The sequence below is a fragment of the Pseudomonas sp. EL_65y_Pfl2_R95 genome, from assembly GCF_963971045.1.
Lineage (GTDB): Bacteria > Pseudomonadota > Gammaproteobacteria > Pseudomonadales > Pseudomonadaceae > Aquipseudomonas.
This window is the reverse complement of the sequence record NZ_CAXAOV010000003.1, coordinates 344,129-400,434: the sequence shown is the minus strand read 5'-3', so window position 1 is coordinate 400,434 and position 56,306 is coordinate 344,129. Positions and strand designations below refer to the sequence as shown.

56 protein-coding genes and 3 pseudogenes (2 of these 59 running past the window's edge) are annotated in these 56,306 nt (G+C 55.0%); 33 read left to right on the top strand and 26 right to left on the bottom strand.

Annotated features, from left to right (window positions below):
- Positions 1 to 673: the 5' portion of a class II aldolase/adducin family protein gene (locus AACY09_RS12665; RefSeq protein ID WP_339488406.1), read on the bottom strand. It extends 143 nt beyond the left edge of the window; 673 of the gene's 816 nt are visible here — the first part of the coding sequence; the start codon lies at positions 671 to 673; its stop codon lies beyond the left edge, outside the window.
- 160 nt (positions 674 to 833) lie between these two features.
- Between AACY09_RS12665 and AACY09_RS12660 the strand changes: the two genes are divergently transcribed.
- Positions 834 to 1,880: an AraC family transcriptional regulator gene (locus AACY09_RS12660; protein ID WP_339488404.1), complete on the top strand. Its 1,047-nt coding sequence runs from the start codon at positions 834 to 836 to the stop codon at positions 1,878 to 1,880.
- Here the strand turns inward: AACY09_RS12660 and AACY09_RS12655 are convergent.
- Entirely contained in the window at positions 1,877 to 3,055 is a 1,179-nt protein-coding gene (locus tag AACY09_RS12655) for an MFS transporter (RefSeq protein ID WP_339488403.1), read from the bottom strand. The genes AACY09_RS12660 and AACY09_RS12655 overlap by 4 nt on opposite strands.
- A 237-nt stretch (positions 3,056 to 3,292) precedes the next feature.
- Between AACY09_RS12655 and AACY09_RS12650 the strand changes: the two are divergent.
- From AACY09_RS12650 to AACY09_RS12640, 3 genes and pseudogenes are all read left to right on the top strand, one after another.
- A pseudogene (locus tag AACY09_RS12650) lies at positions 3,293 to 3,454 on the top strand (site-specific integrase); the annotation flags it as partial.
- Between the two features lie 77 nt (positions 3,455 to 3,531).
- A complete protein-coding gene (locus AACY09_RS12645) occupies positions 3,532 to 5,121 on the top strand; it encodes an ABC-F family ATPase (RefSeq protein WP_339488401.1) in 1,590 nt (529 codons plus the stop codon).
- A gap of 135 nt (positions 5,122 to 5,256) precedes the next feature.
- Entirely contained in the window at positions 5,257 to 5,682 is a 426-nt protein-coding gene (locus tag AACY09_RS12640) for a GNAT family N-acetyltransferase (RefSeq protein WP_339488398.1), read from the top strand.
- A gap of 84 nt (positions 5,683 to 5,766) precedes the next feature.
- Here the strand turns inward: AACY09_RS12640 and sucD are convergent, their stop codons facing one another.
- The 9 genes from sucD to sdhC form a co-directional block, all read right to left on the bottom strand.
- Positions 5,767 to 6,654 (bottom strand): succinate--CoA ligase subunit alpha, encoded by an 888-nt coding sequence (gene sucD, locus AACY09_RS12635; RefSeq protein WP_339488396.1) that lies wholly within the window; start codon positions 6,652 to 6,654, stop codon positions 5,767 to 5,769.
- Positions 6,654 to 7,820 carry an ADP-forming succinate--CoA ligase subunit beta gene (sucC, locus tag AACY09_RS12630; RefSeq protein ID WP_339488395.1) on the bottom strand — a complete coding sequence of 389 codons (1,167 nt, stop codon included), beginning with the start codon at positions 7,818 to 7,820 and terminating at the stop codon, positions 6,654 to 6,656. The genes sucD and sucC overlap by 1 nt, the downstream gene beginning before the upstream one ends.
- A 201-nt stretch (positions 7,821 to 8,021) precedes the next feature.
- Positions 8,022 to 9,458, bottom strand: a complete 1,437-nt coding sequence (gene lpdA, locus AACY09_RS12625; protein WP_339488394.1) for a dihydrolipoyl dehydrogenase — start codon at positions 9,456 to 9,458, stop codon at positions 8,022 to 8,024.
- Between the two features lie 64 nt (positions 9,459 to 9,522).
- Positions 9,523 to 10,749: a 2-oxoglutarate dehydrogenase complex dihydrolipoyllysine-residue succinyltransferase gene (gene odhB / locus AACY09_RS12620; RefSeq protein ID WP_339488392.1), complete on the bottom strand. Its 1,227-nt coding sequence runs from the start codon at positions 10,747 to 10,749 to the stop codon at positions 9,523 to 9,525.
- Positions 10,750 to 10,815: 66 nt separating this feature from the next.
- Positions 10,816 to 13,647 (bottom strand): 2-oxoglutarate dehydrogenase E1 component, encoded by a 2,832-nt coding sequence (locus AACY09_RS12615; protein WP_339488391.1) that lies wholly within the window; start codon positions 13,645 to 13,647, stop codon positions 10,816 to 10,818.
- Positions 13,648 to 13,904: 257 nt separating this feature from the next.
- On the bottom strand, positions 13,905 to 14,609 hold the full coding sequence (locus tag AACY09_RS12610) for a succinate dehydrogenase iron-sulfur subunit (protein WP_339488390.1): 705 nt from the start codon (positions 14,607 to 14,609) through the stop codon (positions 13,905 to 13,907).
- An 11-nt stretch (positions 14,610 to 14,620) separates the two neighbouring features.
- A complete protein-coding gene (gene sdhA / locus AACY09_RS12605; RefSeq protein ID WP_339488389.1) occupies positions 14,621 to 16,390 on the bottom strand; it encodes a succinate dehydrogenase flavoprotein subunit in 1,770 nt (589 codons plus the stop codon).
- A gap of 3 nt (positions 16,391 to 16,393) precedes the next feature.
- The gene (sdhD, locus tag AACY09_RS12600; RefSeq protein ID WP_339488723.1) at positions 16,394 to 16,762 is read right to left on the bottom strand and encodes a succinate dehydrogenase, hydrophobic membrane anchor protein; all 369 of its coding nucleotides are present in this window, start codon (positions 16,760 to 16,762) and stop codon (positions 16,394 to 16,396) included.
- Entirely contained in the window at positions 16,756 to 17,142 is a 387-nt protein-coding gene (gene sdhC / locus AACY09_RS12595; RefSeq protein WP_339488721.1) for a succinate dehydrogenase, cytochrome b556 subunit, read from the bottom strand. The genes sdhD and sdhC overlap by 7 nt, the downstream gene beginning before the upstream one ends.
- Before the next feature lie 353 nt (positions 17,143 to 17,495).
- Between sdhC and gltA the strand changes: the two genes are divergently transcribed.
- Entirely contained in the window at positions 17,496 to 18,770 is a 1,275-nt protein-coding gene (gene gltA / locus AACY09_RS12590) for a citrate synthase (protein WP_339488388.1), read from the top strand.
- A 387-nt stretch (positions 18,771 to 19,157) separates the two neighbouring features.
- Here the strand turns inward: gltA and AACY09_RS12585 are convergent, their stop codons facing one another.
- The 3 genes from AACY09_RS12585 to AACY09_RS12575 all read right to left on the bottom strand — a co-directional run bounded on the left by AACY09_RS12585 (position 19,158) and on the right by AACY09_RS12575 (position 21,107).
- Positions 19,158 to 19,763: an START domain-containing protein gene (locus AACY09_RS12585; protein ID WP_339488387.1), complete on the bottom strand. Its 606-nt coding sequence runs from the start codon at positions 19,761 to 19,763 to the stop codon at positions 19,158 to 19,160.
- A 39-nt stretch (positions 19,764 to 19,802) separates the two neighbouring features.
- Positions 19,803 to 20,063 carry a YkgJ family cysteine cluster protein gene (locus AACY09_RS12580; protein ID WP_339488386.1) on the bottom strand — a complete coding sequence of 87 codons (261 nt, stop codon included), beginning with the start codon at positions 20,061 to 20,063 and terminating at the stop codon, positions 19,803 to 19,805.
- A 165-nt stretch (positions 20,064 to 20,228) separates the two neighbouring features.
- Entirely contained in the window at positions 20,229 to 21,107 is an 879-nt protein-coding gene (locus AACY09_RS12575) for an NAD(P)-dependent oxidoreductase (protein WP_339488384.1), read from the bottom strand.
- Positions 21,108 to 21,252: 145 nt separating this feature from the next.
- Here AACY09_RS12575 and AACY09_RS12570 point away from each other — a divergent pair, with 145 nt between their 5' ends.
- The 3 genes from AACY09_RS12570 (at position 21,253) to rhtA (ending at position 23,101) form a co-directional block, all read left to right on the top strand.
- A complete protein-coding gene (locus AACY09_RS12570) occupies positions 21,253 to 21,801 on the top strand; it encodes an exonuclease domain-containing protein (protein WP_339488383.1) in 549 nt (182 codons plus the stop codon).
- A gap of 63 nt (positions 21,802 to 21,864) precedes the next feature.
- The gene (gene ppnP, locus AACY09_RS12565; RefSeq protein WP_339488381.1) at positions 21,865 to 22,146 is read left to right on the top strand and encodes a pyrimidine/purine nucleoside phosphorylase; all 282 of its coding nucleotides are present in this window, start codon (positions 21,865 to 21,867) and stop codon (positions 22,144 to 22,146) included.
- 70 nt (positions 22,147 to 22,216) lie between these two features.
- Positions 22,217 to 23,101 carry a threonine/homoserine exporter RhtA gene (gene rhtA, locus AACY09_RS12560; protein ID WP_339488380.1) on the top strand — a complete coding sequence of 295 codons (885 nt, stop codon included), beginning with the start codon at positions 22,217 to 22,219 and terminating at the stop codon, positions 23,099 to 23,101.
- On the opposite strand, the gene AACY09_RS12555 is transcribed toward rhtA, so the two are convergent.
- From AACY09_RS12555 to AACY09_RS12540, 4 genes are read right to left on the bottom strand one after another with little or no spacing between them, the layout of a single operon-like run.
- Positions 23,098 to 24,876 carry an ABC transporter transmembrane domain-containing protein gene (locus tag AACY09_RS12555; RefSeq protein ID WP_339488379.1) on the bottom strand — a complete coding sequence of 593 codons (1,779 nt, stop codon included), beginning with the start codon at positions 24,874 to 24,876 and terminating at the stop codon, positions 23,098 to 23,100. The two genes, rhtA and AACY09_RS12555, sit on opposite strands and share 4 nt — an antisense overlap.
- 29 nt (positions 24,877 to 24,905) lie before the next feature.
- The gene (locus tag AACY09_RS12550) at positions 24,906 to 25,295 is read right to left on the bottom strand and encodes a DoxX-like family protein (protein ID WP_339488378.1); all 390 of its coding nucleotides are present in this window, start codon (positions 25,293 to 25,295) and stop codon (positions 24,906 to 24,908) included.
- Between the two features lie 2 nt (positions 25,296 to 25,297).
- Entirely contained in the window at positions 25,298 to 25,738 is a 441-nt protein-coding gene (locus AACY09_RS12545) for a thiol-disulfide oxidoreductase DCC family protein (RefSeq protein WP_339488376.1), read from the bottom strand.
- 21 nt (positions 25,739 to 25,759) lie between these two features.
- A complete protein-coding gene (locus AACY09_RS12540) occupies positions 25,760 to 26,884 on the bottom strand; it encodes an ATP-NAD kinase family protein (protein ID WP_339488375.1) in 1,125 nt (374 codons plus the stop codon).
- A 186-nt stretch (positions 26,885 to 27,070) separates the two neighbouring features.
- On the opposite strand from AACY09_RS12540, the gene AACY09_RS12535 reads away from it, so the two are divergent.
- Positions 27,071 to 27,238 (top strand): PA1571 family protein, encoded by a 168-nt coding sequence (locus AACY09_RS12535; protein ID WP_339488373.1) that lies wholly within the window; start codon positions 27,071 to 27,073, stop codon positions 27,236 to 27,238.
- A gap of 34 nt (positions 27,239 to 27,272) precedes the next feature.
- Here the strand turns inward: AACY09_RS12535 and pdxB are convergent, their stop codons facing one another.
- Complete coding sequence (gene pdxB, locus AACY09_RS12530) at positions 27,273 to 28,418, bottom strand: 4-phosphoerythronate dehydrogenase PdxB (protein WP_339488372.1); 1,146 nt, start codon at positions 28,416 to 28,418, stop codon at positions 27,273 to 27,275.
- A 170-nt stretch (positions 28,419 to 28,588) separates the two neighbouring features.
- On the opposite strand from pdxB, the gene AACY09_RS12525 reads away from it, so the two are divergent.
- Entirely contained in the window at positions 28,589 to 29,983 is a 1,395-nt protein-coding gene (locus AACY09_RS12525; RefSeq protein WP_339488370.1) for an MATE family efflux transporter, read from the top strand.
- Positions 29,980 to 31,062 (top strand): DUF3080 family protein, encoded by a 1,083-nt coding sequence (locus AACY09_RS12520; RefSeq protein ID WP_339488369.1) that lies wholly within the window; start codon positions 29,980 to 29,982, stop codon positions 31,060 to 31,062. The genes AACY09_RS12525 and AACY09_RS12520 overlap by 4 nt, the downstream gene beginning before the upstream one ends.
- Here the strand turns inward: AACY09_RS12520 and AACY09_RS12515 are convergent.
- From AACY09_RS12515 to rlmM, 3 genes are all read right to left on the bottom strand, one after another.
- A complete protein-coding gene (locus AACY09_RS12515; protein ID WP_339488367.1) occupies positions 31,020 to 31,472 on the bottom strand; it encodes a gamma-glutamylcyclotransferase family protein in 453 nt (150 codons plus the stop codon). The genes AACY09_RS12520 and AACY09_RS12515 overlap by 43 nt on opposite strands.
- Positions 31,473 to 31,487: 15 nt before the next feature.
- The gene (gene tusA, locus AACY09_RS12510; RefSeq protein ID WP_339488366.1) at positions 31,488 to 31,739 is read right to left on the bottom strand and encodes a sulfurtransferase TusA; all 252 of its coding nucleotides are present in this window, start codon (positions 31,737 to 31,739) and stop codon (positions 31,488 to 31,490) included.
- Positions 31,740 to 31,811: 72 nt separating this feature from the next.
- Positions 31,812 to 32,867, bottom strand: a complete 1,056-nt coding sequence (gene rlmM / locus AACY09_RS12505; protein WP_339488365.1) for a 23S rRNA (cytidine(2498)-2'-O)-methyltransferase RlmM — start codon at positions 32,865 to 32,867, stop codon at positions 31,812 to 31,814.
- 324 nt (positions 32,868 to 33,191) lie between these two features.
- On the opposite strand from rlmM, the gene acnA reads away from it, so the two are divergent.
- From acnA to AACY09_RS12475, 7 genes and pseudogenes are all read left to right on the top strand, one after another.
- Positions 33,192 to 35,936, top strand: coding sequence for an aconitate hydratase AcnA (acnA, locus tag AACY09_RS12500; RefSeq protein ID WP_339488364.1), 2,745 nt, complete (start codon positions 33,192 to 33,194; stop codon positions 35,934 to 35,936).
- A 173-nt stretch (positions 35,937 to 36,109) separates the two neighbouring features.
- A pseudogene (locus AACY09_RS22050) lies at positions 36,110 to 36,388 on the top strand (PAS domain-containing protein); the annotation flags it as partial.
- 165 nt (positions 36,389 to 36,553) lie between these two features.
- Positions 36,554 to 37,675, top strand: a complete 1,122-nt coding sequence (locus AACY09_RS12495; RefSeq protein WP_445323847.1) for a methyl-accepting chemotaxis protein — start codon at positions 36,554 to 36,556, stop codon at positions 37,673 to 37,675.
- 316 nt (positions 37,676 to 37,991) lie between these two features.
- Positions 37,992 to 38,321: a DHCW motif cupin fold protein gene (locus AACY09_RS12490; protein WP_339488362.1), complete on the top strand. Its 330-nt coding sequence runs from the start codon at positions 37,992 to 37,994 to the stop codon at positions 38,319 to 38,321.
- A 122-nt stretch (positions 38,322 to 38,443) separates the two neighbouring features.
- Entirely contained in the window at positions 38,444 to 39,016 is a 573-nt protein-coding gene (locus AACY09_RS12485) for a hypothetical protein (RefSeq protein ID WP_339488360.1), read from the top strand.
- 88 nt (positions 39,017 to 39,104) lie between these two features.
- Complete coding sequence (gene gloA2 / locus AACY09_RS12480; RefSeq protein ID WP_339488359.1) at positions 39,105 to 39,512, top strand: SMU1112c/YaeR family gloxylase I-like metalloprotein; 408 nt, start codon at positions 39,105 to 39,107, stop codon at positions 39,510 to 39,512.
- 65 nt (positions 39,513 to 39,577) lie between these two features.
- Positions 39,578 to 39,988, top strand: coding sequence for a hypothetical protein (locus AACY09_RS12475; protein ID WP_339488358.1), 411 nt, complete (start codon positions 39,578 to 39,580; stop codon positions 39,986 to 39,988).
- Positions 39,989 to 40,004: 16 nt separating this feature from the next.
- Here AACY09_RS12475 and AACY09_RS12470 read toward each other — a convergent pair whose 3' ends face one another.
- Positions 40,005 to 40,694: an alpha/beta family hydrolase gene (locus tag AACY09_RS12470; protein ID WP_445323846.1), complete on the bottom strand. Its 690-nt coding sequence runs from the start codon at positions 40,692 to 40,694 to the stop codon at positions 40,005 to 40,007.
- A gap of 516 nt (positions 40,695 to 41,210) precedes the next feature.
- Here AACY09_RS12470 and ccoN point away from each other — a divergent pair.
- The 10 genes from ccoN (at position 41,211) to hemN (ending at position 51,406) form a co-directional block, all read left to right on the top strand.
- Positions 41,211 to 42,653 (top strand): cytochrome-c oxidase, cbb3-type subunit I, encoded by a 1,443-nt coding sequence (ccoN, locus tag AACY09_RS12465; protein WP_339488357.1) that lies wholly within the window; start codon positions 41,211 to 41,213, stop codon positions 42,651 to 42,653.
- Positions 42,653 to 43,261 carry a cytochrome-c oxidase, cbb3-type subunit II gene (ccoO, locus tag AACY09_RS12460; RefSeq protein WP_339488356.1) on the top strand — a complete coding sequence of 203 codons (609 nt, stop codon included), beginning with the start codon at positions 42,653 to 42,655 and terminating at the stop codon, positions 43,259 to 43,261. The genes ccoN and ccoO overlap by 1 nt, the downstream gene beginning before the upstream one ends.
- Before the next feature lie 6 nt (positions 43,262 to 43,267).
- The gene (locus AACY09_RS12455; protein ID WP_339488355.1) at positions 43,268 to 43,453 is read left to right on the top strand and encodes a cbb3-type cytochrome oxidase subunit 3; all 186 of its coding nucleotides are present in this window, start codon (positions 43,268 to 43,270) and stop codon (positions 43,451 to 43,453) included.
- Positions 43,450 to 44,448 carry a cytochrome-c oxidase, cbb3-type subunit III gene (gene ccoP, locus AACY09_RS12450; RefSeq protein ID WP_339488354.1) on the top strand — a complete coding sequence of 333 codons (999 nt, stop codon included), beginning with the start codon at positions 43,450 to 43,452 and terminating at the stop codon, positions 44,446 to 44,448. Before AACY09_RS12455 ends, ccoP begins: the two co-directional genes overlap by 4 nt.
- Positions 44,449 to 44,582: 134 nt before the next feature.
- Positions 44,583 to 45,998 carry a cytochrome c oxidase accessory protein CcoG gene (gene ccoG / locus AACY09_RS12445; RefSeq protein WP_339488353.1) on the top strand — a complete coding sequence of 472 codons (1,416 nt, stop codon included), beginning with the start codon at positions 44,583 to 44,585 and terminating at the stop codon, positions 45,996 to 45,998.
- A gap of 15 nt (positions 45,999 to 46,013) precedes the next feature.
- A complete protein-coding gene (locus tag AACY09_RS12440) occupies positions 46,014 to 46,520 on the top strand; it encodes a FixH family protein (RefSeq protein ID WP_339488352.1) in 507 nt (168 codons plus the stop codon).
- A gap of 88 nt (positions 46,521 to 46,608) precedes the next feature.
- Positions 46,609 to 49,008: a heavy metal translocating P-type ATPase gene (locus AACY09_RS12435; protein WP_339488351.1), complete on the top strand. Its 2,400-nt coding sequence runs from the start codon at positions 46,609 to 46,611 to the stop codon at positions 49,006 to 49,008.
- Between the two features lie 27 nt (positions 49,009 to 49,035).
- Positions 49,036 to 49,242 (top strand): cbb3-type cytochrome oxidase assembly protein CcoS, encoded by a 207-nt coding sequence (gene ccoS, locus AACY09_RS12430; RefSeq protein ID WP_339488350.1) that lies wholly within the window; start codon positions 49,036 to 49,038, stop codon positions 49,240 to 49,242.
- A complete protein-coding gene (locus AACY09_RS12425) occupies positions 49,235 to 49,918 on the top strand; it encodes a sulfite exporter TauE/SafE family protein (protein ID WP_339488349.1) in 684 nt (227 codons plus the stop codon). The genes ccoS and AACY09_RS12425 overlap by 8 nt, the downstream gene beginning before the upstream one ends.
- 105 nt (positions 49,919 to 50,023) lie before the next feature.
- Complete coding sequence (gene hemN / locus AACY09_RS12420) at positions 50,024 to 51,406, top strand: oxygen-independent coproporphyrinogen III oxidase (protein WP_339488348.1); 1,383 nt, start codon at positions 50,024 to 50,026, stop codon at positions 51,404 to 51,406.
- 20 nt (positions 51,407 to 51,426) lie between these two features.
- Here the strand turns inward: hemN and AACY09_RS12415 are convergent, their stop codons facing one another.
- On the bottom strand, positions 51,427 to 51,888 hold the full coding sequence (locus AACY09_RS12415) for a hypothetical protein (protein WP_339488347.1): 462 nt from the start codon (positions 51,886 to 51,888) through the stop codon (positions 51,427 to 51,429).
- A 150-nt stretch (positions 51,889 to 52,038) separates the two neighbouring features.
- Between AACY09_RS12415 and fnr the strand changes: the two genes are divergently transcribed.
- The 4 genes and pseudogenes from fnr to AACY09_RS12395 all read left to right on the top strand — a co-directional run bounded on the left by fnr (position 52,039) and on the right by AACY09_RS12395 (position 55,081).
- Positions 52,039 to 52,773, top strand: coding sequence for a fumarate/nitrate reduction transcriptional regulator Fnr (gene fnr / locus AACY09_RS12410; RefSeq protein ID WP_339488346.1), 735 nt, complete (start codon positions 52,039 to 52,041; stop codon positions 52,771 to 52,773).
- Between the two features lie 31 nt (positions 52,774 to 52,804).
- Positions 52,805 to 53,353, top strand: a complete 549-nt coding sequence (locus tag AACY09_RS12405) for an adenine phosphoribosyltransferase (protein WP_339488345.1) — start codon at positions 52,805 to 52,807, stop codon at positions 53,351 to 53,353.
- Between the two features lie 346 nt (positions 53,354 to 53,699).
- Positions 53,700 to 54,200 (top strand): annotated as a pseudogene (locus AACY09_RS12400) (4-hydroxyacetophenone monooxygenase); the annotation flags it as partial.
- The gene (locus AACY09_RS12395; RefSeq protein WP_339488344.1) at positions 54,197 to 55,081 is read left to right on the top strand and encodes an SDR family NAD(P)-dependent oxidoreductase; all 885 of its coding nucleotides are present in this window, start codon (positions 54,197 to 54,199) and stop codon (positions 55,079 to 55,081) included. The pseudogene AACY09_RS12400 and the gene AACY09_RS12395, both read left to right, overlap by 4 nt.
- A gap of 27 nt (positions 55,082 to 55,108) precedes the next feature.
- On the opposite strand, the gene AACY09_RS12390 is transcribed toward AACY09_RS12395, so the two are convergent.
- Positions 55,109 to 55,339, bottom strand: coding sequence for a DUF3820 family protein (locus tag AACY09_RS12390; protein WP_339488343.1), 231 nt, complete (start codon positions 55,337 to 55,339; stop codon positions 55,109 to 55,111).
- 143 nt (positions 55,340 to 55,482) lie between these two features.
- Between AACY09_RS12390 and AACY09_RS12385 the strand changes: the two genes are divergently transcribed.
- Positions 55,483 to 55,854 carry a glutaredoxin family protein gene (locus AACY09_RS12385; RefSeq protein WP_339488342.1) on the top strand — a complete coding sequence of 124 codons (372 nt, stop codon included), beginning with the start codon at positions 55,483 to 55,485 and terminating at the stop codon, positions 55,852 to 55,854.
- A gap of 53 nt (positions 55,855 to 55,907) precedes the next feature.
- On the opposite strand, the gene AACY09_RS12380 is transcribed toward AACY09_RS12385, so the two are convergent.
- Positions 55,908 to 56,306, bottom strand: the 3' portion of a protein-coding gene (locus AACY09_RS12380) for a cupredoxin domain-containing protein (RefSeq protein ID WP_339488341.1). 81 nt of this gene lie beyond the right edge of the window; only the last 399 of its 480 coding nucleotides appear in the window; the start codon falls outside the window, past its right edge; it ends in the stop codon at positions 55,908 to 55,910.

Sequence of the window (56,306 nt, the reverse complement as noted above, 5' to 3'; positions counted from 1 at the left end):
TCGAGAGCAGTTGGGCCTGGCAGGACCGCTCCATGGTGACAAACCACCAAATAGCTTCAGCAACTGTCTGGCCGACTGTTAGCAGACCATGGTTCTGCAATATCACCGCTTTATGTTTACCCAGTGCTTGGCCGATGCGTACGCCTTCATCCAGCTCAGTGGCAACCCCGCCGAATTCGCTATACAAGCCATGGTCTTCATAAAAAGCGCAAGCGTCTTGCGTGATGGGCGCAAGCTTGATGCCGAGGCTAGAAAACGCCTTGCCATGCAACGAGTGCGAATGCGCTGCAGCGAGTGCATCAGGGCGGGCGGCATGCACGTGGGAGTGAATGACCAGTGCAGCACGATTGACTGCGTACTGCCCTTGAACAATATGGCCATCGTGGTCGACTAAAACTAAATCAGACGCTCGAATACGGCTGAAGCTCATGCCGAACGGGTTAACCCAAAACCACTCGGTCGGACGTTCAGGGTCACGTACGGTTATGTGCCCAGCGACCCCTTCCGAGAAACCAAACCGGCCAAAAATACGCAAGCCCGCTGCAAGCTGCTCCTTACGGTATTGGCGCTCCTCTTCCATTGAGTCGAAGCCAGGTGGCTCTGGAATTTGAACGCCCGCCGGACGCGGGCCAAATACTGACTCTACTAATGCCATCGGTAATTTTGTTGTCATTGTTATAAGTTCCAGCGATGTTATTTATAGGCACCCGAGTACGACTAGGCACTGGAAAAATAGCTAAAAACATCGCTAATAACTTGACTGTTTACGAGTTAAAACTTGACTATTAGCGAATATAAAATCAAGAAGAATGGCCTCGGCAGGTGGTAACCAGATGAACTATTTCGTGCGCAGTGGCTCGCTTTTAGGCTTTTCAGAACTGGTCCGCGAACTCGGCCAGGACCCGGAGAGGCTCCTGCGCGAAACCGGATTAAGCCAAGCGGTGATGCACTCACCTGACCTGTACATCCCCTACATAGCGATGGCAGACCTTCTGCGCTTAGCAGGCACGCGCTGCAAAATTCCTGATTTTGGTCTTCGACTCGGCAGCCGACAAGGCCTGGAAGTGCTTGGCGCACTCGGATCCTACTTGTGTCTACAGTCAGCTGTAGGCGATGCCATGCACTTACTGCAAAAGAACATGGACTTTCACGCACGCGGTCTGGTCTTTGACACCACCACATCAGAGTCAGAGTTCGCTATCTACTTGAGGTTTGAGTTTGCCGATGAGGTGGACTGCGAACAGCTGTGTGCGTTGACCGCAGCGGTATTCACACAGGGCATTGCCCAAATGCACAACGCTGATATACCGCCGTATGACGCCGGGCTCCAAGTTACAAAACCGAGAAACAGCAAAGCATACGAGCGCGCCTTGCAGTGCCCTGTCCGCTATGACCAGGCGGTTAACCTGATAAGGTTTCCCGCCAGGTTACTCGAACAAAATCTGGCCGTTGAGTTGCGCGAACGCAATCACTTGACGCAACAGTGGCGTACCGGTTGGCAACGCTCCGCGCCGATAGGCTTGTCCCGTCAAGTTGAAAGCGCCATTGATGCCTTGCTACCAACGGGTGAGTGCAACTTAGTCATGGTCGCTAAACTCGTGGAGATGCACCCACGCATCCTGCAGCAACGGCTTAAGGCACAGAACAGCAGTTTTTCAGCAGCGCTTAAACTCGCTCGTTTGCGATTAGCCAAACACCACCTTGCTAGCAGTCGCATCGACCTGACAACCCTGGCCCTGAACCTGGGTTTTGCCGACCTGTCCGCATTCAGCCGTGCATTCAGGCAGTGGACACAGATGTCGCCACGTAAATGGCGGCAGCTCGCTGAAACTCAAGCGAAAAGTGAGCAATTAATCCGTGCGGATCTGCGCGCAAACTAAGCGCACGCCTGTGCCTTGCGCCGAAATAGCACCGGCCGCCACAGGCTAAGCAACCCCAGTAGCGCCATGACCGCCCCTACCCACAGCGGCGCACGCAACCCATAACCAAGCTCGATGGCTGCGCCTCCAGCCCAACTGCCGACCGCCAGACCTGCGGTGATAACCGAGGTGTGTAAGGCGTTAACCATCGCAGTGGGTTCGGCGGCTTTCATCACTCGGGCAGCCATGGCCGGGTTCAAGGCCACCCCGGTTAAGCCGATGGCGAGAAAACAGCCAATATTCAGCCAGCGCAGGTCGCCTGCCAAGGCGAAGCCGCCCAAGGCTAAGGTCAGTAATGCCAAGCCCCAGCCCAAGGCTGGGATGGTATGGCGATCGGCAATGCGCCCGACGAACATATTGCCCAATAGATTGGCGATGCCGTAGAGGGCCAGCAACGGCGCGACCTGGCTCGGCGCTACGCCCACTTCCTCAATCAAAATCGGGGCGCAATAACTAAAGGCCGCGAAGGCAGCCCCGATTATTAAACCGCTGGTCAGGTACGCCGCCCATAACCGGCTGTTGCTCAAAATGTGCCACTGCTGAGCAAGGGTGGGCTCGGTGCCGGGCTCGCTTTCCGGCAAACGCCTGGCAGCCAAGGCAGTGCAAAGCATTGCCAACACCACCACCAGCCAGGAACTTGCGCGCCAGCCAAAGTGCTGTTCAACCCAGGCTGTCACCGGCACACCCGCTACGGGTGAGAGCATTAGCCCAGCCAGCACCACCGAAACGGCGCGGGCACGTGCATCCGGCGCAACCAGCCCCGCGCAGATGGTCATGCACAAGCCGATGCACGCAGCGCTCGCCACGCCCATCACGACCCTCGCCATTGCCAATACCAGATAGCTAGGCGCAGCGGCCGCAGCAACGCCAGCGGTAACATACAGCGCCAACAGCCAAACCAGCGCGCGTTTGTTACTCACCCGCCGAGCCAATAGCAGCACAGTGACGGGCGGCCCGCCGAGGGCCATGCCCAATGCATAGAGAGCAATCAGATTACCCACTTGAGCAAGACTTACTGAAAATGCATCGGCCAAGGCTGGCATCATACCCGCTACCATAAACTCAGCAGTGACCAGCGAAAAGATGGTCAAACCTAGGAGATAGACGGTCGGGGGCAGTTTGGTGTTGCGACTCATGAAGGCCTCGGCGAGCAATTAAGGCCGACACCCTAAGCAGTCATGACCCCATCGTCAAATCGCGAATCGATCCACTTGGCAGGATCAGCACACTCCGCCTTGCCGACCTTCCCGGTCAGATGCTGCAGACTTTTCCGTGCGCCAGCCTAAAACAATACCCCAGGCAAACAGGATAAGCCGCTAAGGAGCTCCTCGAATCGACAGCCGCTATGCGCTGCGGCTTGGAAAACAGCGAGCATCTCTTATCGGCCACCGTACAACTGTAGTCATACCTATGCGACAATAGGCGAAATGTCTGGCATAACCCCCGCATTCGTAACCCAGCAGCTCAGCCATCCTGTGCAGACGCTGCTCTTTTAGTATGCACGCTAGATCGACTCAAGCTCCGATTGGAGCTAACTGGAAAAGCCAAAGGTTGGTATCAAATGGATATCCGGCTAATCCAGACACTTCTAAGTTATTGATAGGTAAGCCCTTTGATCTCCACCGCTAACATCACTATGCAGTTTGGCGCCAAGCCACTGTTCGAGAACGTTTCCGTCAAGTTCGGTAACGGCAACCGCTATGGCCTGATCGGTGCCAACGGCTGCGGCAAGTCGACCTTTATGAAGATCCTCGGGGACGATCTGGAGCCGTCGGGTGGCCAAGTGATGCTTGAACCCAATGTGCGCTTGGGTAAGCTGCGTCAGGATCAATTCGCCTACGAAGAATTCAACGTAATTGATACCGTGATCATGGGCCACGGCGAACTGTGGAAGGTCAAAGCCGAGCGCGACCGTATCTACTCGCTGCCAGAAATGACCGAAGAAGACGGCATGGCTGTTGCCGAGCTGGAAACCGAGTTTGCTGAAATGGACGGCTACACCGCCGAATCCCGCGCCGGCGAATTGCTGCTGGGCTTGGGTATTCCGCTGGCACAACACTTTGGCCCGATGAGCGAAGTCGCTCCAGGCTGGAAGCTGCGCGTATTGCTGGCTCAGGCTCTGTTCTCTGACCCAGATGTATTGTTGCTCGACGAACCGACCAACCACTTGGATATCAACACCATCCGCTGGCTGGAAAACATTCTCACGGCGCGTAACAGCACCATGATCATCATTTCCCACGACCGTCACTTCCTCAACAGCGTATGCACCCACATGGCTGACTTGGATTACGGCGAATTGCGCCTGTTCCCGGGCAACTACGATGAGTACATGACGGCGGCGACTCAGTCCCGTGAGCAATTGCTTTCCGACAACGCCAAGAAAAAAGCCCAGATCAGCGAGCTGCAAAGCTTCGTTAGCCGCTTCTCGGCCAACGCCTCAAAAGCCAAGCAAGCCACTTCACGGGCCAAGCAGATTGACAAGATCCAGCTGGCCGAAGTTAAACCATCGAGCCGTATCAGCCCGTTTATTCGCTTCGAACAGACCAAAAAGCTGCATCGCCAAGCCGTAACCGTCGAGCACATGGCCAAAGGGTTTGACGGCAAAGCACTGTTCAAGAACTTCAGCTTTACCGTAGAGGCCGGCGAGCGTGTGGCAATCATTGGCCCCAACGGTATCGGCAAGACCACACTGCTGCGTACCTTGATGGGTGAATTGACCCCGGATGCGGGCACAGTGAAATGGACCGAAAGCGCGGAGCTGGGTTACTACGCTCAGGACCACGCCCACGACTTTGAAGATGACGCCACCCTGTTCGAATGGATGGGTCAGTGGACTCAAGGCGGCGAGCAACTGGTACGCGGCACATTGGGTCGTATGTTGTTCTCCAACGATGACATCCTCAAGTCGGTCAAGGTGATCTCAGGTGGTGAGCAAGGCCGTATGCTATTCGGCAAGCTGATCCTCAATAAGCCGAACGTGCTGATCATGGATGAACCGACCAACCACCTGGATATGGAATCCATCGAGGCCCTGAACCTTGCGCTGGAAAACTACCCGGGCACGCTGATTTTTGTCAGCCACGACCGTGAGTTTGTAGGCTCGCTGGCCACCCGCATCATCGAATTGACCGATAGCGGCGTGACCGACTTCAGCGGCACCTACGATGATTATCTGCGCAGCCAAGGCGTTATCGTTTAAACGCCCTGCTCCCCGCCTAAAGCCCGCGCGTGTGCGGGCTTTTTTTTCGCCTGGAATATCACCCACACGGAGCCAATTTGCGCCTGAAGTCAGGCAGTATATGGGCGGAATAATCGACATGAGCGCAGGTTGAGAATGAACTTGAGAATTGAGGCAGTGCAAAACCCAAGCACAGCGCAGGTCGAAGCGATACTCAAACCTCTGCGCACGCACAATCGGGCTAAGGCAGGCGACCCTAAACCCGAGAACCTTGCCCTGCTGATCCGCGATGAGCAAAGTGATGAGGTGATTGGTGGGCTGAACGGGCAGATATTCTACCGCTGGCTGTTTATCGAATTGCTGGCGGTCCCCGAACAAACAAGGGGGCAAGGTATGGGTAAACGCTTAATGGATATGGCCGAAGAACTGGCCAGAGAGAAAGAGTGTGTCGGTATCTGGCTCGATACCTTTGACTTCCAGGCCCCCGATTTTTATAAAGCCCTTGGTTACACTGAGTTCGGCCAGCTTGAAGATTTCCCACCGGGCCATAAGCGTTATTACTTTAAAAAACACTTACTTTAGAAATCTGAGCGGTGCTGTTTCAACCCGCCACACAGGTAAAAAAAAGGCCACCCGAAGGCGGCCTCTTTCTAAGCAAAAAAGCGATTAAGCCTTTTTAACTTCCCAACCCGTCAGCTCAGCCAAGGCTTTGCCGATGTCAGCCAGGGAACGCACGGTTTTAACGCCTGCGTCTTGCAGGGCAGCAAACTTCTCGTCTGCAGTGCCCTTGCCGCCAGAGATGATTGCACCGGCGTGACCCATACGCTTGCCCGCAGGAGCGGTAACACCAGCGATGTAGGAAACAACAGGCTTAGTCACATTGGCTTTGATATAAGCAGCAGCTTCTTCTTCAGCCGAACCGCCGATCTCACCGATCATAACGATCGCTTCGGTCTTCGGGTCTTCCTGGAACAGCTTCAGGATGTCGATGAAGTTGGAGCCAGGGATCGGGTCACCACCGATACCAACGCAAGTCGACTGACCGAAACCGGCGTCAGTGGTTTGCTTGACAGCTTCGTAAGTCAGGGTGCCGGAACGCGACACGATGCCTACTTTGCCTGGCAAGTGGATGTGGCCTGGCATGATGCCGATCTTGCACTCGCCCGGAGTGATAACACCTGGGCAGTTAGGGCCGATCAGGACAACGCCCAGCTCGTCACACTTAACTTTGGCTTCAAGCATGTCGATAGTTGCAATACCTTCGGTAATGCAGACGATCAGCTTGATACCGCTCATTGCTGCTTCCAGGATCGAGTCCTTGCAGAATGGAGCCGGTACATAGATAACGCTGGCAGTAGCGCCAGTGGTGTCTACAGCTTCTTGAACAGTGTTGAACACTGGCAGACCGAGGTGAGTAGTACCACCTTTGCCTGGTGTTACACCGCCGACCATTTGAGTGCCGTAGGCAATCGCTTGCTCGGAGTGGAAGCTGCCCTGCGAGCCGGTGAAGCCCTGGCAGATTACTTTGGTATCTTTATTGATCAGGACGCTCATTACTTGCCCTCCGCAGCTTTGACGACTTGCTGAGCAGCGTCGGTCAAGCTAGTTGCCGCGATGATGTTCAGGCCACTTTCTGCTAGGACTTTAGCGCCCAGCTCAGCGTTGTTGCCTTCAAGGCGAACAACAACCGGAATTTTAACGCCGACTTCTTTCACTGCGCCGATGATGCCTTCAGCAATCATGTCGCAACGAACGATACCGCCGAAAATGTTAACCAGAACTGCTTTAACATTGTCATCCGAGAGGATGATTTTGAACGCTTCGGTAACGCGTTCTTTGGTAGCGCCGCCGCCAACGTCAAGGAAGTTGGCAGGCTGGCCGCCGTGCAGGTTGACGATGTCCATGGTACCCATGGCCAGGCCAGCACCGTTGACCATGCAGCCGATGTTACCTTCAAGGGCAACATAGTTCAGTTCGAACTTGGCAGCGTGGGCTTCGCGTGGATCATCCTGCGACGGGTCATGCATAGCGCGCAGCTTAGGCTGGCGGTACATGGCGTTGCTGTCGATGTTGATCTTGGCGTCCAGGCAATGCAGATTGCCGTCAGCCTTGATTACCAGCGGGTTCACTTCCAGCAGTGCCAGGTCGTAGTCCTGGAACAGCTTGGCCAGACCCACGAAGATCTGAGTGAATTGCTTGATCTGGTTACCTTCCAGGCCCAGCTGGAAAGCCAGCTCGCGACCTTGGAATGGCTGTGCGCCAACCAGTGGATCAACGGTCGCCTTGAGGATTTTCTCAGGGGTGTCGTGTGCCACTTTCTCGATGTCTACGCCACCTTCGGTGGACGCCATGAACACGATGCGACGAGTCGAACGATCGACTACAGCGCCCAGGTACAGTTCCTTGGCGATGTCAGTGCAAGATTCAACCAGGATTTTGCTGACCGGCTGACCGTTAGCATCAGTCTGGTAAGTTACCAGACGCTTGCCCAGCCAGTTGGCTGCGAATGCCTTGGCGTCTTCTTTGCTCTTGACCAGCTTCACGCCGCCCGCTTTACCGCGGCCACCAGCGTGAACTTGGGCTTTGACAACCCACTCGCTGCCACCAATTTTGTCGCACGCTTCTGCGGCTTCTTCTGGGGTGTCTACTGCGAAGCCTTGGGATACGGGCAGGCCGTATTCAGCGAAAAGCTGCTTACCCTGATACTCGTGGAGATTCATGCTTGTCTACCGTCTTCGTTTGGGTATTGCGCATTCGGTGCTGCAATTTAATGCCGCACCACCTGTGACCGCCATCTTGAGCAGTCCGACGTACATTCCGCGCTTATCTAAAGCTAAACACGGGCAGCAGTCGTGGTTCTTTTTGTCCAGTAACCGCTAAGCCTGTGGTTTAGACAGACCCAGCGGTTAATAGTCATTCACTCAGCGTTTTTTGCGATTAGCGATGTGAATAGCGCCGCCATTCACCGCCAATGCCGCTTCGTGCAACGCTTCGGAAAGGGTTGGGTGTGAGAACACCATCATCCCTAAATCTTCGGCACTGGTGCCGAATTCCATGCCGATTGCGCCCTGCTGAACCAACTCAGCAGCGCTCGGGCCAATAACATGAACGCCCAACACGCGATCAGTCTTGGCATCAGCAATAACTTTAACCATACCACCAGTGTCATTGGCAGCCATTGCACGACCGCTGGCCGCGAACGGGAAGGTACCGACGTTGACAGCAACGCCGTCAGCTTTCAGCTGCTGTTCGGTTTTACCTACCCACGCGATTTCCGGGTGAGTGTAGATAACCGAAGGGATCAGGTCATAATTCATTTGTGCTTTGTGACCGGCGATACGCTCAGCAACCATCACGCCCTCTTCCGAGGCTTTGTGCGCAAGCATTGCACCACGTACCACGTCACCAATGGCGTAAACGCCTGGAACGCTGGTTTCGCACTGGTCGTTTACGAAAATGAAGCCACGCTCGTCCATGTCAACGCCGCTGTCAGCTGCCAGCAGTTCAGTAGTAACAGGGCGACGGCCGACTGCAACGATCAGCTTGTCGAACGTCATCTTCTGCTCGCCGTCGGCGTCAGTGAAGCTCACGGTCACTTGCTTCTTCTTAACTTCAGAAGCAGTAAGGCGTGCGCCCAGCAGAATTTTCAGACCTTGTTTGGTCAGGGTCTTCATGGCTTCTTTGGAGATCTGATCATCAGCCGCTGGCAGGAACTTGTCCTGAGCTTCGATAACAGTCACCTGTGAACCCAGGCGCGACCATACCGAACCCAGTTCCAGACCGATAACGCCGGCGCCGATAACGCCCAGAGTCTTGGGTACAGATTGGAAATCCAGTGCGCCAGTCGAATCAACGATAACGTCTTGATCAACAGGGGCAGGTGGAATATCGATTGGCTTGGAGCCCGACGCAATGATCACGCTGCCGGCTTCAACAACTTGAGTGGTGCCATCTTGGGCAGTCACTTCAACTTGTTTACCCGACAACAACTTGCCGTGACCTTCCAGCAGCGTAACGCCGTTGGCCTTGAACAAGGTAGCAACGCCGCCAGTCAGGTTCTTGACAATGGTGTCCTTGCGGCCAACCATTGCCGGCACGTCCATGGTCACGCCTTTGGCAGTGATACCGTGGATCGCAAAACCTTCTTGGGCTTCGTGGTATTTCCACGAGCTGTCGAGCAGTGCTTTGGAAGGAATGCAACCTACGTTCAGGCAGGTACCGCCAAGCGCGATCTTGCCAGCTTTATCCTGATACTTCTCGATACAGGCAGTCTTCAGACCCAGCTGTGCCGCCTTGATTGCAGCCACATAACCGCCAGGGCCGGCACCGATGACTACCACGTCGAATTTCTGAGACATTACTAATTCCTTCTCAAATAGACCGGACGGCTCCTTATGGGAGCCGCCGAGGGAGAAACTGGGTTTAGATATCCAGCAGCAGGCGCGCAGGATCTTCCAGCAGGTTCTTGATGGTCACCAGGAAGGTCACGGCTTCCTTACCATCGATCAAGCGGTGATCGTAGGACAGTGCCAGATACATCATAGGACGGATCACAACCTGACCATTGATCGCCATCGGGCGTTGCAGAATGTTGTGCATACCCAGAATCGCGGCTTGCGGTGGGTTAACAATCGGCGTCGACATCATCGAACCAAAGGTACCACCGTTCGTGATAGTGAAGGTACCACCGGTCATTTCATCGATAGACAACTTGCCGTCGCGTGCCTTCTTACCGTAGGTAGCGATGCCGTTTTCGATTTCAGCCAGGGTCATCGATTCAGCGTTACGCAGTACCGGTACAACCAGACCGCGATCACTCGATACCGCAACACCCACGTCAGCATAACCGTGGTAAACAATGTCCGAGCCGTCAATCGAAGCGTTTACCGCAGGGTAGCGCTTGAGTGCTTCGGTGGCCGCTTTAACGAAGAACGACATAAAGCCAAGACGTACGCCGTTGTGCGACTTCTCGAACAGATCTTTGTACTTCGAACGCAGCGCCATGACTTCAGTCATGTCGACTTCGTTGAACGTGGTCAGCATCGCCATGTTCGACTGCGCTTCAACCAGACGCTCTGCAACCTTGGCACGCAGACGGGTCATAGGTACGCGCTTTTCAACACGATCACCCGCAGCAGTTGTTACTGGCGCGCTGGCGGCTGCAGCAGCAGGCTTGGCGGCAGGGGCGTTTTTCTTGGCTTCAACAGCAGCGACGACGTCTTCTTTAGTGACGCGACCGCCTTTGCCGGAACCGGAAATGCTGTTTGGGTTGATGCCGTTCTCTTCAGCCAGCTTGCGCGCAGCAGGTGAAAGGATTTGGTCATCATCACCTGAAGCAGCCGGTGCTGCAGCAGCGCTTTCTTCTTTCTTGTCAGCAGGTGCCGAAGCAGCCGCAGGGGCAGCAGCAGCTGCGCCTTCAGTTAGACGACCGAGCAGTTCGTTGCTGAGTACGGTGTCGCCTTCGTTTTTAACGATTTCAGCGATAACGCCGTCGGCTTCAGCCAACACTTCGATAACGACTTTGTCCGTCTCGATGTCAACAATCAGCTCATCGCGCTTGACTGCGTCGCCTGGCTTTTTGTGCCAAGTGGCAACGGTACCGTCAGCAACCGATTCCGGGAAAGTTGGGGCATTAATATCGATAGCCATTGTGTGTGTCCTTAAATTCGGTTTTCAACGAGGCGGCCTACTCAGGCCGCCTCTTGCGCTCAGGCGTTAAACAGTAAAAGCGTCTTGCAGCAGTTTTTCCTGCTGCTCGGCGTGCAACGATGCATAACCGCATGCTGGAGATGCAGACCCTTCACGGCCGGCATACTCAAGAACCAGGGTTTTCTTATGCGCAGTAACTACACGGCGCATATGATGCTGGCTGCAATACCAGGCACCTTGGTTCATCGGCTCTTCCTGACACCAGACGATGTGCTTGAGATGCTTGTAGGCAGCGAGCGTCTCAGTCAGGTCATCCTCAGGGAACGGATAGAGCTGTTCCAGGCGTACGATTGCAATGTTGTTCAAGCCTTCATTGCGACGCTTTTCGAGCAAGTCGTAATAGACCTTGCCGCTACACATCACCACACGGTCAACTTTCTTCGGATCGATTGGATCGATCTCTGGAATAACGGTCTGGAACGAGCCTTCAGCCAAATCTTCCAGAGTCGAGATTGCCAATTTGTGGCGCAACAGCGACTTCGGCGTCAATACGACCAATGGCTTGCGCAGCGGGCGGATCACCTGGCGACGCAGCAAGTGGTAGATCTGCGCCGGCGTAGTCGGTACGCACACCTGCATATTGTGCTCAGCACAAAGTTGCAGATAACGCTCCAAACGCGCTGACGAGTGCTCAGGCCCCTGCCCTTCATAACCATGCGGCAAGAGCATGGTCAGACCGCAGAGACGGCCCCACTTGGTTTCGCCGCTGGAGATGAACTGGTCGAAAACAACCTGAGCACCGTTAGCAAAGTCACCGAATTGTGCTTCCCAGATAACCAGGCCATTTGGCGTGGTTGTGGAATAGCCGTATTCAAAAGCCAACACCGCTTCTTCAGACAGGAATGAATCATACAGATCGAAATCTGGCTGGTCATCATACAACTGCTGAAGTGGGACATATGCAGCGCCGTCTTTCTGGTTATGAAGGACAGCATGGCGGTGCGAGAACGTACCGCGCCCTACATCTTGACCCGTGATGCGAATTGGGTGGCCTTCAAACAACAAGGTTGCGTATGCCATGGTTTCGGCATAACCCCAGTTGATTGGCAGCGCGCCGGCGGTCATCTTCTGGCGATCTTCGTAGATCTTCGACACCTGACGCTGAACCACGAAGCCGTCTGGGGTTTCCAGTACTTTGCTTGACAGTTCCTGCAGGGTTTTCAGATCAAAGCTGGTGTCGTGACGCGCAGTCCAGGCGTGGCCCAGATACGGACGCCAGTCAACGAACAGCTCTTTGTTCGGCTCTTTAACCAAGCTCTTGACAACGTGCTGACCGTTATCCAGTGCCGTGCGATATTCATCGCTCTTGGCCTGAACGTCTTCAGCGGTCTGCCGTGATGCATTAATCAACATCTCGGCGTACAGCTCACGGGTGGTGCGCTGCTTGGCGATTTGCTGATACATCAGTGGCTGGGTGCCGTTTGGTTCATCGGCTTCGTTGTGACCGCGACGGCGGTAGCAAACGAGGTCAATAACCACGTCACGCTTGTACTGCATGCGGTAATCAACCGCCATCTGGGTGACAAAAAGCACGGCTTCCGGATCATCACCATTAACATGGAAGATCGGCGCCTGAATCATTTTCGCCACGTCGGTGCAGTACTCAGTGGAACGAGCATCGTCTACACGGCTGATGGTGAAACCGACTTGGTTGTTGATGACGATATGGATCGTGCCACCTGTCTTGAAGCCGCGAGTCTGCGACATCTGGAAGGTCTCCATAACCACGCCCTGACCCGCAAATGCAGCGTCACCGTGGATGGAGATTGGCAGAACCTTGTCACCGACACTGTCGCTTCGACGGTCTTGACGAGCACGAACAGAGCCCTCCACTACCGGCGAGACAATTTCAAGGTGAGACGGGTTGAACGCCAGCGCCAGGTGAACTTCGCCACCAGCTGTCATAACGTTCGAAGAAAAACCCTGGTGATACTTAACGTCACCCGAGCTCAAGCCTTCGGTTTTCTTGCCTTCGAACTCATCGAACAGATCACGCGGATTCTTGCCGAACGTGTTAACCAGTACGTTGAGGCGACCACGGTGGGCCATGCCGATGACAATTTCCTTGGTTCCGTAAGAGCCGCTGCGCTGGATGATTTCATCCAACAACGGGATCAAGCTCTCGCCACCTTCCAGACCGAAGCGCTTGGTGCCTGGGTATTTGGTGCCCAAATACTTTTCCAGACCTTCAGCTGCAGTCAGGCGTTCAAGCACATGCCCCTGCACTTCTGCGGAGTATTGTGGACGACCACGAACGCTTTCCAGGCGCTGCTGAAACCAGCTGCGCTGCTCGGAATCGACGATATGAGTGAATTCTGCGCCAATGGTGCGGCAATATGTCTGCTGCAACGCTTCGAGAATTTCACGCAGACTCGCCTCTTCCTTACCGATAACAAGGCCACCCGTGCGGAACGTGGTGTCCATGTCGGCGTCAGTCAGGCTGTAGTGATTGATCGACAGATCGGCCGGCAGCGGACGCTGCCAGAGACCCAGCGGATCAAGCTGCGCAGCCTGATGACCACGCATGCGGTAGGCTTGAATCAGACGCAGAACTTCGACTTGCTTCTTTTCGTGCTCGCTGCTGACGCTACCGGCAGAAACCGGTTGCGCACGTGCTTTGTTTTTTGCGAGCAGCACGAAATGATCGCGAATCGTGGAATGCGATACGTCTGTTGTGGCGCCACCGTCGGCTGGTAACTTCTGGAAGTAAGTGCGCCACTCTTCTGGCACAGCGTTGGGATCGTGCAGGTAAAGCTCATAGAGCTCTTCCACATAGGCAGCGTTTCCACCGGATAGGTGGGCACTGTCCCACATGCGCTGCATCACGCTTTCTTGCATGCTTGGTCACCCTCGGTTAGGGGACACCACCGGCGAAGAAACCGCGTGGGCTTTCGAAGTCATGATCCAGCGACCTCGGTAAAGCCACCACGGATCCCGCAGATAGTCCGGGCTCCGGCCCAGATGCCCCTGCTGGTCGTCATAATATTTCAAATTAGAACCACGGCTTTGTGAGCTGCGATTCTGGCTATAACTGCGGTACCACGTATTGAATGCGTGGTACCGCAGGCGTTACAGGTCTAGCAGAAAACGATGAATCAAGTACCGCTTTGCAACAACATACCGCGAATGTGGCCGATTGCCTTGGTTGGGTTCAAACCCTTGGGGCAAACGCTCACGCAGTTCATGATGCTGCGGCAACGGAACACACTGAATGGATCATCCAAAGCCGACAAGCGTTCAACTGTTTTTGTATCACGGCTGTCAGCCAGGAAACGATAGGCTTGAAGCAGTGCAGCAGGACCGAGGAACTTATCAGGGTTCCACCAGAACGAAGGGCAGCTGGTCGAGCAGCAAGCGCACAGGATGCACTCGTACAGACCGTCTAGCTTCTCACGCTCTTCCGGTGTCTGCAGGCGTTCAATAGCCGGCGTCGGCGTATCGTTCTGCAAAAACGGCTGAATCTTCTCGTACTGCTTATAGAAGATGCTCATATCGACAACCAGGTCACGAATGACTGGCAAACCAGGCAATGGGCGAACCACAAGCTTGTTGTTTTTCACCACATCGGACAACGGCGTGATGCACGCCAAGCCATTTTTGCCATTGATGTTCATGCCGTCGGAGCCACACACGCCCTCACGGCAAGAACGACGATAAGAGAAGCCTTCGTCTTGCTCTTTGACCAGTGCCAGTACGTCAAGGACCATAATGTCCTTGCCGCCTGTATCGATCTGGAAGTCCTGCATGAACGGCGCTGAGTCGCTCTCAGGGTTATAGCGATAAACACTCACTTGCAACATAGCAGCCACCCTTAGTAAGTCCGGATCTTAGGTTCAAAGGTCGGAACTGTCTTCGGCGAGAAGTTAACTGCACGCTTGGTCACGCGCTTGTCGCCTGGGAAGTACATGGAATGGCACAGCCAGTTCTCGTCGTCACGATCTTCGAAGTCTTCACGGGCGTGAGCACCGCGAGACTCTTTACGAACTTCTGCAGCGATCGCTGTCGCTTCAGCCACTTCAAGCAGGTTTTGCAATTCCAACGCTTCGATACGCGCCGTGTTGAACGCTTGACTCTTGTCAGCGATCTTAACGGTAGCGATGCGCTCGCGCAGGTCAGCCAACTGGGTAATGCCCTTCTGCATGTATTCGCCAGTACGGAATACACCGAAGTAGTTCTGCATGCAGGCTTGCAGCTCTTTACGCAGCGGAGCAACATCTTCGCCCGTGGTGCGTTCGTTAACACCCGCCAGACGACCCAGCGACTGCTCAATGTCAGTAGCGCTGGCGTTGCGATGCTCGACACCTTCTTTAAGCGATTTCTCGAGGTGCAGACCTGCCGCACGACCAAAGACCACCAAATCAAGCAGCGAGTTGCCACCCAAACGGTTAGCACCGTGAACCGAAACGCACGCCACTTCACCCACAGCAAACAGACCTTCGATGATCTTGTCGTTGCCGTCAGCATCCTGAGTAATTGCTTGGCCGTGAATGTTGGTGGCAACGCCGCCCATCATGTAGTGGCAAGTCGGGACAACAGGGATTGGTGTTACAGCCGGGTCTACGTGAGCGAATGTTTTAGACAGCTCAACGATACCTGGCAAACGGCTCAAGAGGACGTCTTCGCCCAAGTGATCCATCTTCAGCATCACGTGATCGCCATCAGGACCACAACCGTTACCGGCAATGATCTCTTTAACCATCGAACGGGCAACAACGTCACGACCTGCAAGGTCTTTGGCGTTTGGTGCATAACGCTCCATGAAACGCTCGCCGTGCTTGTTGATCAGGTATCCACCTTCACCACGGCAACCTTCAGTCACCAGCACGCCCGCGCCGGCAATACCGGTCGGGTGGAACTGCCACATTTCGATGTCCTGAACCGGAACACCTGCACGCAGCGCCATACCAATGCCGTCACCGGTGTTGATCAGGGCGTTAGTGGTGGACGAGTAGATACGGCCTGCGCCGCCAGTTGCCAGCACAACAGCTTTAGCGCGGATATAAACCGTCTCGCCGTCTTCAAGACAAATTGCGATTACACCGACGATTACGCCGTCTTGGTTCTTGACCAAATCAACTGCGTACCACTCGTTAAGGAACGAGGTACCCGCCTTCAGGTTGCCCTGATACAGGGTGTGCAACAGCGCGTGACCGGTGCGGTCAGCAGCAGCGCAAGTACGAGCAGCCTGGCCGCCTTTACCGAAATCTTTCGACTGGCCACCAAACGGACGCTGATAAATACGGCCCTGTTCAGTACGCGAGAATGGCAAGCCCATGTGTTCAAGCTCGAATACCGCTTCCGGACCTACAGAACACATGTACTCGATAGCGTCTTGGTCGCCGATGTAGTCGGAGCCCTTGACGGTATCGTACATGTGCCAGCGCCAATCATCGTTAGGATCCGCCGATGCGATTGCACAGGTAATGCCGCCTTGGGCAGATACAGTGTGCGAACGCGTTGGGAATACCTTGGTGACCACAGCGGTCTTATGACCGCCTTGAGCCAGTTGCAGCGCGGCACGCATGCCTGCACCGCCGCCACCAATAATGATGGCGTCATAAGAAAGTGTACGAATAGTCATGGATCAGATACCCCAAAGAATCTGCACGCCCCAGACGAAAAACGCGAACATGGCAATGCCACACGCAGCCTGGAACAGAAAACGCACGGCAGTAGCCCACTTACCGATAGCCATATTGGTCAGGTAGTCAGTGGAGATAGTCCACATACCAACCCAGGCATGAACGCTAAGTGAAACTAAAGTCAGCAAGCTGAAGATGCGCATTGCTTGATTGGAGAACAAACCATGCCAGTCGGCATAACCCATACCAGGATGGGTGATCACAAAGCCCAGCAAAAACAGCACATAAGCCGCGAGAACGACTGCTGAAACACGCTGCGCCATCCAGTCATACAGACCAGAACGTGACAGGTTAGTGACGTTAGTTACCATATCCATACCCCCAGCAGCAGAATCATGACCGCTGCAACAGCGAGTACGATTTTCGAGCCCAATGCACCGCCCTCAAGCGATTCACCGATACCCATGTCCATGATGATGTGGCGTATGCCAGCCACCAGGTGGTACAGCAAGGCGGACAAAAGTCCCCAGATCACGAACTTAGCCAAAGGGCTAGTCAGACACTCTTTCACCTCGGCAAAGCCTTCCTCTGAAGCCAGCGATTTGTCGAGCCCATAAAGCAGCACGGCAATGCCGACAAAGAGAATGACACCGGATATACGGTGAAGAATGGACGTGTAAGCGGTGATTGGGAGCTTGATAGTCCTAAGGTCTAGGTTTACAGGTCGTTGGCTATTCACGGCTTTTTTTATCACACTGAGAGCCCCGAAGTTGCAGGGCAAAGTTGTCGGGAGGTGCACTGGTCAGGTACCCATCACCCAAGGAGTGAAAACCACCAGATACAGGGTCAAAAGCCCTTAGTGGTTGGCCGCAGAGTATAGACAGTTAGGTTACTAATGACAACGGACCTCCCTACACCTTAGTTAGGATTGCGTTGATTATTTAAATCACGTAAAAGCGCAACTTATCCTTAATAAACAGCCGCCCAAAGGCTCTACGCCATGGCGTTTTAGCAAATTGACTTTCGAATTTATCCCACTATAGTGGTGCGGGCCCTGCGTGGGGGGCCTGTCTGATGATTTCAAGCATAACTAGGAGGCCACACATGGCTGACAAAAAAGCGCAGTTGATCATCGAGGGCGCTGCCCCCGTCGAGCTGCCTATTTTAACCGGCACCGTTGGTCCCGATGTAATTGATGTAAGGGGCTTAACAGCCACGGGCCGCTTTACGTTTGATCCGGGCTTCATGTCCACTGCGTCTTGCGAGTCGCAAATCACCTATATCGATGGTGACAAAGGCATCCTGCTTCACCGCGGCTATCCAATTGAGCAGCTCGCTGAGAAGGCTGACTATCTGGAAACCTGCTACCTGCTACTCAATGGCGAAATGCCAGATGACGAGCAAAAAGCCCAGTTTGTAAGCACCATCAAGAACCACACCATGGTTCACGAGCAATTGAAGACCTTCTTCAACGGCTTCCGTCGTGATGCGCACCCAATGGCCATCATGTGTGGCGTTGTCGGCGCCCTCTCCGCTTTCTATCACGACTCTCTGGACATCAAGAACCCGCATCACCGTGAAGTTTCGGCCATGCGCCTGATTTCCAAAATGCCGACCCTTGCAGCGATGACCTACAAGTACTCCATGGGGCAACCTATGATGTACCCGCGTAATGACCTCAATTACGCTGAAAACTTCCTGCACATGATGTTCAACACACCTTGCGAAATTAAGCCGATCAGCCCTGTTCTGGCCAAAGCGATGGATAAAATCTTTATCCTCCACGCTGACCACGAACAAAACGCATCGACCTCAACCGTTCGCCTGGCTGGCTCCTCTGGCGCCAACCCATTTGCCTGCATCGCAGCCGGTATCGCTGCATTGTGGGGCCCTGCCCACGGCGGTGCCAACGAAGCCGTGCTGAGCATGCTTGATGAAATCGGCGATGTGTCCAACATCGACAAATTCATCGACAAAGCCAAAGACAAAGAAGATCCATTCAAGCTGATGGGCTTCGGTCACCGCGTTTACAAAAACCGTGACCCACGCGCCACGGTGATGAAGCAGACCTGCGACGAAGTACTGAAAGAACTGGGCATTACCAATGACCCACAACTGGAGCTGGCCATGCGTCTCGAAGAGATCGCACTGACCGACCCTTACTTCATCGAACGCTCGCTGTACCCGAACGTTGACTTCTACTCGGGCATCATCCTCAAAGCGATTGGCATTCCAACCAGCATGTTTACGGTGATTTTCGCCCTGGCACGCACTGTTGGCTGGATCTCGCACTGGAAAGAAATGCTTGAAAGCCCGTACAAAATTGGCCGTCCGCGCCAGCTGTACACCGGTGAAAAGCAGCGCGATATCAAAAAATAAGCCATTACGCTTAGTTTTTCGCGCAAAAAAAAGGCTGCCATTTGGCAGCCTTTTTTATTCATTTTTTTTGCTGATCAACGCTTTTTCCCACCCAGAATCAGCAATAACTGACAAAAGCTGTCGGCCCACTCTTAAACCATTATGACGCCTGAATTCTGACGGACACGAACTCGCGATTGCATTGCCCTACAGCAGGGTGGATGACGCTCTTTTCATCCACCATTTCCACCGACACATTCGATTATCGGCTGATCCATGGTGGACAAGCTTCGCGTTGTCACACCCTGCACGCGCCGCGTACGCCTGCAGATTCGTTCATTGGCTGAAAGCCTCGTGCTGACCAAGGCGGCAACTGCTCGCCTTGCGACACCGCGCTACCCACGAAAGCTATTTTTTCTCAGCCAGCTCGCGATAGTTCTTCAGGGTATTGAACGGCGCATCGACCACGAACTTATTCGCCACCCAAGACGGAACACTACCACCCGGCTCGGTATGCACCTGATAGACCACTTCGACTTCACCGCCAGCTTTGGGCGTGAACACCCAACTGCCTTCCAGCTGAGTGAGCCTCACAAAACCCTTCTCTTCGGGGATATAGCTAGGCACACCATGCATTTTGCGGGTTACCACACCCTTGGCATCTTTCTCGGTGGTCACTTCCATTACCGAGTCACGCGGAGTTACCGGCCAAGGCGTATTGAATTGCGCATAGACCCACGTCTTATCACCCTCACGCTTGAGCATTTTTTGCGTCTTGCACTCATGTATCCATGCACACGAACCCGCCACATCATCTTGCAGCTTGAGCAGAGTTGGCACGTCCGCCTTAATCGTGGTGACGCCGCGATAAGACTTATACTCAGAGCCTGCAACGTCACTGAGATAGACCTTGACCCCTGCCTCGTCTTTCACCAGATTCCAGTCTTGCGCATGCGCGGCACTGACCGCCAGCACAGCAACGCTCCCCACCAGTAACCGTGTAAATAGAGCCATTATCTCTCCCAGGCATTTGCCTGCTGCTAAATAAAGTACTTAACACGCCGCGGCAGTCGAACCTTCAAGCCAGGCAATTAAGCGTATTGCGTCTTCCCGGGTGTCACCGCATACATCAATATCTGCACTGAATGCGGAGCACACTAACGGCCGCTCAGGCTGACCGAAGATCATGCAATAGTTCGTCTCATCAAGCTGAATGCAACGCACACCTGCGGGCTTGCCATCAGGCATTCCCGGAATCGGTGAACTGATTGAAGGTGAGATGCAGCAAGCGCCACAACCCGCACGGCATTTCATGATCTGTTTCTTTCCTTAACCGCACAATCAAAGCATATCGCCGATTTTACCTGCATACAGACTAAGTTAGCATTACTAAAAGCGCTAGCTAGCGGAATCAAAGCGTGCACAATCAAACGCCATGGCAAGCGCTATGGCGTCTGATGACTAAGGCAACAAAAGCGCTCAGGAGTTCTTCGCCGACTTCAATCGCGAGATCAGACTGGACGTATCCCAACGCCCTCCACCTGCGGCTTGAACATCGGCATAAAACTGGTCAACCAGCGCCGTCACAGGTAATTGCGCGCCGTTGGTCCGCGCCTCATCAAGCAGGATCGACAGGTCTTTACGCATCCAATCGACAGCAAAGCCGAAATCAAATTCACCCTCAAGCATGGCTTTATGGCGATTTTCCAGCTGCCACGATTGCGCAGCACCTTTACTGATCACTTCCATAGCCGCCATGCCATCAAGGCCTGCGCACTGGGCAAAATGCAGTGCCTCGGACAAGCCTTGTACCAGGCCGCCAATGCAAATCTGGTTAACCATCTTGGTCAACTGACCGCTACCTGCCGGACCCATCAAGCGAACCATTTTCGCGTAGGCATCGATTGCCGGTTGGGCCCGATCAAAATCGGCCTGCTCACCGCCGACCATCACGGTCAACACGCCATTTTGTGCGCCGGCCTGACCACCGGAAACCGGCGCATCGAGGAAACCGACCGAGCGCTCCAGTGCAGCTGCTGCCAGCTCACGCGCAACCGTTGCAGAGGCCGTGGTGTGATCAACCAACACACTGCCTGCTTGCATGCCCGCAAGCGCGCCATCATCACCCAGCACAACACTGCGCAAGTCGTCGTCATTACCAACGCATACCATCACCAAGTCTGCGCCTTGAGCGGCTTCACGTGGAGTAGCGGCACTTTCACCAGCGTATTCATCAACCCACTGCCTGGCCTTGGCGGCAGAGCGGTTGTAAACGCACACCTGATGACCGTCACGCGCCAAGTGTCCTGCCATGGGATAACCCATAACACCCAATCCAATAAAGGCTACATTGGCCATTTGATACCTCCAGATTGATTTACCAGCAGCCTACCATGCGGTTTGTCGCAATAGTTGGGCACTTGCATACTGGCGCCATTGTCCTAAAACCTAATATACGTTTGCCTACAGTGCGGGTTGAGACCCGCAAGCTCATGGAGAGCCTATGGGACATTGGTTAGTGATTGACTTGGAAGCCACCACGGAAGAAGGCGGCTGGCCGATTGAGCAAATGGAAATTATCGAAATCGGTGCCAGCATGGTTAATGCTCAAGGTCATGAGGTTGACCATTTCCAGCGCTTTGTTAAACCGGTCAGGCGCCCGCACCTCACACGATTTTGCCGCGACCTGACCCATATCAACCAGAGTGATGTAGACAACGCAGTGCCCCTTGCTGAGATCTGGCCGCACTTTGAACGCTGGCTCAGCCAGCATCACCCCCGGTTGGTTGGCTGGGCCAGTTGGGGAGAATACGACCGCCGCCAGCTTGAGCAAGATTGGCGCCTGCAAAAACTTACCAGCCATTTGAGCAATGTGAGTCATCTCAACCTTAAAAAAACCTTCGCCCAAGCACGCAAACTGCAACAACCTGTTGGACTGCACACGGCGCTACAGCTTTCAGGAATAAGCTTCAGCGGACAACAACACCGCGCGCTCTGCGATGCGCGCAACACAGCTCGGTTACTGCCTTTGGTTTTACCCATTCAAAGCTGATGACGCCCTGATCAGGCTTCGGCATACTGGCGGGCCTTTTTCAGCCCCTCCGAGGATTTGCATATGTTTAAAGTAAATGAGTACTTCGACGGCACCGTCAAATCTATTGCTTTCGATATGGCTGCAGGCCCTGCCACGATCGGCGTAATGGCTGCAGGAGACTATGAGTTCGGCACCAGCCAACTGGAAGTGATGCACGTGGTTGCAGGCGCACTGACCGTACAGCAGGCGGGCTCCGAGAGTTGGGAAACATACGAATCGGGTAGCAACTTCACGGTTCCAGCGAACAGTAAGTTCAAGCTTAAGGTCGCAGTTGATACCGCTTACCTTTGCGAATATCGCTGATCACGTAAAGCCGAACAACCGGCCTGCGGGCCGGTTTTTTATTGCACCCGTAATTGATTTGGGATTGATGATGCCACGCTCCATACCTGCTACCGCTATTGTCTTGCCGATTGCCTTGCTGGTGGTGGCAATGGTCTCGATTCAGAGCGGCGCATCCTTGGCGAAAAGTCTGTTCCCCTTGATCGGCCCGGAAGGCACCACCGCGCTGCGCCTGGGCTTCGGGGCGATCATCTTGGCAATTATCATGCGCCCTTGGCAGGCGCGCTTAAGCCTGTCGTCGTGCAAAGCATTACTGGCTTACGGTCTGGCGCTGGGTGGCATGAACCTGATGTTCTACATGTCGCTCAAGACCATCCCCCTTGGGATTGCCGTTTCCCTCGAATTCACCGGCCCGCTTGCCTTGGCGCTATTGTCTTCACGGCGCTTGCTAGACTTCGTCTGGGTGGCCATGGCCATCACCGGCTTGTGGTTGCTATTGCCCAGCAGCCACTCCGACCAAGCACTTGACCCTGTCGGTATGGCGTTTGCCCTGGGTGCAGGTTTTTGCTGGTCGATGTACATTATTTTTGGCCAAAAAGCCGGCGCCCGACACGGCAAACACACGGCCTGCCTGGGCACCTTGGTTGCGGCAGCACTGGTGATACCGATTGGCATGTGGCAAGCCGGTACTGCGCTGTATAACGTCGATTTACTGCCAATAGCCTTGGCGGTTGCCGTACTCTCATCCGCCCTGCCTTACAGCCTTGAGATGATCGCCTTGACGCGCCTGCCATCGCGAATCTTCAGCATCTTGATGAGCCTTGAACCCGCCGTTGCGGCACTCACTGGATTGCTGTTTCTGAGTGAACAGCTGCACTTCACTCAGTGGCTGGCCATCAGCTGTATCATTCTCGCCTCTGCAGGCGCTGCGGCCACCATCAGGCCACAAGCAAAGCCTATTGACCTGCAGGGCTAAGTCCCGCTCACCAGCGGGTTTGAAAACTGCAGTTCAGCCAAACGTGCATACAACGGACTGCTACTGATCAGCTCTTGGTGGGAGCCGATTGCGACGAGCTTGCCAGCCTCAATCACCGCAATCCGCTCAGCGCTTTTGACAGTCGCCAGGCGGTGGGCAATCACCAAGGTCGTGCGCCCTTGCATTAGGCGCGGCAAAGCTTGCTGGATTAAGTGCTCACTCTCAGCGTCCAAGGCGCTGGTGGCTTCATCCAGCAGCAATATCGGCGCATCGACAAGTAATGCACGGGCAATTGCCAAACGCTGACGCTGGCCACCGGAAAGGCCCATTCCGGCATCACCGAGGTGTGTTTGGTAGCCTTCCGGCAGTTTCATGATGAATTCGTGAGCATGGGCGGCCCGGGCAGCCGCCTCGACATCGGCGAAGCCCGCCTCGGTTTTGCCGTACCGAATATTGTCTTCAACCGTGCCAAAAAACAGCGCTGGATTTTGCGAAACTAACGCAAAGCAGCGCCTTAAATCGCTCGGATCAAGCTGATCAATCGGAAGGCCGTCGACCAGAATCCGCCCTTGTTGCGGGTCGAAAAAGCGCAGCAATAAATCAAACAGTGTTGATTTACCCGCACCTGAAGGGCCAACCAAAGCCACTGTTTGACCTGGCTCGACCAACAAGTCGATACCATCGATGGCAAAACTGTTCAGCCGCGACGGATAGGCGAAGCGAACACCTTGCAGCTCGATGCGCCCTTGCACTGGCTGAGCCAGGGTCAGGGTGTTTTCTTGCGGGGCACTGATCTCATTGCGTGCCTGCAACAATTCGGCAATACGTTCGGCAGCGCCTGCAGCACGCTGCAGCTCACCGATCACTTCGCTGAGAGTGCCAAAAGAGGAGCCCACGATCAGGCTGTAGAACACAAAGGCAGCCAATTCACCGCCGCTAATGCGACCGGCGATGACATCCATGCCCCCGACCCACAGCATGACCCCTACGGCACCAAGAACCAATATGATAACCACAGTAATCAGCCATGCACGCTGAGCTATGCGCTGGCGAGCCGTGTCGAAAGCCGCCTCGGCGGAAATCGCAAATCGACGCATGTCTTCGCGCTGGTGGTTGTAGGCCTGCACCGTTTTAATCTGACCAAGCACCTCGGCCACATAGCTGCCAACATCCGCCACCCGGTCCTGGCTTTGGCGTGACAATGCTCGCACCCGCCGCCCGAAGATCAGAATCGGCGCCACCACCAAGGGCAGCGCGACCAACACAATGCCGCTGAGCTTGGGATTGGTGATAATCAACAACACCACACCACCGATCATGATGATCAGGTTGCGCAGCGCCATCGACAGAGACGATCCAATGACCGACTGCAACAGCGTGGTATCGGCCGTAAGGCGTGATTGAATCTCTGAGCTTCGGTTGCTCTCATAAAACCCTGGATGCAAGGTAATCAGGTGGTTAAACACCCGCTTGCGGATATCTGCAACCACCCGCTCGCCCAGCCAAGAAACCAGGTAAAACCGTGTATAGGTGCCAAAGGCCAAGGCCAGCACCAATACAAAAAACAACGCGATCGAATGCTCCAGCGCCTCTTGCGACTGAGTCGCCAACCCCTGATCGACCAGCAGTTTGATACCCTGCCCCATGGACAAGGTAATCGCGGCGGTAAACATCAGCGCCAGCAACGCGCCAATCACCCGCAAACGATAGGGCGCAATAAATCCCCAAGCAACTTGCACTGCATGGCTTTGACGCGACGATAAAAATGATTTCATGCGTTCTCGCAACTGCCCGCAGGCTTGATTTATGTTGCTTTTGCGCCAGGCACTTGCGCCAGCGCAGCAATGATACACAGCGCTATTGCGGCAAGATTAAGACTAACCGGGTTGAACGCTTGTATAAGTAGATGGGGACTGAACAGCGCGACATCAACCAGCAAGGCTATCAAGATGCTACCCGCGAGCATTAACGGCCAATGATTGCGCTGATACACCAAAATGGCCACGCCCATTATGATTTCCAATACGCCACTGATTGCCGCAACCATTGCTGGCGCGGGAAAGCCATGCGCTTCAATCATTGCCACTTCATCAGCGCTCAGCCAGAGCAATTTAGGCACCAAGCCATGCCAGATGAACACCACGGCCAACGCGGCGCGGGCACAATAGGAGATCAGCTGTAATCGCCGCGACACAATCACACTGGCTCCTCAAGAAAATGCCCAGCATGCTTTGCACTGGCCACCATGCACTGATCATGCTTACCGAACAAACGGTAGCGGTTTCGCGCAATACTGCCGTAGCACCTATCGCGCAATGGCCGGGGCAACCCAGCCAAACAACTGAGAAGGGGCCACGGCCATGACAACTGCTCAGTGATTCGCAGCACGGCATTTGACTGCAGAAATAGCCGGCCATGCTCGATATAGACCATGCTTTCAAAGTGATCGGCGGGCAGTTCAAAGTGACGCAGAATGGCCTGGCCCTGAGCCGACTGCACAGAGGCGAGTTTGAATCGGCACTCTGGATCATGGGCGATCAAAAACCGCGCCCAGCCATTACACAGCCTGCACACGCCATCAAACAGCACCACCCGTTCAGCCCCCTGCAGGCATTGCGGCAATTCAGTTGCTAACACGCACGCCTCCAGGTACTCAACTTATTCAGCGCGTGCAGTCAGGGGATAGAGCAATTCTTCCTTGTAACCCGCCCAAACCTTAACCACGTCAGGAAATGCATCGTCGAGACTGATATCGCCGGTATCCACCAATAAAGGACGCCCTGCCAGCGTTGATAACTTGCGCTTGGTGGCGACCACACGAATATGCTCCAGGCCCACCGAGCGCAGAACACGCGGGCTGATCTGTTGGTTGCCACGCCCAAGAATGTGGCCTTGTCCGCCGATAGCGGTGACCAGTAAACGAGCAGGGTTTGACTCAACCAGTTCAAATAACTGGGACTCAGTTACGTCACGGCCAATCACCTGACCGTTCTCGATCACATCGACACCCAGCAAGGTGGTCGCCAAGCCAAGGTTTTCTGCCAAACCATGCAAAGTCGAGCCGGGACCAAAAATATAGCGCACACCCTGCTCCCAACTTTCTTCGAGCCATGCCGCCAAATCATTGAGCACCAGCTCCTCAGACTCGACACCAGCCTGCTTGACCTGCTGCACAAAACCGCCCTCTTCCGGCACGCTGAGCTCACCAAACCAGCGCGCAGTGACGCGCCCTTCGCGCAGTGCAGATTCATCAATATCACGCACCTCACCAGCCGCCAGTCGCACCAACCCGCCAGCCACCAGCCGTGCAGTCAATTCACCTGCTGCACGGGGGCTGATGGCATAAACCCCAGAATGGATTTTTACCCCGGCCGGAATCCCCAACACAGGCTGGCCCGCGCGCGCCGCCGCACAAATATCGCGCGCGGTACCGTCGCCCCCGGCGAACAAAATCAGGGCAACCCCTGCCTCCTGCAACAGCTCGACGGCCTTGCGAGTGTCGGCAGCCGTTGTATGTTGTGGGTCAATTGCCCCAAGCACACGGTGGGAAAAGCCCATATCAGCCAGCAAATCAGCACCCATGCTGCCGGGAAAGGTCACAAACTCTACACGGCCCTTTAGTTCTGCCAAGCAATCCAGCGCCGTACGAGTGCGCAGCGCCGCTTTAGGCTCGACACCCAGGGCCAACGCTTGTTCAGCAACGCCATCACTGCCCTTGAGCCCAGCAGGACCACCGAGACCGGCGAGCGGGTTGATGATTAACCCGATGTGAAAGCGCGACATACACCCACTCCAAAATAATGTTGTAATTTCAGGACGCCCCAGCTTTTCAAGGCGGGGGCTTTTTCGGCAAAGTAATCCTACGTGAATGCCTGAAGTCATGCAGCCCGACGGTCCTGCAGCCAAAGTTGCCCACTGGACCCAGCTGGCGTTAAAGTTCAACCAGACAGTGCGCTGAGGAGATCGTTTATGAGTAACTCAACCCCACCCAAGCAAAGCGACGACGGTCAGGACAAACCCGTTGGTGGCGCGATTATCGATGAACAAGGCCATGAGGTCGAAATTACCGAGCACATGATTCAGGATGCTTGCGACGAGCTTGAAAAAAGCCGTATCAGCAACCCAGCCAAGGACTGAATCTGCAGGGGTCTCTGTGCACGCGCTGGTCAGCCTAGCCTCTTGCTACACCTAGCGCCTGCAATACCTGCACAAGGTCTACCGAGGGTTGGCCCGCAAACCTGACCTCAAGACCGGTGATTTCCCGGCGCATTGGATAATGCTTACGCAGCGCATCAAAGGCTGAGCGTTGCTGCGCATCGTCACTGCACAAGCTACGGCGGAAATCGGCATCATCGCGGCGCGGGTCGTATACCGCACGGCAGATCGTGCTAATCAGCCATTCGCGCTGCACCGCCGCAGAAAACCCCATCTGTTCCAGCCAAGGCGCGGGCATCAAATCATTCAGATGATGCTGTTCAGGCTGACCGAGAAACTCACAAAGTGCGCTGTAGATTTGCGCCGTGCCGCGCAGCTTGCCATCAAGGCTATAGCCTGCAATATGCGGCGTTGCAATACGGCACAGGGCCGCCAATTCAACATCCACAGTCGGCTCGGCCTCCCAGACATCCAGCACCGCACGCAAATCACTGCGCTGCGCCAACGTTTGACGCAAGGCATCATTATCAATCACCGGGCCACGACTGGCGTTAATAAGCCAAGTACCGGGTTGTAGCTGAGAGAGTTTTTCAGCGTCGAACAGATGCTGGGTTGGATGTTCACCGGTTTTAGCCAGTGGTGTGTGCAAGCTGATCACATCGCACTGGCTGATGATCTGCTGCAGGCTGACATAATCACCGCCCTCCAGCAGTTGCCGTGGAGGATCACAGACCAAGACCGCCCAGCCAAGCCCTTGCAGAACGGCCTGCAAACGACTGCCTACCTGGCCCGCCCCGACTATCCCGTAAGTACGCCTGGATAAATCCAGGCCTTGATCTTCCGCCAGCACCAGCAAGCTCGATAACACATAGTCGACCACCCCTCGTGCGTTACAACCGGGAGCGCTGGACCAGGCGATATTGGCCTGCTGAAAATAATCGAGGTCAAGGTGATCGGTGCCAATGGTGCAAGTGCCAACGAACTTTACCCGACTGCCTTGCAGCAACTGCTGATTGACCTTAGTCACCGAGCGCACCAGCAGCACATCGGAGTCGGCAACAGCCGCCGCGTCAATCGATCTGCCCGGCAGCCGTGTTATTGAGCCGAAATCAGCAAAAAATTCATCAAGTAAAGGTATGTTCTCGTCAGCAACGATACGCATGGCATGGCTCCATGGGACAAGGCATTATTCTAACAGCAGATTCATGGCGTAATACCTTGTAGCAACGTTGCCTGATCAAATAACAACAACGCCGCGAAAACAACCGACCAGACTCTTTCCTGACCAAAAGGTCAAAGCGTATACTGCGCGGTTTTACGAGAGCATCAACCATGCCTGCCACCACAACTGTTGAAACACGGGCACAACGCGCAAGCCGTGAATTTCGCAGTCTGTTGGTGCTCGCCACGCCGATTATCATCGCCCAGTTGGCGCACACGGCTATGGGCTTCGTCGACACATTGATGGCGGGGCGTGTTGGCCCGCGTGATTTGGCCGCCGTGGCCTTGGGCAACTCGATTTGGGTACCGGTTTTTCTGCTGATGACGGGTATCCTGCTGGCGACCACGCCGAAGGTCGCCCAACGCTTTGGCGCCGGTGACGAAAGCAGCATCGGGCCATTGGTGCGTCAGGCATTATGGCTGGCACTGGTGGTGGGCGGCGGCGCAGCGACAATCTTGTGGAATGCTGAAATCGTGCTGCACAGCATGAACGTTGAACCCGACCTGATTGCACCATCGATGGGCTACCTGCGTGCGGTCGCCTGCGGCTTTCCGGCTGTGGCCCTTTACCATGTGCTGCGCTGCTTCAGCGACGGCCTTGGGCATACCCGTCCAAGCATGGTTATTGGCATCTTCGGCTTGATGCTGAATATCCCCCTCAATTACATATTCATCTACGGCAAACTGGGCATACCCGCCATGGGCGGCGTTGGCTGTGGCTGGGCGACCGGTTTGGTGATGACTTTCATGTTTCTGTGCATGCTGGTCTGGGTAAAATGGGCATCCTTTTACAAGTCAAGCGAGCTGTTTAAACACTTTGACTGGCCGCAGTGGTCGGTGATCAAGCGCCTGCTGTCAATTGGTTTGCCTATTGGCATCGCCGTGTTCGCCGAGTCGAGCATTTTTGCAGTGATCGCCCTGTTGATCGGCGGCCTTGGAGCAACCGTGGTGGCCGGGCACCAAATCGCCCTCAACTTCAGTTCGCTGGTGTTTATGATCCCCTATTCCCTTGGCATGGCCGCGACCGTACGTGTAGGCCAGGCATTGGGACGACACGACGCGCGCGGCGCCCGTTTCGCCGCCGGCGTCAGCATGGCAACAGCGCTGGCCTATGCGTGCTGCTCAGCCACCTTGACCTTGCTGCTGCGCGAACAGATCGTCAGCATCTACACTCCAGACCCAACCGTGATTGCTTTGGCCTCCACGCTGATTATCTATGCCGCGCTGTTTCAGCTCTCGGATGCGGTTCAGGTAACCGCTGCCGGGGCCTTGCGCGGCTATCAGGACACGCGCGTGACCATGCTCCTGACACTGTTCGCCTACTGGGGGATTGGACTGCCGGTTGGCTATGCCCTGGGCTTATCCCACTGGTTCGGAGAACCTTCCGGGCCACAGGGCTTGTGGCAGGGCTTGGTAGTGGGCCTGACCTGCGCCGCCGTGATGCTGGCCATCCGTTTGAGCCGAAGTGCGCGCAAACGCATCCGTTTATCTAAACTGGCGGGATGAACTCCAGACTCCTTACGCTGCTGATAATAGTTGTCCTCACTGGGTGCAAGCCCGCCAATGACGCGCAAGCTCTGCAGGCGGACTACTTATATCGCCTGGCCAACGCCACAGCGGTCGAAATAAATGCAGATTCTGCGTCCAGTAAAGACAAACTCTATCGCATGCCTGCACGCCGCGATCGGGTCAGCGAGATTCCTGACCTGCGCATCAGCTTGCTTGACTTGATTATCGATGTGCACCGCTGCCCCGCCTTGCAAATTCAAATCAGCGACCGCAACAGCATACTCGGCAAGCAAATGCTGGCCAGCAACAGACTGGGCTATGAAGGCGACTTGCTGCGCGAGATTGCAGCCTGCCAGCAAAGCCTGACGAAGACTGCAGACAACGACTTCAACCAGCAGCTCAGCCAGTTGGCCATACAGAAACGGGCTCAACTGCCGCAGGTGTATTGGAATGCGCTAAATGCCAGCCCGGAGTTTGAACAGTATTTGCGTTTTGCCCCAACGCCTCTGCCGATTGATGTCACAGAAAGCGACCCGGGCCTGGATGCACTCGCTCAATTAGTCAGCATTGGGCAAAAGCTGCCCGAGCAATTACCGCCCGGCAGCCATGAGCTGGACCCACTATTTTTTGCCCTGCTTGCTACAGAACAAGGCGGCCAGCTCATCAGCAGCCTGAGCACGCTGACCCAAACCTTGAACCAAGGCAGCATGGCTCTGGAAGAAAGGCAGATGCAGCGGCCGATTTGCCCCCATCAGCGGGCTACCCGGCAAGCACGGATACTTCAGAACGTCTTCGTAAAATTTTACGCCGGTGGGCTGCAGCCCTATCTGGCCAAGGTTGACCAGCGCGGTAAACGCTGGAGCGCAAGCCTGCTGCAGATGAGTGAAATCGAGCAGATCCCACCGACGTTGCAACAGTATCTGTTAACCCTTGCGGGGCCCGATAATTCATTGTGGACTCAGTTCGAGCAGGCCACCAAACGCCACGTCAAAGCCTGGCAGGACACCCTCAAGAGCTGCGGTCTGGCACCGGGTCAGTCTGGATGGGTGGGAGCGGCAGACAAGGCTGCCCAGTAAGCTTCGGAGAGAAACTCACGGCCTAGCAGTAAATGCTCTAAATACTCGCGCGAAGGCAGCAGGCCCTCTTCACGAAACGCTGGATTGGCAATATAAACCCAAGCGGCAATATCGCCTTGCTCGCTGGATACCAGCATCGGCTCGCGGCTGTACAGCACGGGTGTGCCCTCAAACGGGTCCAGTTTGCTGATTTGCTCCCCATCCGCCAGGCGATAGAGCACACCTTCAACCACGCTGCCCGGCTGGTAGGCGATATTGGCAAACGCATGCCCGGCTGCAGTGGCTGCACGCTTGTTAAAGCGCAAGCTGAAACCCTTTAACTGCCCTGCCCGCGCCTCCTTCACATCCAAGCCTCGTACCTGCATGCGAGCGGGATTCATATTGGAGCCGTAGGCGAAATACCAATCCATTGCTGGCCTCGGTGATCAGGCGATTTTGGTGCGAATCCAGTACAGATACGTCCCGGACTCTTCAGCTTGATCAAGCAAATCATGACCCAGGAACACGCAGAATTTTGGCACATCACGGCGCGTTGAAGGGTCCGTCGCGATGACTTTGAGTAGGCTGCCAACCGGCAAGTCGCGCACCTTGTTGTGCAGCATCATCACCGGCTCCGGGCAGTTAAGGCCGCTGGCATCAAGCACCGAGTCGGGGGTGAGGTTTTTTGGGTCAGACATGTAAACACTCCAAATACAGGCAGCTATTGTCGCGCAAAGCTGACCCAAAGGTCACCTATTGGCCTTATTTACTTAGGGCGTCAGGCGACGAAGGTGACAAGTGACCTCTTCTCGGTCGTGATAAAGCTGCTTGCAGGCAATCGACACCTTGATCCGCCGCTCGGCAAAACTGGCTTCCATTCTGTCGAGCAGCTTGCGCACTTCAGCATAGCGTTGCTTCATCGGCAGCTTGAGGTTAACCACCGCCTCGCGGCACAGACCTTCACCAATCCAGGTCTCAAGCATCGCCGCATTGCGTGCGGGTTTTTCGACGATATCGCAGACCATCCAATCCACCGGCTGGCGCGGCTTGTAGGTAAAGCCGTCGGCCATCAGATGTTGGACCAAGCCGGTGTCCATCAAGCTTTGCGCCATAGGCCCGTTGTCAATGGCAGTGACCAACATGCCACGCCTTACTAATTGATAGGTCCAGCCGCCCGGCGCTGCGCCAAGATCGACTCCCGTCATGTCGCTATTAAGGCGCTCATCCCACTCATCCCGAGGAATAAACGTATGCCACGCCTCCTCAAGCTTCAAGGTTGAGCGGCTCGGCGCCTCACGCGGGAATTTCAAACGTGGAATACCCATCGGCCAGATAGCACTGTTTTTTGACTCCGCCAGACCGACAAACACTTCGCGGCCACTTTTGAATGTGAGTAGCAAGCGTGGCTTGCCCGGCTGTTCTACCAATTTGCCGGCTTTGGTCAAGGCTTTGCGCAACGGCACTTCAAATTTTTTGCAGAAATTCGACAGCTCCTTGCCATCATTGGTATCCAGGACTTCCAGCCAGACACTGCCACATACCGGGAAATCGCGCAGGTGTTCAAGCAATACGCTGATGCGATCCTTTTCTGGTAAATCGATAAATACCCCGCGTGCCCACTGACGAGGGAAAATCAGCTGCTTGAAGCGCACACCCTGCATCAAGCGTTCAGCACCACCCTCTTGCGTGCAAATAAATTCTGCACAGGCGCTGCTGGTTTTAGCCTTGGCATAGCCAGCCACTTGCAAATTGGCAGCATGCTCGCTGATTTCAGAGCAGACCTCGCTTTCAAATCCGGGGCGGCAATGCAGTAACAAAGTATTCATCGGGGATCTCCTCAAGACGCGCATGATAGCGAAGTTGGGAACCCAGAGCTGTAAATCATGTCCAGCTTAGTAACCGATACAAAGCTTGAAGACAGCGTTAGCGCAGGGAAATCCATCTTGCGCCACCTTGAGCAATCACCCCAGCTACTGCGTTTGTCCTAACTTGGCTTAGTAGCAGCTTGATGTTATCGGCCATGAGTGGCAGGGTAAAAATACGATCCTAAAAATGGCAGGAAACACAGTCTACAACTAGCGTTTAAGCCTGCCCTGAGAAACACAGCACGTTCAGCCCGGCCAACCGTGTGGCCAAAGAAGGAGCTTTAAATGCCATCCCTAAATAGCCTGAACAGTCGCCAGAGCCTTAAAGTTGGCGACAAAACCTATCAGTACTTCAGTTTGCCCGAAGCCGCTAAAGCGCTCGGCAACATCGACAAGCTGCCCATGTCCCTGAAAGTACTGCTGGAGAACCTGCTGCGCTGGGAAGACGACAAGACCGTCACCGGCGACGACCTCAAAGCCATTGCTGACTGGCTGAAAAAGCGCAGTTCTGACCGCGAGATTCAATACCGCCCTGCCCGTGTGCTGATGCAGGATTTCACTGGCGTACCCGCTGTTGTCGACCTTGCCGCGATGCGCGATGCCATGAGCAAGGCCGGTGGTGACCCACAAAAGATCAACCCGCTCTCCCCAGTTGATCTAGTGATTGACCACTCAGTCATGGTCGACAAGTTCGGCACGGACGATGCCTTCACGCAAAACGTTGATATCGAGATGCAGCGCAACGGTGAGCGCTATGAGTTCTTGCGCTGGGGCCAGCATGCCTTCGATAACTTCAGCGTAGTGCCGCCCGGCACTGGTATCTGCCACCAGGTCAACCTCGAATATTTGGGCCGCACCGTATGGACCAAAGAGGAAGACGGCCACACCTTCGCCTTTCCCGACACCCTAGTCGGCACCGATTCGCACACCACCATGATCAACGGCCTCGGCGTATTGGGCTGGGGCGTTGGCGGTATTGAAGCTGAAGCAGCCATGCTCGGTCAGCCGGTTTCGATGCTGATCCCTGAAGTCATCGGCTTCAAGCTCACCGGCAAGCTGCCGGAGGGCATTACCGCAACTGATCTGGTGCTAACCGTCACACAAATGCTACGCAGCAAAGGGGTGGTGGGTAAGTTTGTCGAGTTTTACGGCGACGGCCTGGCTGAATTGCCGCTGGCTGACCGCGCCACAATCGCCAATATGGCACCGGAGTATGGCGCCACCTGTGGCTTCTTCCCGGTAGATGAAATCACCTTGGGCTACCTGCGCTTGTCGGGGCGCCCGGATGATGCAGTAGACCTGGTTGAGGCCTATTCCAAGGCGCAAGGCCTGTGGCGCGAACAGGGCCAGGAGCCGACCTTCACTGACAGCCTGTCGCTCGACATGGGCACGGTTGAAGCCAGCCTCGCAGGGCCTAAACGTCCGCAGGACCGCGTAGCACTGACCCAGGTTCACAAGGCCTTCGATGATTTCGTTGGCCTGCAGCTAAAACCAAGCGGCAAAGAAGAAGGCCGCTTGCTCAGTGAAGGTGGAGGCGGCGCGGCTGTTGGCAGTGAAGCTGCCACAGGTGAAGTCGATTATGAATTTGATGGCCAATCCCACCGCTTGAAAAACGGCGCCGTGGTTATTGCCGCCATCACCTCCTGCACCAACACCTCAAACCCCAGCGTGATGATGGCTGCAGGCTTGGTGGCAAAAAAAGCAGTCGAGAAAGGTTTGCAGCGCAAGCCATGGGTCAAAAGCTCGCTGGCACCGGGCTCAAAGGTGGTGACCGAGTATTTCAATGCCGCCGGTCTGACTCAGTATCTGGACAAACTTGGCTTTGACCTTGTCGGCTACGGGTGTACCACCTGCATCGGCAATTCCGGCCCTCTGCTCGCACCTATTGAAAAGGCCATTCAGAGTGCTGACTTAACAGTTGCATCGGTGCTGTCCGGCAACCGTAACTTCGAGGGCCGCGTGCATCCACTGGTTAAAACCAACTGGCTGGCTTCACCGCCCCTTGTCGTGGCCTATGCCTTAGCCGGAAATGTGCGGATCAATATTGCCGAAGAATCCTTGGGTGATGATAAAGACGGCAACCCCGTGTACCTGAAAGACATCTGGCCGACCCAGAAAGAAATCAGCGACGCGATCATGAAGGTCGACACCGCCATGTTCCGCAAAGAATACGCAGAGGTATTCAGCGGCGATGAGCAGTGGCAGGCGATTAAAGTATCCGAGGATGACACCTACAGCTGGCAAGCAGACTCCACCTATATTCAGCATCCGCCGTTCTTCGAAGGCATTGCCGATGCGCCACCGCACATTGGCGACATCAGCAGCGCCCGAGTGCTGGCATTGCTTGGCGACTCGGTTACCACCGACCATATCTCACCTGCTGGTAATATCAAAAGTGACAGCCCGGCGGGCCGCTACCTGCGCGAAAAAGGCGTTGAGCCAATCGACTTCAACTCCTATGGCTCACGCCGTGGCAACCATGAAGTGATGATGCGCGGCACCTTTGCCAACATCCGCATACGCAACGAAATGCTCGATGGCAGCGAGGGCGGCAACACCATTCACATCCCGAGTGGCGAGCAGCTGTCGATTTACGACGCAGCCATGCGTTACCAGGAAGAAGGCACGCCGTTGGTGGTCATTGCCGGCAAAGAGTACGGTACAGGTTCATCCCGTGACTGGGCCGCAAAAGGCACCAACCTGCTTGGGGTCAAGGCAGTCCTGGCTGAGAGTTTCGAGCGTATCCACCGCTCCAACCTGGTTGGCATGGGCGTACTGCCATTGCAATTCAAGGACGGTCAAGACCGCAAAAACCTTGGATTAACCGGTAAGGAAACCCTGAAAATCACCGGTTTGGACGGCGTTGAGATTCGTCCAATGATGAATCTTATTGTTGAAATAACCCGTGAAGACTCCAGCAGTGAGCGCGTCGAAGTGCTTTGCCGAATCGACACCCTGAATGAAGTTGAGTACTTCAAAGCGGGTGGTATTTTGCATTATGTACTGCGCCAGCTGATTGCCGGCAAATAGCCTGACTAGAGCGCTCGGATATTAATTAGTGTCCGGGCGCCTGGTTTCATTGGAATAAATTGATCTGGATCAACTAATCCATTGGCTAGTTACATTTTTATATTAAATAAACCTCAACTTGTGACCTTTCGGGCCGATGATATGCAGTATCAATTTCATGGATCTGCCACGTCATGCGCAATAATCAGCCAGTCACTCAACGTGAACGTACCTTCCCTGCCGAACAACGGCTGATCTCGACAACTGACCTTAAAGGCCAGATCACCTATTGCAACGACGCATTTACTGCGATCAGCGGCTTCAGTTCCGAAGAACTCATTCGTGCGCCGCATAACCTGGTACGCCATCCTGATGTTCCGCCAGCCGTGTTTGAACACATGTGGGCCACCTTGAAAATGGGTCGGTCCTGGATGGGCATCGTCAAGAACCGCTGTATGAATGGCGACCATTATTGGGTCAATGCCTACGTCACCCCGGTGCTTGAAAGCAATAAAGTAGTGGCTTATGAATCGGTGCGTGTTAAACCCACCAGTGAACAGATCAAGCGTGCTGAAAACCTGTACATGCGTCTCAACGCAGGCAAACCTGCGCTGTCTGCAGCTGCCAAGCTGCAGCCGATGATTGCTGACTGGCTGCCGTTTTTGTTGATCGCTGTCATCAGCTGTTTGATTGGCAACTGGCTCAGCACATCCATTGGCCTGCTGGCCTCGGTCTTGATTGCGGTGCCGGTTGGCGCCCTCGGTTTGCGCTGGCAGCAACGTGGTTTCAGACGCCTGCTGAGCCTGGCGGAAAAGACCACCTCAGACCCGCTCATTGCGCAAATGTACACCGACACCCAAGGCCCGCTCGGCCAGCTCGAAATGTCGGCCCTGAGCCAAGAGGCACGCCTGAAGACCTGCTTGACCCGGCTGCAAGACAGCGCTGAAAACCTCACCAAACAAGCTCGCCAAGCAGATCAATTGGCGCAGAACAGCTCAGCTGGCCTTGAACGTCAACGCCAAGAAACTGAGATGGTCGCCACTGCCGTTAACGAGATGGCCGCCACAACCCTGGAAGTTGCAAGCAATGTGGCGCGCACCGCGATCGCCACCCAAGATGCCAATCGATTGTCGAGCGAAGGTCGCGCCATCGCCGCTGAGACACGCGAAGCCATTCAACGCCTGTCGCTATCAGTAAGTGAAACGGGTGAAACAGTGACCCGTCTCGCCAACGACAGCAACGAAATCGGCGGCGTTGTTGATGTCATTAAGGGTATTGCCGATCAAACCAATCTGCTAGCCCTTAATGCTGCCATCGAAGCAGCGCGCGCCGGCGAGATGGGCCGCGGATTTGCCGTTGTGGCCGACGAAGTCCGTTCATTGGCTCAACGCACGGCTGAGTCGACCGGGCAAATTCACGGTTTGATTGCCAAACTTCAGCGCACTGCAGAAGAAGCAGTGATGACCATGGAAATCGGCCGCAAGCAGGCTGACGAAGGCGTAGACCGCGTATTGAAAGCGGACCAGGCGCTAGCCGGGATTAGTGACTCAGTGGCCAATATCGCCGACATGGCCGATCAGATAGCCGCCGCTGCCGAAGAACAGAGCGCGGTTGCCGATGAGATCAACCGCAACATCACCACCATCGCCCAGCTCTCTGATCAAACAGCAGGCGACGCGCAAAGCACCGCAGCGCTAAGCCAGGAACTCACCCAAACAGCAATGGGCCAATACTCGCTAGTCGAGCGTTTCAACCGCTAAGCGTCCGTAAGCGTGACAGTGTGAATTTCCAACTATTTGTGGCCAACAATGGTGGATGAAAAAAGCGCCATCCACCCTACCAAAGCGTCAACCACGAGCGTGCATTTACGGCCACCAGCGGTGGCCGCTGTAGGGTGGTCAGCGCGAAGCTTGGCCACCATTGATCGGACACCGTAAGGCTCAAACTTGAGTCAACTATTCGGTTTTTTGCGCTGTTAAATGTTGGCCGAAAGAACGTCAACAAGCATGCTGGGCTAGAGATTGGTAATAAACATCGGCATTATCATTGCCTTCGACAATGCCTTTGAGCCTCGCTATGAATATCAGCAATATCCCGTTTGTGACCACCGACTGGTCAGTAATTGAGCCAACAGAACATGCCGGTGAAACTGGCAGTGCTACTTGGCGCACCTGTCAGTTTGGCGAGATCCGCGTGCGTATCGTTGAGTATTCGTCGGGCTACTTGGCCGATCATTGGTGCAGCAAAGGCCATGTGCTGTTTTGCCTCGAAGGCGAGTTACATACCGAGCTTGCAGATGGCCGCACTTTCACCCTCAAACCGGGGATGAGCTATCAGGTTGCAGACAATGCAGAAGCGCATCGATCATTCACCCAGACAGGCGCTAGATTGTTCGTAGTTGATTGAACGCTATTACTGCCCTACATTTAATCCATCTAGGACATAGAGTTGCGCATCAGGGTCGCCGCTCGACGAAATCACTGGCGTAGGCATTTACGCTGAAAATATCCAAAGGATCAGGTGTCGGCATGAAGCTTATTTCCACCTCTTTATTCATCGGCTGCATGGGCTCGGTAATGGCTGGGTGCACATCGCTACCCTCACCCGAATACGCAGTGACCGACGATGAAAAGTTTAACCTGCAAAATGCCGGAATTATCGTCGGTTCAATCGACGACGCCGCCTATGCCGGTGCCGACATTCAATTTCGCGACACCCTAAGCGGCAGCACCTACACCATCACCGATGCCAATGCCTCTGACTTTTCGATGTGGCTGCCAGCAGGCACCTACTCGGTCTCGGCAATCGGCCCGAGCAAAGCATGGTTAGGCACTTACAGCCGTCCGCTGACGTTTTCGGTGAGTAACGGTGCAATCAACTACATTGGCGATGTGTCCTATGGGTGCGCCCAACAAAGTCCAAGTCTGGCGTGGTACGGCCAGCGCTACTGCGGTATTGGTTCAGTGCCGGAGCAGTGCACCACAGCCCACCCGCTTACCTCGATGTGCGTGATCAATAATCAGGAGCAATCGGTCAACGCATTCAAAGACCGCTTCTCGCAGTATTCCGACACCCCTGAGATGTCAGCGCTGATGAACTGATCACACGCCAGATTGAACCCTATAAGCAACAGACTGCCCAACAGGCAGACTCTTACTGACCTATCCAGCCTGTTGAGCCCTGCCTTCCATGTTAAAGCGCATCCACCATGCTGCCATTATTTGCTCCGACTACCCCCGCGCCAAACACTTCTATGTTGAAGTCCTTGGTTTGCAGGTCATTGCGGAGCACTACCGACAAGCACGTAAATCCTACAAACTCGACCTCGCCTTAGGCGACGGCTCACAAATCGAACTGTTCTCCTTTCCTGACGCCCCTGCCCGCCCCTCATACCCTGAAGCGCAAGGCCTGCGCCATCTGGCGTTCGAGGTCGAGGATGTAGCCGAGGTGAAGGCGTACCTGGAGCAGCAAGGCGTTAGTGTGGAGCCCATCCGCATCGACACCTACACCCAACGTTGCTTTACCTTCTTCAGTGATCCGGACGGTTTACCCCTCGAGATTTATCAGGCCGCACCCAAACAGCCAATGCAGCTGTAATTTTCAAGCCACTGCGTCCTCAGTAGAACGTCGCACTTGCGGCAGCCATTCACTAAGGACCCCAAATGCTCAGCCATTCACCCAGCACTCCCCATTCAGGCTTTAGCCTTTCGACTCTGGCAGGGTCGGCTATTGCGACTGTAACCCTTTTGGCATTTGTATTTTTTGGCGGACCTGAAGCGCTGGGCGCGCACCCATTATGGGGAATGAAGATCGCCTATCTAGGCATCGCGGGCGGCGTGCTAATGAGCGTATTGGCGACATTGTGCGGCCAGCGTCGCGCGTTACAGCTCATTACCTTCACCACGTTACTGCTGATCAGCATTGCCATTACCACCTATGGCAAGACTGAGTTTGCCGCCTCGTACGCCGAAGACGACTTTGCTGGAAAGCTGTGGTTCTTCGGCTGGATAGCGGCGCTAGCGGCAAGTTTCAGCATAATCGTTGCTATAACCCCCAACCGCTCACGCCGCTAGCCGGCATTCCGAGCAGCTAGCTAGGCGCACACGCCAAGAAGGCCGCTATCTCATTCGCAGCACAGACCAAATGCTGGCCTTGACTAAAGCCAGAGCTTTTCAGCGGTTTAAGGTCGTGATCTCCTGCAGCAAGCCAATGCAACCTGATCGCCGGTGACAAACTGTAACCGGCAACGGTTGGCAAATTGCCCAAGGCATCCCGCTCCCCTTGAATAATCAAGGTCCGTGTGTCCAGCGTTACAAGGTGCGCCGTTCTTGGTTTTTCGGGTTTGCCTGCGGCATAGAATGGGTAGCCCAAGCACACCAACGCATCGGCGCGCAGTTCATTGGCAAGGATGCTCGCCATGCGACCGCCCATGGACTTGCCGCCAATCGCTACGATTCCCTGGGTGTGCTCGCGCACCTGCGCATAAACGCGGCGCCATTGTTCAAGTAGCTGTTTCTGGGGGTTGGGTGGGCGCCGCTTGCCATCAACCCGCCGAGCAGCCATGTAAGCAAACTCAAACCGCACCACCGCAATGCCCCGCTCAACCAATAGCTGGCTGATGCTTCGCATAAATTCGCTATCCATCGGCGCGCCTGCACCATGGGCAAGAATGAGGCTGGCCAGACACTGACCTTCAGGCCTGTGCCAAAGCAGCTCAGGCATCGGTGTTGCAGCGCTTGATTGATCTTGATCAACATCATTTACTGCGGGTTTATCCATACTTGCTTGCACTTTGGAGCCTCTGATCATTCGCATTGCCACCCCTAAACCCGAAACGGCATCAAGGGAGAGCAACGATGTGCCCTGTGGCTTGTTACAAAAAACACGGCGAGTCTGGCAGTAACCTGACACGGTGTCAGCCAACGAGAAATGGTTGCGGTTACGGACTCGGTGTGATTGGCTGGCGGTGTGGCGATATTGGGCTTAATGGCTCAAAATCAAAGTGCGACCTGGCGTCGCACCCCACCGACCAGCGGCCCCCAAGTTTGTACACATGGGCTAATCTAGTTGACATTCACCTTATTGCGGAAGCCATAAGGCGACTCTTAACTTTGCGTGACATCAAATGGGTCTAGAGTGCTGTTAATAAAGCGTTTTTGAATTGGGCAAAATGCTTTTTTAATGCTTTTAAACCCTGATCGTGTTGGCATGTAGCGTTGCAATGCCTTACTGCTTTATACATACTTGCCGCCGATTTTTATCCCTAAAAAATCCATTAACCGTGGAACCCCAGCAATGAGCACAGCAATCAGTCCGACTGCTTATAACTACAAGGTGGTCCGCCAATTCGCCGTCATGACGGTAATTTGGGGGGTCATTGGCATGGGCCTAGGCGTTTTCATCGCTTCACAACTTGTGTGGCCTGAACTCAACCTTGGCTTGGAATGGACGACTTTCGGTCGTTTACGTCCTCTGCACACTAACGCGGTGATCTTCGCTTTTGGCGGATGCGCGCTAATGGCAACTTCACTTTATGTGGTGCAGCGCACCAGTCAGGTACGTCTGATTTCTGATTCCTTGGCGTCTTTCGTCTTCTGGGGTTGGCAAGCAGTGATCGTTGCCGCCGTCATCACTCTGCCAATGGGCCTTACCAGCTCTAAAGAGTATGCGGAACTGGAATGGCCGATCGACATCCTTCTGGGGGTGGTCTGGATCGCCTACGCCATTTTGTTCTTCGGCACTATTGTTAAGCGTAAGCCTAAACATATCTATGTCGGCAACTGGTTCTACGGTGCATTTATCCTGGTAACGGCGATGCTGCACATTGTTAACAGCGCTGAAATGCCTGTGAGCATGTTCAAGTCGTACTCGATGTATGCGGGTGCAACTGACGCCATGATCCAATGGTGGTACGGCCACAACGCCGTAGGGTTCTTCCTGACCACCGGCTTCCTTGGCATGATGTACTACTTCGTACCGAAGCAGGCTGAGCGTCCGATCTACTCGTATCGCCTGTCTATTGTGCACTTCTGGGCGCTGATCACCCTGTACATCTGGGCGGGTCCGCACCACTTGCACTACACCGCTCTGCCTGACTGGGCTCAGTCTCTCGGCATGGCAATGTCGATCATCCTGCTGGCTCCAAGCTGGGGCGGCATGATCAACGGCATGATGAGCCTGTCTGGCGCCTGGCATAAGCTGCGCACCGACCCGATCCTGCGCTTTTTGGTGGTATCGCTGGCGTTCTACGGCATGTCGACCTTCGAAGGCCCGATGATGGCCATCAAGACGGTTAACGCCCTGTCTCACTACACCGACTGGACCATCGGCCACGTACACGCAGGTGCACTGGGCTGGGTTGCGATGATCTCCATCGGTTCGCTGTATCACCTGCTGCCAAAAGTATTTGGTCGTGAGCAGATGCACAGCACTGCGTTGATCAACGCCCACTTCTGGCTGGCCACTATTGGTACCGTTCTGTACATCGCTTCGATGTGGGTAAACGGCATCACTCAAGGCCTGATGTGGCGCGCAGTGAACGAAGACGGCACCCTGACCTACTCGTTCGTTGAAGCACTTCAAGCTAGCCACCCTGGCTATGTCGTTCGCGCAATTGGTGGTGGTTTCTTCGTCTTCGGCATGTTGCTGATGGCGTATAACACCTACCGCACCGTGCGTGCCTCCAAGCCGGAAGAGTACGATGCCGCGGCAATGATTCCTGCCGGAGTAGCTCACTGATGAAACACGAAATCATCGAGAAAAATATTGGTCTGATGGCCCTGCTGATGGTGCTTTGCGTCAGCATTGGTGGTCTGACTCAAATCGTCCCGCTGTTTTTCCAGGACGTGACTAACGACCCAGTTGAAGGCCTCAAGCCATACACCGCCCTGCAACTCGAAGGCCGTGATGTGTATATCGCCAACGGTTGTGTCGGTTGCCACTCGCAAATGATCCGCCCGTTCCGTGCTGAAACAGAGCGTTATGGCCACTACTCAGTAGCTGGCGAAAGCGTCTGGGATCACCCCTTCCTGTGGGGCTCCAAGCGTACGGGTCCTGATCTCGCACGCGTCGGTGGCCGTTACTCTGATGAGTGGCAACGTGCTCACCTGTACAACCCGCGCAACGTAGTGCCTGAGTCGATCATGCCAGCGTTCCCGTTCTTGGTTGAGAAGAAGCTCGACGGTAAGGACACTGCGAAAAAGATGGAAGTTATGCGTGGTTTCGGCGTGCCTTACACCGATGAAGATATCGCTGGGGCCAAAGAAGCTGTTAAAGGCAAAACCGAAATGGACGCCATCGTTGCGTACCTGCAGGTTCTTGGCACCTCTATCACGAGCAAACGGTAACGCACGATGGATATCGGGACTATTCGCGGTATAGGCACAGCAGTGGTGTTCGTCGCCTTCATAGGTTTGTTGCTTTGGGCATTTAGCAAAAGACGCAAATCAGAGTTTGAGGACGCTGCCAATCTGCCTTTTGCTGACGATCCGAAGCCAGGCGAGCGTGACGAGCAATCTTCCAGGAGCAATAACCAATGACCACTTTCTGGAGTTGGTACGTAACAATACTTTCACTCGGGACTATTTTTGCCCTGACGTGGCTGATCTTCGGCACACGTAAAGGCCAGAACCACGATGAAGTAACCAACGAAACAGTAGGCCACGCCTTCGACGGCATTGAGGAATACGACAACCCACTGCCAAAGTGGTGGTTTATGTTGTTCGTCGGCACCATTATCTTCGCCCTCGGCTACCTTGCCCTTTACCCAGGCTTGGGTAACTGGAAAGGCCTGTTGCCAGGTTTTGACTACCTCGACACCGAGGCCAAAACCCCTTTCGCTACCAACGTAGAGATTGCAGGTGGTGAAGAGCGGAATGCTGGCTGGACAGGCGTTCACCAGTGGGAAAAAGAGATGGCCAAGGCTGACGCCAAATACGGCCCGATCTACGCCAAGTACGCGGCAATGCCAATTGTTGATGTGGCTAAGGACGAGAAAGCCTTGAAAATGGGCGGTCGCCTGTTTGCTTCGCATTGCTCGGTTTGCCACGGCTCAGATGCCAAGGGTGCTTATGGCTTCCCTAACCTGACTGACAATGAATGGCGCTGGGGCGGCGAGCCTGACACCATCAAGACCACCATCATGGGCGGCCGTGAAGGTGCTATGCCGGCTCACTTGCCAATCATTGGTGAAGAAGGCGTGCATAACGTAGCAGCTTACGTTCTGACTGAACTCGCTGGCCGTAAACTGCCAGAAGGCACTGAAGCTGATATTGCTGCGGGTCAGAAGGTTTTCAGCACCACCTGCTTTGCTTGTCACGGTGCAGACGGTAAAGGTACCCCTGCAATGGGTGCTCCTAACCTGACTAACCCGTCAGCCTTTATCTACGGCACCAGCTACGCTCAACTGCAGCAGACCATTCGTTACGGCCGTCACGGCAGAATGCCTACGCAAAAGGACTTCCTCGGTAACGACAAGGTTCACTTGCTGGCAGCCTACGTGTACAGCCTGTCGCACAAAACAGCAGCAGAGTAAGACCCTCTCCCACCGGGCGCGACGGTCAGTCGCACCCGGTGGCTTGAGCCTCAGGCGTACCATAGCGTTATAAAAATGACCACGGTCGGCACGTATCGACTGCGGCAACCCATTTAACCGCTTGGGACGAACTGATGACTCAACAAATCCCCGTGAAAAATGTCACCCCGCCTGCCGCGAAAGTCCAGTCGTCGACTGATCTTTACGCCAGCGCAGAGAAGATTTATACCCGCGCTTTTTCTGGTGTGTTCCGCAATCTGCGCAGGGTTGGTGGCGCCTTTTTGTTTCTGGTTTATTTCGGCACTGTCTGGCTCAATTACGATGGTCGCCAAGCCGTCTGGTGGAACCTGCCAGAGCGTAAATTTTATATTTTCGGCTCTACCTTCTGGCCTCAAGACTTCGTGCTGCTTTCAGCATTGTTGATCATCTGTGCCTTCGGTTTATTTTTTATTACCGTGTTTGCTGGACGTGTCTGGTGCGGTTATACCTGCCCGCAAAGCGTATTCACCTGGATATTCATGTGGGGCGAGAAAGTCACCGAGGGTGACCGCAACAAGCGCATGAAGCTCGACAAGTCGCCAATGAGCGCCGAAAAATTTCTGCGCAAGCTGGCCAAGCACAGCATCTGGATTGGCGTATCGCTGGCCACCGCCGTTACCTTCGTGGGCTACTTCAGCCCAATCCGTGAGCTGATCCCTGACCTGTTCACGCTCAGCGCCAGTGGCTGGGCCTTGTTCTGGGTCGGATTTTTTACGGTGGCCACCTATGGCAACGCCGGCTGGTTACGCGAGCAGGTGTGCATTTACATGTGCCCTTACGCGCGCTTCCAAAGCGTGATGTTCGACGCCGACACCCTGATCGTCTCCTACGACCCGCGCCGCGGTGAAACCCGGGGTCCGCGCAAGAAAGGCGCCGACTACAAAGCTCAGGGACTGGGCGACTGTATCGACTGCCACATGTGCGTGCAGGTCTGCCCGACCGGGATTGATATCCGCGATGGCCTGCAGCTTGAGTGCATCGGTTGCGCAGCCTGCATTGATGCCTGCGACAGCATCATGGAGAAGATGGATTACCCCAAAGGCTTGATCAGCTACACAACTGAACACAATCTATCCGGCCAGAAAACCCACCTGATGCGCCCACGCCTGATAGGCTACGCCGTCGCGCTGGTGGCGATGATGGGGGTCTTTGCCTGGGCCGTTGCCAGCCGCCCACTGGTGGGCCTTGACGTGATCAAGGACCGGGTGATGTTTCGTGAGAACCAGGATGGCGACATCGAAAACGTCTACACCCTTAAAATCATGAACAAAGCGCAGCACGACGTGACTTACGTCATCAGTGCAGATGGCATTGAGGGCATTGCGTTCGAAGGCACTAATCAGGTCAAAGCCGAAGCAGGTGAAGTCCTTTCAGTGCCGGTTGGACTTTCCATTGCACCGGAAAAGCTTCCCTCCAGCGCGAATAAGATCATGTTCCATGTGCAAGCACTTGAAGACGACCGTATTCACTCCGACGCTGATAGCCGCTTTAACGGCCCCAGCATTCGCTAATTTTTAGGCAGTTCAATGACCGAACAAACAGCAGTCGCCCCTTGGTACAAACAGTTCTGGCCGTGGTTCATCATCGGCCTCCTCGGTTTATCTGTGGTTCAGGGCGGCTCAATGCTGATTTTCTCAATTCTCAACCCGCCCGGGCTGATTTCCGACAATTACTATGAAGTCGGCAAAGGTATTAATCAGTCACTCGACCGCGAGAATCTGGCCAAGCAGCTTAAAGTCGGCGCCAAGATAACCTTCAACAACGAAACCGGCGTGGTTGATATGCAGCTCGAAGGGTTTTCCGGTCCCAGCGTGTTGAAACTGAATGTGATTTCACCGACCCAACCCGAGCGTGACCGGCATATCACGCTGCAGGCCAAGGGTGATGGCCATTACACCGGCAACCTTGAGGATGCCTTGCAGGGTCGGCGTTTTGTTGAACTGATCGGCCAGGAAGGTGGTAAAGACTGGCGCGTATTTGAAGAAGAAGTACTCGAATCCGGTAAGCCAATCCGTCTCGGTGACGATAAGTAACCCGACCCTGTGCGGCGCAGTCAGTGCGCCGCCCTGCCCGGCTGGCTTTCTTGTAAGTCAGCTGCATCTGCGACAAGACCTTTGATTAATGGCCAGTCCGACTCCTTGCTATCACTGCGGCTTACCGGTTCCAGCCGGCGGACACTTCTTCGCGCAAGTGCTCGGTGAACGCCGTGAAATGTGCTGCCCTGGTTGCCAGGCGGTGGCCGAGGCCATTGTCGCCGGCGGGCTTGAGCACTATTACAAACACCGCAGCGAGTCCGCTGCCAACCCGCAGGATCTCCCGCAAGCACTGCCTGATGAGCTGTTGCTGCTTGACCGCCCCGAGGTGCAGGCGCCCTTTGTCCAGCATCAGGGCGATATCAGCGAAACCTGCCTGCTAGTTGAAGGCATCAGCTGCGCAGCCTGTGGCTGGCTGATTGAAAAGCACCTGCGCGCCATACCGGGCGTCACGGACGCGCGGCTTAACCTGTCCAACCACCGCTTGGTCGTCAACTGGCAAGACAGCCAGGTCGCTCTGAGCCAGCTGTTGAGTGAACTGCGCCGAATTGGGTATGCCGGTCACCCGTGGCAGGCCGATGAGGCGGCGCAGAAGCTGGCCAGTGAGAACCGCAAGGCGATGCGCCAACTTGGCCTTGCCGGCTTGCTGTGGTTCCAGGTCATGATGGCAACCATGGCCACATGGCCAGAGTTCAATATCGACCTGAGTCCTGAATTGCACATGATCTTGCGCTGGGTCAGTTTGTTTCTGACCACGCCAATCATCTTTTACTGCTGCGGCCAGTTTTTTCGCGGAGCATTACGCGACCTGCGCACCCGACACCTGACCATGGATCTGTCGGTTTCCCTGGCCATCGGCGGCGCCTATATCGCGGGAATCTGGTCAGCTATCACGGGTAGCGGCGAGCTGTACTTCGATGCGGTGGGCATGTTTGCATTCTTTTTGCTCGCCGGCCGGTACCTTGAACGACGCGCGCGCGAGCGAACGGCAGCGGCTACCGCGCAGTTGGTCAACCTGCTTCCTGCGTCCTGTTTACGCCTGGATGCGCAAGGCCAAAGCCAACGCATTTTGCTCAGCGAATTACAGCTCGGTGAACGGGTATTGGTCCAACCGGGGGCGCTGATGCCCGCTGATGGCTGCATTATCAGTGGGCAGTCGAGTGTGGATGAATCCGTGCTTACCGGTGAGTATTTGCCGCAACCGCGGAGTGAAGGCGATAACGTCACTGCGGGCACGCTGAATGTCGAGGGGCCGCTGGTAGTCGAGGTACAAGCCCTGGGTGATGCCACGCGCCTGTCGGCGATCGTACGCCTGCTGGAGCGTGCGCAAACTGATAAGCCACGCCTTGCCGAGCTGGCCGATCAGGTGTCCCAATGGTTCCTCTTGTTCTTGTTGCTGGCGGCCGCCGTGATTGGGGTTATCTGGTGGCAGATTGAGCCCGCGCGGGCCTTCTGGGTGGTGCTTGCCCTGCTCGTTGCCACTTGCCCATGCGCCCTGGCATTAGCCACACCGACAGCGCTGACCACAGCGACCGGCACCCTGCATGCCCTTGGTGTGCTATTGACACGCGGCCATGTACTGGAAGGCCTTCAGCAGATTGATACGGTTATTTTCGATAAAACCGGCACCCTGACAGAAGGCAAACTTACGCTAAATGCTATCCACCCACTTGGCGCCCTCGACAGCGACAGCTGCCTGGCCCTTGCAGCCGCACTGGAGAACCGCTCAGAACATCCCATAGCTCGCGCCTTTGGCCGGGCGCAGCAGGCTGCTGAGCAGGTCGACAGCATTCCCGGCCTGGGTTTGCATGGCAGCATCAATGGTCGTCTGTTACGAATTGGCCAACCTGCATTTGTTTGCGAACTCAGCAGCCATCCCGTACCGAGCATTCCCGGCGACACCGGCCAATGGTTGCTACTTGGGGATAGTCAAGGCCCGCTGGCGTGGTTTGTTCTTGATGACTGCTTGCGCACGGATGCCCCGGACCTCATTGCCAGTTGCAAGGCCCGGGGTTGGCAACTGCTGTTACTGTCAGGCGACAGCTCTCCGGTGGTCGCTCAAATTGCTGCTCAGCTTGGGATTGACGATGCGCGTGGCGGCATGACGCCAGACGATAAATTGGCAGCACTGAACCTCTTGCATCAACAAGGGCGACGCGTGCTGATGCTCGGTGACGGGGTCAATGATGTCCCGGTGTTGGCCGGGGCAGATATCAGTGTCGCCATGGGCAGCGCCACCGACCTTGCCAAAACCAGCGCCGATGCAGTGCTCTTGTCGAATCGATTGGGCAGCCTGGTCGAGGCATTCAAGCTGGCCCGACGCACCCGGCGTATCATCATTGAAAACCTGATCTGGGCCGCCTTGTACAATGGTCTAGTTCTGCCCTTTGCCGCATTCGGTCTGATAACCCCGCTGTGGGCGGCGGTGGGCATGTCCATCAGTTCACTATTGGTGGTGTTGAACGCTTTACGCCTTACTCGGCATTAACCTGCAAGCTCGCTTCACGGAGTCACCATGCCAGCGCTATATATACTGATCCCCATTGCCCTGATACTCGTCGCCTTGGCGATTTGGGTATTTTTCTGGGCGGTCGACAGTGGCCAGTACGATGACTTGGACGGCCCGGCCCACAGCATTCTGTTTGATGATGAAGATCCGATGCACAAAGCCGGCGTAGACGAAGCCCAGAAGCACGCTCACAAGGACAGCCCCGATGCTTGAGCTTGTGCCGCTGCTGGTTTCAGCGGTGATTCTGGGCTTGCTTGGCGGCGGTCACTGCCTGGGTATGTGCGGGGGGCTGATGAGTGCCTTGTCCCTTGCCATCCCACCTGAACAGCGCAGCAAACGCTTCCAGTTGATGCTGGCCTATAACCTTGGCCGAATCAGCAGTTACACCCTTGCCGGTTTGTTGATTGGCTTGGCAGGCGTCGCAGTGGCCTCGAGCCCTGCCGCGATGTTGCTGCGCGTCGTTGCCGGCATATTGCTGATTTGCATGGGGCTGTACCTCGCCGGTTGGTGGAGTGGACTGACCCGCATTGAAGCCCTGGGTCGCGGTTTATGGCGCTATATTCAGCCGTTAACCCGACGTTTTATGCCCGTCGACAGCATGCCCCGTGCCCTGATGCTGGGCGGGCTTTGGGGCTGGCTGCCTTGCGGCCTGGTCTACAGCACCCTGCTCTGGGCATCCAGCCAAGGCAATGCACTGCACAGCGCCGCCCTGATGCTGGCATTTGGCGTGGGCACCTTGCCCGTGCTTATTGCGACCGGAATGGCCGCCGAGCGCATCAGCCGTTTTCTGCGCATCAAGGGTGTACGCATGGCGGGCGGCTTGCTGGTCATACTCTTTGGTATCTGGACCCTTCCCGGACCGCACCAGCATTGGCTGATGGGTCATTGACCGGCATTCAGAGCAGTGATTGCCCCGCGCCTGATCCAGATCAATATTCGCGGCAGCGGGCACTCCTAAAATCGAGGGTATTCTCCGTCTACTGAGAGCGGCTCTATGCTCGATGCCATTCAATGGAGCCCTGAACTGATCCGTCGTTATGATCATTCTGGCCCGCGCTACACTTCATACCCCACCGCGATGCAATTTCAAGGGGAGATTGGCCCAGTCGATCTGGTTCGCGCCCTGCATCAAAGCAGCACCGCCCAGCGTGCCCTGTCGCTCTATGTACATGTGCCGTTTTGCGCCAATATTTGCTACTACTGCGCCTGCAACAAAGTCATCACTAAAAATCGTGATCGCGCCCAGCCGTATCTAGCGGCGCTCACCCATGAAATCAGCACGATCAGCGGCCATCTCAAGCCTGGCCAAGTGGTTGAGCAGTTGCATCTTGGCGGTGGCACGCCCACCTTTCTGAGTCATGATCAACTGCGCAGCTTGATGGGCGATTTGCGTGAGCACTTCACCTTGCTTGATGACGATTCCGGCGACTACGGTATTGAAATTGACCCCCGTGAGGCGGACTGGGCGACCATGGGCCTACTCCGTGAGCTCGGGTTCAATCGCATTAGCCTTGGCGTGCAGGACCTCGATCCCCAAGTGCAACAGGCAGTTAATCGTATGCAGTCGGTCGAGCAGACCCGCGCCATTATCGATGCAGCCCACACCCTGCAGTTTCGCTCGGTAAACATTGACTTGATCTATGGCTTGCCGCTGCAAACACCTGAGCGCTTTGCCAACACGGTCGCTGAAATTATCGCTATGCAGCCAGACCGGTTATCGCTGTTCAATTACGCCCATCTGCCTGAACGTTTTAAACCCCAACGACGCATAGCGGACAGCGAACTGCCCAACAGTGCTGACAAATTACACATGCTACGCAGTTCGATCGAACAGCTCGGCGCCGCCGGTTATCGCTACATTGGCATGGATCACTTTGCCCTGCCAGATGACGAGCTTGCCATTGCTCAGGAAGAAGGCAGGTTGCAACGTAACTTTCAGGGTTACACCACTCATGGACACTGCGATTTAATCGGCTTGGGGGTGTCCGCAATCAGCCAGATAGGCGGGCTTTATTGCCAGAACAGTAGCGATCTCAACCTCTACCAACACACATTGGAAAACCAGCAGCTAGCCACACAACGGGGCGTGTACTGCAGCCCAGATGACTTCATTCGCCGAGCCGTGATTCAGCAACTGATTTGCCACTTTGAGCTGGACTTTGCCGAGATCGAAAGGACCTACAGCATCGAGTTTCGCTGCTATTTCGGTGCTATCTGGCCGCAACTGGAACAAATGGCTGCTGACGGCTTGATCAAGCTGACCGCGTATAACATCGAGGTACTGCCCAGCGGACGCTTGTTAGTCAGGGCGCTGTGTATGCTTTTCGATGAATATCTGTGTGAGCAGAATCGCCAGCGCTTTTCACGGGTAATCTAGGTTTTAGCGGTTTAAAACCGCTAAGAAACCATTAGCGTTGCGACGCTCATCAGCTGTTCGCTGCTCAGGTTTTGCTGGCGCATTTGTGAGACCAACGAGGCATTAGCACTGCTGATAGCGCCATGCAGGCTGGCAATCTCCGAGGAAACCACATTCGCCTCACGCTGGGAGTCGCGGGTCGGCGGCTTGGCCAGAAGCGCGTTAAGCTGCGCTTGTTTAGCTGCGAGTTGTGCGCGCAGTTGACGAATCATCTTTAGGGTATTTTTAATGCTGTCAGGCAGATTGCTGTCATCAATGTCTTGGTTTTTTGTCGCTTGTTTCGATTGCGCACTACCCGCCTCAGACAAACTCACACGTATACCGCCACCAGCGCCGGGCAATGAACTGGGGCCCACCAGGTCTTTTCCAGCATCCGCCTTTACAGTGGCCAGGCGCAATGGCGTTGGCGCAAAGCTGGCTGCGTTACTGCTTTCAACATGCATACGCAGGCCCTCTATAATCAGTCATTATTGCTAACCGTATCGGCGGCTAAAAACAAAACTTGAACCCTAAGTCAACCAGCCAATGGCTGGCTGGATAGGCCTGGCTGCTGTAATCTAGCGCCTTTAGCGACACACCTAGGATTTTTCTCGATGACCGGAATCATCAAGCTGCATACGCCCCATCAAGCGCACTGCAAAGACTGCAGTTTGGCCAGCCTATGCCTGCCACTTTCCTTGAACCTTGAGGATATGGATGCACTTGATGAGATCGTAAAGCGCGGCCGTCCTTTGAAAAAAGGTGAGTTTCTGTTTCGCCAAGGCGACAACTTTGGCTCAGTTTTCGCGGTTCGTTCGGGGGCACTGAAAACCTTTACCCTGAGTGACTCGGGCGAGGAGCAAATCACTGGATTTCATTTGCCCAGTGAGCTTATTGGCCTCTCCGGCATGGACAGTGAAACCTACCCTGTGTCCGCCATTGCCCTGGAAACCACCTCCGTATGTGAGATCCCGTTCGAGCGTCTGGATGAGCTGACCGCCAAGCTGCCTCAGTTGCGCCGTCAGTTGATGCGCATCATGAGCCGCGAAATTCGTGACGATCAGCAAATGATGCTGCTGCTGTCGAAGAAAAACGCTGACGAGCGCATTGCAACCTTTCTGGTCAACCTGTCAGCACGCTTTCGTGCCCGCGGCTTTTCATCACAACAATTCCGTTTAGCCATGTCGCGCAATGAAATCGGCAACTACCTTGGCCTTGCGGTAGAAACGGTGTCGCGCGTATTCACTCGCTTCCAGCAAAACAAGCTGCTCGAGGCTGAGGGTAAAGAAGTGCATATTATCGACCCCATCGAATTGTGCGCCCTCGCCGGCGGCAATCTCGACAGTTAAGCTTCCCTCGCTTACTCGCCCCAGGATTACCATGATTTTCGATGAGTTCAGCCTTAAAACCCTGATTCGCCCCGTACAGGACTTTCCCAAGCCGGGCGTGGTTTTCCGTGACATCACCCCGCTGTTCCAATCTCCCCGCGCCCTGCGCATGGTGATCGACAGCTTTATCCAGCGCTATATCGGGGCTGACTTCAGCCATATCGGCGTGATGGATGCCCGGGGCTTTCTGATCGGCTCTATCGTCGCCTATGAGCTGAACAAACCCCTGGTATTGTTTCGTAAACAAGGCAAGCTCCCAGCAGATGTAATCAGCGAAGGCTACCAAACCGAATACGGCGAAGCCTTCCTTGAAATCCACGCCGACAGCCTGAGCAAAGGTGACAAGGTGTTGATGTTTGATGACCTTATCGCCACCGGCGGCACCCTGCTGGCGGCCGTCCAACTCGTTCGCCGCTTAGGTGCCAGCATCTATGAAGCAGCGGCGATTATTGATTTGCCAGAGCTCGGTGGTTCACAAAAACTGGTCGATGCAGGTATTCCAACCTTTGCCTTGACGGCTTTTGCCCTCGACGAGCAGTAACCCTCTACCGCTCCGCTAAACGCCCGCTTTTGTAGCCGAAAGCGGGCGTTTTTCATTTAGCCATCCCTCCTCAAACCTCAGAGAATTACTAAACTTGAGTTGGTCTGGTTTCGCAGCAAATGGCCATAATCGACCTCCCGCCACCGCGACTCCCCTGTACTAATTGCCACTCCCCTTGGCAATTAGCAATGCGCTGCACCGCCAACAACCGCGGTGCAGCCCAGGAGCCACTTATATCCCCTACAGATACGGCGATCGACAGCTTCCCGGTTAGGCGTATGGACTTTGACTTTACCCCGAGTCGCTAGTATTGGTTCGCAGATAACAGTTTTCTGAGCCACTTGGTGATCCCATACCGCGCAATGCAGTGTTTGGCCGTGAGGGCGTTGACCTGCTCGATACCTGGCCCCAAGGCCCGCAAGCCTATAAAGGCAGCATGACTGCCGGGTTTCCCAATTTATTCTTTTTAATGGGGCCCAACACCGGACGGGGCCATAACTCGATGGTTTATATGATTGAGTCGCAAATCCACTATGTGCTGGGTGCACTCGACTTGCTGAAAAAACATAATCTGCAAAGCTTAGAGGTTAAGCGCGATGCTCAAGACGCCTTCAATCAGAAGCTACAAGGCCAATTAGACAACACAGTATGGAGCCGCGGTGGCTGCACCAGTTGGTACATCCACCCAGACAGTGGTCGAAATTGCATCCTCTGGCCCGGGTTTACCTGGCGCTTTCGCATGCTCACCCGGCACTTTGATCCAACGGCTTATCATTTCAGCCGCAAACACCCCGCGCATCCGGCGCAAAGTAATGCTGTAGCAATGCCTCAGGAGGCGGATGCATGAAATCGTTTGAGAATAAAGTCGCAGCCATAACCGGTGCTGGTTCAGGTATTGGCCGGGCGTTGGCCTATGAGCTTGCTCGCCAAGGCTGTGCTTTGGCCTTATCTGATGTTAATGCGCAGGGCTTGGCGGAAACCACCGAACAGGCCCGCAAGCTTGGGGTCAAGGTTGAACAGACAGTGGTGGACGTAACCGACCGTGAAGCCATGCACGCCTGGGCAGATGAAGTGGTTACAACCTTTGGCCAGGTCAATGCCATCTTTAACAATGCCGGCGTTGCCCAAAGCGGCACGATTGAAAGCAATGAGTACAGTGACTATGAATGGGTGATGGGCATCAATTTCTGGGGTGTAGTCCATGGCAGCAAGGCTTTCTTGCCGCACATAAAGGCCTCAGGGGTTGGCCATGTCGTCAACCTGTCGAGTATTTTCGGGATTTTCTCGCAACCGGGTATGAGCGCCTATAACGCTAGCAAGTTTGCCGTGCGCGGCTTCACTGAATCGCTGCGCCAGGAGTTGGATATGGACAACTGCGGCGTATCGGCCAGTTGCGTTCATCCCGGTGGAATCAAAACCAACATCGCCAACACCGCGCGCACGCACGCCAGCATGCAAGCCTTGACAGGTCGGGACAACGAACAGGCCAAGCAACAGTTCAATGACAAGCTGGCACGCACCACTGCGCAGCGCGCAGCCCAAGTCATCATCAAAGGCGTGCTGACCAATAAACGCCGCATCCTAATCGGCGGCGACGCCTATACACTGGATCTGCTGCAGCGCCTAATGCCCGCAGTGTATCAGCGCTTGATGACTGGACTGATGAAATTGGGCTTGAAGCGCAATAGCCGACAGCCCGTCACAGCACAATCCAAAACTGAGGCCTGAAGCCTCTACATACACAGAGGGTTTTGACTAGCGCAGCGGTTCGCGAGGCCGCTTGCGTAAGGGCTCCAACAGTGCGCTCAAGCCGTTATGGTCGATCTCCTGCATCAACTGCAACAACTGGCCAACCTGCCCCTTGGGAAAGCCTTCCCGGGCGAACCAATTGAGGTAATGGCCGGGCAAGTCAGCAATCAGCCGACCTTTGTATTTGCCAAATGGCATCTCCAGAGTAACCAACAATTGCAAGTCTTCAGGTTTCATCGCAGCTCTAACTTAGCCATTTGTGCGCCCGATTATGCCAAAGCCCACACCGCCGTGCAGTGCCATTAAGCTGTTTAGCGAGTCAGCCAAGGCAAACTCAGGTAACATTTGGGTCCGCAAATTTCCACCCTGGACGCTTATCCATGTTCATCTCAGCCTTACGCAATGGCCTAGGCCAGATCATTATCTTCATCGACTTCATTACCCGCCCGCGAAAAATGCAGCGTTCTACAGAAGAACAAGCGGCGGTCGCTCAAGCGGCAGCTAACCTGTCGCTGTATCAGTTCAGAGCCTGTCCATTTTGTGTAAAGACCCGCCGTACCCTGCACAAATTGAATGTGCCAATGCAGCTACGCGATGCGAAAAATGATGCCCAAGCGCGCGCTGATCTGCTCGAGCAAGGCGGTAAAGTTCAGGTGCCTTGCCTGCGTATCGAAGAAAACGGTCAAAGCACTTGGCTGTATGAATCTAAAGCGATTGCAGCTTATCTACAGGACCGTTTCGTCGCAGCATAAGCAAAACGGCGCGACCCTGATAAGGATCGCGCCGTCATCTGTTACCTGCCCTGTTACGGGCTTACCTGAATACTGCCAACCATACCTGCCTGGTAGTGCCCGGCGATCAAACAGGCAAAATCAAAACGTCCGGTTTGATTAAAGGTCCAGATGATTTCCCCAGTTTGCCCCGGCTGAACATGCGTCATATAGGCAGCGTGGTGTTCCATATTTGGGTGTTTAAGCATCATCTGGGCATGCTCCTCAAGGGTTTTCTGGGTACCCAGCACATACTCGTGGAGTAATTTCCCGTCGTTGTGCAGCACCAGTCGCACCGTCTCCCCCTTTTTGATGTTCAGGGTGCTGGGGCTAAAACGCATATCATCACCCATGCGCAGTTCAATGCTGCGACCGACCTGCCCGGCCTCCCCGGCAATCCCCCATGGCATCTGCTGCGCTTGAGCATGTGGCGA

Bases quoted from the DNA above. Each gene is read 5' to 3' on its own strand.
- ccoO (WP_339488356.1), top strand. From the start codon at position 42,653: ATGAAACACGAAATCATCGAGAAAAATATTGGTCTGATGGCCCTGCTG.
- AACY09_RS12615 (WP_339488391.1), bottom strand. From the start codon at position 13,647: ATGCAAGAAAGCGTGATGCAGCGCATGTGGGACAGTGCCCACCTATCC.
- ccoP (WP_339488354.1), top strand. From the start codon at position 43,450: ATGACCACTTTCTGGAGTTGGTACGTAACAATACTTTCACTCGGGACT.
- AACY09_RS12470 (WP_445323846.1), bottom strand. From the start codon at position 40,694: ATGGATAAACCCGCAGTAAATGATGTTGATCAAGATCAATCAAGCGCT.
- AACY09_RS12490 (WP_339488362.1), top strand. From the start codon at position 37,992: ATGAATATCAGCAATATCCCGTTTGTGACCACCGACTGGTCAGTAATT.
- AACY09_RS12415 (WP_339488347.1), bottom strand. From the start codon at position 51,888: ATGCATGTTGAAAGCAGTAACGCAGCCAGCTTTGCGCCAACGCCATTG.
- AACY09_RS12570 (WP_339488383.1), top strand. From the start codon at position 21,253: ATGGGACATTGGTTAGTGATTGACTTGGAAGCCACCACGGAAGAAGGC.
- AACY09_RS12640 (WP_339488398.1), top strand. From the start codon at position 5,257: ATGAACTTGAGAATTGAGGCAGTGCAAAACCCAAGCACAGCGCAGGTC.
- odhB (WP_339488392.1), bottom strand. From the start codon at position 10,749: ATGGCTATCGATATTAATGCCCCAACTTTCCCGGAATCGGTTGCTGAC.
- sucC (WP_339488395.1), bottom strand. From the start codon at position 7,820: ATGAATCTCCACGAGTATCAGGGTAAGCAGCTTTTCGCTGAATACGGC.
- AACY09_RS12425 (WP_339488349.1), top strand. From the start codon at position 49,235: ATGCTTGAGCTTGTGCCGCTGCTGGTTTCAGCGGTGATTCTGGGCTTG.
- sdhA (WP_339488389.1), bottom strand. From the start codon at position 16,390: ATGACTATTCGTACACTTTCTTATGACGCCATCATTATTGGTGGCGGC.
- ccoG (WP_339488353.1), top strand. From the start codon at position 44,583: ATGACTCAACAAATCCCCGTGAAAAATGTCACCCCGCCTGCCGCGAAA.
- AACY09_RS12585 (WP_339488387.1), bottom strand. From the start codon at position 19,763: ATGGCTCTATTTACACGGTTACTGGTGGGGAGCGTTGCTGTGCTGGCG.
- rhtA (WP_339488380.1), top strand. From the start codon at position 22,217: ATGCCACGCTCCATACCTGCTACCGCTATTGTCTTGCCGATTGCCTTG.
- rlmM (WP_339488365.1), bottom strand. From the start codon at position 32,867: ATGAATACTTTGTTACTGCATTGCCGCCCCGGATTTGAAAGCGAGGTC.
- AACY09_RS12655 (WP_339488403.1), bottom strand. From the start codon at position 3,055: ATGAGTCGCAACACCAAACTGCCCCCGACCGTCTATCTCCTAGGTTTG.
- ccoN (WP_339488357.1), top strand. From the start codon at position 41,211: ATGAGCACAGCAATCAGTCCGACTGCTTATAACTACAAGGTGGTCCGC.
- ppnP (WP_339488381.1), top strand. From the start codon at position 21,865: ATGTTTAAAGTAAATGAGTACTTCGACGGCACCGTCAAATCTATTGCT.
- AACY09_RS12435 (WP_339488351.1), top strand. From the start codon at position 46,609: ATGGCCAGTCCGACTCCTTGCTATCACTGCGGCTTACCGGTTCCAGCC.
- AACY09_RS12555 (WP_339488379.1), bottom strand. From the start codon at position 24,876: ATGAAATCATTTTTATCGTCGCGTCAAAGCCATGCAGTGCAAGTTGCT.
- AACY09_RS12385 (WP_339488342.1), top strand. From the start codon at position 55,483: ATGTTCATCTCAGCCTTACGCAATGGCCTAGGCCAGATCATTATCTTC.
- AACY09_RS12455 (WP_339488355.1), top strand. From the start codon at position 43,268: ATGGATATCGGGACTATTCGCGGTATAGGCACAGCAGTGGTGTTCGTC.
- AACY09_RS12395 (WP_339488344.1), top strand. From the start codon at position 54,197: ATGAAATCGTTTGAGAATAAAGTCGCAGCCATAACCGGTGCTGGTTCA.
- AACY09_RS12440 (WP_339488352.1), top strand. From the start codon at position 46,014: ATGACCGAACAAACAGCAGTCGCCCCTTGGTACAAACAGTTCTGGCCG.
- AACY09_RS12495 (WP_445323847.1), top strand. From the start codon at position 36,554: ATGATTGCTGACTGGCTGCCGTTTTTGTTGATCGCTGTCATCAGCTGT.
- AACY09_RS12580 (WP_339488386.1), bottom strand. From the start codon at position 20,063: ATGAAATGCCGTGCGGGTTGTGGCGCTTGCTGCATCTCACCTTCAATC.
- gltA (WP_339488388.1), top strand. From the start codon at position 17,496: ATGGCTGACAAAAAAGCGCAGTTGATCATCGAGGGCGCTGCCCCCGTC.
- hemN (WP_339488348.1), top strand. From the start codon at position 50,024: ATGCTCGATGCCATTCAATGGAGCCCTGAACTGATCCGTCGTTATGAT.
- gloA2 (WP_339488359.1), top strand. From the start codon at position 39,105: ATGTTAAAGCGCATCCACCATGCTGCCATTATTTGCTCCGACTACCCC.
- tusA (WP_339488366.1), bottom strand. From the start codon at position 31,739: ATGTCTGACCCAAAAAACCTCACCCCCGACTCGGTGCTTGATGCCAGC.
- sdhD (WP_339488723.1), bottom strand. From the start codon at position 16,762: ATGGTAACTAACGTCACTAACCTGTCACGTTCTGGTCTGTATGACTGG.
- AACY09_RS12405 (WP_339488345.1), top strand. From the start codon at position 52,805: ATGATTTTCGATGAGTTCAGCCTTAAAACCCTGATTCGCCCCGTACAG.
- AACY09_RS12520 (WP_339488369.1), top strand. From the start codon at position 29,980: ATGAACTCCAGACTCCTTACGCTGCTGATAATAGTTGTCCTCACTGGG.
- fnr (WP_339488346.1), top strand. From the start codon at position 52,039: ATGACCGGAATCATCAAGCTGCATACGCCCCATCAAGCGCACTGCAAA.
- AACY09_RS12610 (WP_339488390.1), bottom strand. From the start codon at position 14,609: ATGTTGCAAGTGAGTGTTTATCGCTATAACCCTGAGAGCGACTCAGCG.
- AACY09_RS12475 (WP_339488358.1), top strand. From the start codon at position 39,578: ATGCTCAGCCATTCACCCAGCACTCCCCATTCAGGCTTTAGCCTTTCG.
- lpdA (WP_339488394.1), bottom strand. From the start codon at position 9,458: ATGTCTCAGAAATTCGACGTGGTAGTCATCGGTGCCGGCCCTGGCGGT.
- sucD (WP_339488396.1), bottom strand. From the start codon at position 6,654: ATGAGCGTCCTGATCAATAAAGATACCAAAGTAATCTGCCAGGGCTTC.
- AACY09_RS12515 (WP_339488367.1), bottom strand. From the start codon at position 31,472: ATGGATTGGTATTTCGCCTACGGCTCCAATATGAATCCCGCTCGCATG.
- AACY09_RS12390 (WP_339488343.1), bottom strand. From the start codon at position 55,339: ATGAAACCTGAAGACTTGCAATTGTTGGTTACTCTGGAGATGCCATTT.
- AACY09_RS12540 (WP_339488375.1), bottom strand. From the start codon at position 26,884: ATGTCGCGCTTTCACATCGGGTTAATCATCAACCCGCTCGCCGGTCTC.
- AACY09_RS12575 (WP_339488384.1), bottom strand. From the start codon at position 21,107: ATGGCCAATGTAGCCTTTATTGGATTGGGTGTTATGGGTTATCCCATG.
- AACY09_RS12660 (WP_339488404.1), top strand. From the start codon at position 834: ATGAACTATTTCGTGCGCAGTGGCTCGCTTTTAGGCTTTTCAGAACTG.
- pdxB (WP_339488372.1), bottom strand. From the start codon at position 28,418: ATGCGTATCGTTGCTGACGAGAACATACCTTTACTTGATGAATTTTTT.
- AACY09_RS12485 (WP_339488360.1), top strand. From the start codon at position 38,444: ATGAAGCTTATTTCCACCTCTTTATTCATCGGCTGCATGGGCTCGGTA.
- acnA (WP_339488364.1), top strand. From the start codon at position 33,192: ATGCCATCCCTAAATAGCCTGAACAGTCGCCAGAGCCTTAAAGTTGGC.
- ccoS (WP_339488350.1), top strand. From the start codon at position 49,036: ATGCCAGCGCTATATATACTGATCCCCATTGCCCTGATACTCGTCGCC.
- AACY09_RS12525 (WP_339488370.1), top strand. From the start codon at position 28,589: ATGCCTGCCACCACAACTGTTGAAACACGGGCACAACGCGCAAGCCGT.
- AACY09_RS12535 (WP_339488373.1), top strand. From the start codon at position 27,071: ATGAGTAACTCAACCCCACCCAAGCAAAGCGACGACGGTCAGGACAAA.